The following is a 57671-nucleotide window of genomic DNA, read 5'->3' as shown; positions in this document are numbered from 1 at the left end:
CCGATCCGCGCGAGCAGGAGCCCGGTCCCGCACCCCACCTCGAGCACGTCGCGGCCGTCGCCGAAGCGGCGCACGAAGTCGACCTCGAGCGCGTCGACGAGGTCGTGGTAACCTCCAGGATCGCGCCCTCCGCGCCGGGCCTCGTAGCGCGCTGAGAACTCGTCGTAGTACGCCCGCGTCGCGCGCAGGTGCTCGTCCGTGCCGGCCTCTACCGTCTGGGCTCCCATGGGCCCGCTATAGTACTCCGCGCCGCGGGCTGCCCGCGCTCCTTGCGCTCCTTGCGCTCCTTGCGCTCCTTGCGCTCCTTGCGCTCCTTGCGCTCCTTGCGCTCCTTGCGATTCACCGCGCCGGGCCGCATCTCTCCTGCGAGGTGACCGATGAAACCCGGCGACCATCCCGATTTCTTCCGCTTCGCGCCGCCCCCAGGGACCTCCCGCGAGAGCTCGATCCGGCTCGATCGCGAGGGCCGCTTCTGGCACGACGGCGCCCGGGTCGACCATCCGGCGATCGAGCGCGGGCTCCGGTCCTGGATCGGGCGGCACCCGGACGACGGCCGGCCGATCCTCACGAACGGCTACGACTGGTGTTACTTCCAGGCCGACGACGCGCCGCTCTTCGTCGACGCGCTCCGGATCGGCGAGGGCGGCGCGGTCTCGCTGCTCCTGTTCGACGGCACGGAGGAGCCGCTCGATCCGGCGACGCTCTCGCTCGGCGAGGACGGCGTCGTGTACGCGCGCGCCCGGAGCGGCGCGCTCGAGGCGCGCTTCTCGCGCCACGCGCAGACGCAGCTCGCCCCGCTGCTCGTCGAGGCCGAGCCGCCCACGCTCTGCGTCGGCGGGCGCGAGGTCGCGCTGCCCCCGCGGGCCGCGCGCTAGCCCTGCGCGCCGGAGATCCAGGGCGGGATCGCTGCGGCGCGGGGCCGAGGCGGCCGCGCTCGGCTCGGTGGTGGCCGGATTTGAACATGAAGGCGGGAAGGCGGGAAGAAAAGGTCAATGATCTTCCCGCCTTACCGCCTTCATGTGAATCACTCCGGGGCAAATCAGGCCACCCCCCATCGGCTCAGTACCGGTACTGCCAGAGCAGGTCGAGCATGCCCGAGGTCGCCTGGCGCGCGTCGACGCCCACCGTGCCGCGGAGCGTCCAGTGCTCGCTGAAGCGCCAGTCGATGGTGACCTCGGTCCGCGTGCCGCGCTCGCTCGCCGTCCCGCCGGGGGTCGGCCCGCTCGAGCCCGTCGCGGCGCTCTGCTGCGCGCCTTCCTGGAAGGTGGCCTGCGCCGTCAGGTTGTCGCTCAGCCGGTAGACCACGCTCGTCCGCAGCGCGCCCTCGGACGTCGTCCCGAACCGCGTCGTCAGCCCGCGCAGCGGCGCGATGCCGCTCAGCAGCGCGTTGAACTGCGCCGACGCGATCTCGCTGCCGACCGACGCCGCGACGCCGCCGGCCGCGAGGCCCGCGGGCGTCTGGGAGCCCGCGGCCTGCGCGCCCTCCGAGAAATCGGCGCCGAACAGGAGCCGCGCGAGGATGTCCTGCTGCGAGCTCGGCGGGCTCGAGGTGAAGCGCAGCGTCCTGTCGGTGATGGGCCGGAGGTTGCCGTTGAAGGCGACGTGGATGCGCGTGCCGTCGGGGGCGTCCCAGTGCGCCGTGACGTTCAGGTGCGGGTTCGACGCGTCCTCCTCGCGCAGGCGCACGCGCCCGCCCTCGATCTCGAACACCTTGCCGTAGATCTCGAGCTCGCCCCGCGTGACCTCGATGCCGCCCGACACCCGCGTGTCCTCGCCGATCACGACGCGCGGCGGCGCGTCCTCGGCGCCCCTCAGGCGCAGCCGTAGCCCCGCGCCGCTGACGAACGCGTCGCGCACGTCGAACGTCACGGTGTAGCGGAGCGCGTCCGCCGCGCGCCGCTGCTTCTCCGGCCCGAGCGGGTGCGAGACGGAGATGTCGGGGTTGTCGTCGAGCGGCTGGACGTCGCGGCTGCTCGTCGCCGGCAGCGAGACGCGGAGCGTGGGGACTTCCGGGACCGTCACGTACAGCGCGAGCTCGCCCGGCTTCTTCTCCGCGATGAACGACAGCGCCCCGGAGGCGGTCCCGAGCGGCACCCCCTCGAGCGTGAGCGGGAGGGCCTGGTCCTCGGCGATGGTCAGCGCCCCGGCGCCGTCGCGCAGCGCCAGCCCGGCGAGCCGGAACAGGGCCCAGCCCTGCGCCATCCCGGTCGTGCCCGCCGCGCGGAAGCCCTCGATCCGGAGGACGCCGCCCTCGGCCGTGATGCGGGCGGCCACGTCGCGCAGCTCCTGCCCGAGCTCCGGGATGTGCACGACGCCGTCCGTGACCTGTAGCTGCGCGCGGAGGTTCCCGTCGGCGTCGGACGGGCCGCCGAGCTCGATGCGGAGGTCGCCGTCCAGCGTCCCGTCGACCTTGCTCAGCAGCCCGCCGACCAGCGGCTGGAGCGCCGCGAGCCGGAAGCGCTCCGCGGAGATGGCGAGGTCCGTGCGCTCGCCGTCGAGGACCGGGAGGAGCCCGCCGCGGAAGCGCACGCTGGCGAAGGCGTTCGCGCGGATCTTGCCGCCGCGCCGGCCCTCGAGGGCGAGCTCGGTGACGCGGAGGTGCCCGCGCCCGGCCTCGCGCATCGGGTCGATCCGCAGCGCGAGCACGCCGCGATCGAAGGCGAGGTCGTTCCCCAGCGTGACGCCCGGCACCGTGAGGCGCGCCTTCAGCGACGGCGCGATGTTGAGGCCGCGCATCTCGATCTCGCCGCTCACGCGCCCGGCGATGCCGCTGTCGGCGAGCAGGGGGATCTCGCCGAGCGGGACCTCGCGCAGCGTCGCGCGGAAGGAGCCGGTCCACGCCGGGGGCGGAGGCGCGCCCTTCCGCGCGCGCGCCGGGACGTCCGCGAGCAGGCGCTCGAGCGGCGCGAGCACCTCGGCGCTCACGGAAGCGATCTCGGCCGCGCCGCGCGTGACGTGCGCGTCCAGCGTGGCCTTCTCGCTGTCGTACGTGAGCCACGCGTCGAGATCGGTGGGGAAATGGAGATCCGTCGCGCTCGAGGCGCCCGGCGGCGCATAGGTCAAGCCCCACCAGAGGGTGCGCGCCGTCAGGAACGGACGCTCGATCGTGCCGCTTGCGTACGCGTCGATCCGCACCTCGCCGGCGAGCGGCGGGAGCGCCTCGCGCACGAACGAGGGCAGCGTGGTGAGCTGGTCCATCCCGCGTCGCGGGATGGACGCGTGCGCGGCGATGGGCGAGCGCAGGAGCGACGACCACCGGTCCGCGGGCGGCCCCGTGAGCGCCTCGAGATCGAGCTCGATCGCGCCGGAGACGTCGGCGAGCAGCCCGCCGTCGTACAGGGTCAGCGCGGCGTCCGCCTTGCCGGTCGCGCCGCTGAACGAGCCCCTGAGCTGCGCGTCGACGAAGCGCGACTCCCAGGCCGGGCGCTCGGCGCCCAGCCGATGAGGACCGGCGAGCGCGAGGCCGTGCGTCCGCACGAGCACGTCGTGCAGCGAAGGCAACGGCTCGCCGGCCGCGCGCGACACCCCGAAGCTGGTCGTGAGCTTGCCGCGCACCTCGCTCACGATGTGCCCGATCGGCATGAGCTGCGCGAGGCAGCCGAGGTCCCAGTCGTTCGCGGCGACCTCGGCCTTTCCGACCAGGGTGGTCCAGGTCTTCGCGCGCAGCAGGGGCCCTTCCAGCGTGCCCTCGGCGCCGGACACACGCACGCTCGCGAGGGTGCCGGCGCACCGCGGCAGGGCGTCGTTCCACGCGCCGCTCGGCGGCTGCGGGCCCTTCCCGTTCGGTTGCGGCGATGTCGCGTCGATGCGCACGGACCCGTCGGCCTTGACCTGGTCGCGATCGAAGGTCGCCGTGAGCTGCGCCGAGATGCCGGACAGGAACGCGACCTCGCCCCCCGTGAGGCCGAGCCGCACGTGGCCCGAGCGCCCTGTCTCGCGGTCCCGATCGAGCGCGACGTCGACCTCCGCGCGCCCGCGCACGCGGATCGGGATCCCGAGGAACCGGGCCACGCGGCCGACGTCGATGCCGTCGCCCTGGAGGCGTCCGGTCACGTCATCGCCCCGCACCGCGAGCCGGCCCTTCAGCGAGCCGAGCTCGGCCGAGGAGAGATCGAGCCCCTCGACGGCGAGCCCGCCGGCCGAGGAGGTGATCGCCGTGATTTTCCCCGCCACCGCGGCGCCGTCGCGCTTCAGCTGGAGCTCGACGTCGCGGAGGGCGAGGGGAGTGGAGGTCAGCCGCGCGGAGGCGCTCAGGGCGTCGTCGCCGTCGGTGAGCGCCGCGCGGAGCTTCGGCGAGGCGAGCGGGCCGGAGATCCGCGCGGTGACCTCGTCGAGCGTGTGGCCGCCGGCGAGCGCCTCCTTCCCGGAGAGCGATGCGTCGATCGCGAGCGCCTCGATCGGCCCGGAGACCCGCCCCGCGACGCGCGCGCTGGCGAGCGCGACGTCCTGGCCGACCCGGAGCCCGGCGAACGCGCCTTCGACACGCGCGTCGAGCGCTCCCCCGCGCAGGCTCCCCTCGACGCGCACGCGGCCGGCGCCGTCGACGGGCCCGGCGAGGCGCGGCGCCGCGGCGATCGCCGGGATGTCGGCCGTCGCCGCGAAGCGGAGGCCCTGGCCCCCCGGCAGGAGCGAGACGGCGGCGTCGATCGGTGCGCCCGGCTCGTGGAGGTGCACGCGCGCGTGGAGCTCGCCGCGGTCGAGCACGAGGTGGACGTCCGCCGCCGGCACGCGCTGCCCGAGCAGCGCGGTGGGCTCGGTCCGCGCCTCGACGGAGAGCCGGAGCAAGTCGCCGAGCTCGACGCGCACCCGGCCGTCCGCGGTGATCAAGGGCGCCGGCTCGGAGCCGCGCTCCGGCGCGGGCTTCGCCGCGGCAGCGCGGAGCCGGGCGGGCGCAACGCGGGGCAGGGCGGGCGCGGCGTGGGTCAGGGTGGGTGCGCCGCGGGGCAGGGCGGGCGCGGCCGGGACGGGCGCCGCGCCGGCCGGGACGGGCGCCGCGCCGCTCGCCGCATCGGGCGAGAGGCGCACGCCGAAGAGCCGCAGATCGACGTCGCGCGCCTGGACCTCCGCGTCGAGCCGCACGGGCCCCGCCACGTCGAGCCGCCCGGTGAGGGCGAGGCCGCCGCCCGCCCGGCCGGCAGGATCCGCCGAGGCCGAGGCCACCACGTCGAGCTGAGGGAGATGGCCGTCCACGGCCACGCGCGCGGAGATCGGCTCGATGAGGGGGTGGTCCGGGAGGAGGCTCCGCAGCTGCTCCGGCGTGGCGCGCGGGACGCTCGCCTGCGCCTCGAGGTGCCCCTCGTCGAGCACGGCCCGCGCGGTGATCTCGACGTCGGCGAGCCGACCGGCGAAGCTGCTCCACATCAGGACCTTGTCTCCGGCGCGGAGGTGGTAGTTCGCCGTGCCCGCCGTCCTGGCCGGCAGGAACGCGCGATCCACGAGGCCTGTCTGATCGACGTCGACCGCGACGCCCTCCGGGCCGACGTGCACCGACCCGAAGAGCCGGCTGACATCGGCGTCCAGCGCGCGCGGCGGAGCGACCTGCCCGTGGACCCACCCGCGCCCGATCTCGACGTGCGAGAGGGCGACGACGACGTCGCGCGGAGGCGCCTCGGGCTTGGACGAGGGCGGGCTTCGCGGCGGCAGCGGCGTGAACGTGTCGCCGAGGGTGACGCCCCCCGCGCCGTTGTCCTGGACCAGCACGTCGGCCTGCTCGACCCGGATGTACGGGACCTCGATGCGGAGCGCGCCCGCGCCGAAGAGCGCGCCGCGGAGCATCGCGAGCACGTCGGCGCGCGCCTCGAGGCCGCTCGCGCGGATGACCTTGTTCCCCCGTGGATCGAGCGCGACCGCCGATCGGATCCGCACGCCGCCCAGGCCGAGCGCGTCGATCTCGTCAGCGACGATCCGCCCCTGGAACAGCGAGCCGAGAAGCCGGTTCGTGGCGTCGCGGGCCACGCGGCGCGCGGCGGGCGTGTCGAGGTGGAGCGCGACACCGACGGCCGCGGCGCCCGCGAACGTCAGCGTGAGCCCGAGCGCCGCCGCGACGGCGGACGCAGCGCGGCGCGCGCGTCCCGGCGCGCGCGGCGGGCGCGGTGCCGAGGAGCGCCGCGCCTCGGGTGCGGGGTCGGGCGTCACGGCGGGTAGCTTAGTACGCACGGGGCGCGGCGACCGTGCTGGCGCGCGGCGCGACGGCAGGCGGCGGAGGAACGCCGCGCCGCCGGATCGAGCGCCTGGGGAGCGCGCCCGAGCCGGATCCACGCGCGCCGCAGGGAAGTCCTCGCCGGAGCGCCACGACCTGCGACACGCCGCCACGATGTGCGCCCGAGGCGCGCCGGAGCGGAGCGGTCAGCCGGCGAGCCGCTCGAGCTCCACGAAGAGCGTGCCGAGCTCCGGCTTCGATCGGAGCGGCGCGCAGAAGCGGCTGGCCAGGTGGAGCAGCTCGGCGTCGAGCTGATCGACCCTCCGCCCGATCTCGGCGATGCGCTCCTGGGACTCCCGGCGCCGCGCCTCGAGCTGCCGGTCGAGCTCTTCGAGGCGCTCGCGCAGCTTCTTGATCTGCGCGTCCACCTCGGCCACCTCGTGCTCGCGGGCGATCGCCTCGCTCTCCGCCTCGTAGTCCGCCTTGCGCGACGCATACCAGCCCTCGACGAGCTCGGCCAGCTTGCGGTAGCTGGCGGCGAGCTCGAGGTAGGGCTCGGCGAACCCGCTCCGGCCCTCCCAGCGCACGGCCTCCTTGTGCGCGATCAGCACCTCGGGGACGAACGCCTGCGTCGCCGCGTTGAGCGGCGCCACCCTGGCGCGGAACGACCGGGCCTCCTCGCGCGTGAGCGAGGCGTCGACCGTGAGCGCGTCCATCGCCCGCCCGATCTGCATCCGGCCGTCGCGCCACTCCTCGGCGACGCCCTCGAGGCGCCGCTGCTCGTCGAGGGCCCTCGATCGGAGCTCGGCGTGCTCCCGCACGACGCCGCGCAGCGCCTCGAGCTGCCGCTGGATGTCCCCCGGCGCCGACGCGCCGAACGCGCGGGCCGTCATCCGCTCGAACAGATCGAGCCGGCTGACCCAGGGATCGCGCCCGGCGCCCCGCGAGCGCACCGCCGAGTCGCGCGGCATCGCCTCCGGCGGCGGGGGGAGCGCGATCCGGCCCGCGGCCGCGATCTCCTCGAGCTCCGCGAGCACGCGGTACGCGTCGACGGGGCGCTCGGAGGGCTCCTTCGCCATCAGGGCGCTGACGAGGCGGTCGAGCGCGTCCGGCATCTCCGGGGCCAGCTCCTTGAGGTGCGGCGGCTGCTCGTTCATGTGCTTCAGGATCCAGCTCGCCGGATCCGGGGCGTCGAACGGCAGCCGCTGCGTGATCATCTCGAACATGATGACCCCGAGCGAGTAGAGGTCCGCCGGGGGGCCAGCGTCGATCGTCGTGCTGCGCTCTGGCGCCATGTACTGCGGTGTGCCGAAGATCTCGCCGAGGTTCGTGAGACGCGCGTCCTGCGCGCAGCGGGCGATGCCGAAGTCGAGGAGCTTCACCCAGTCGCCCTTCAGCAGGAACACGTTCTCCGGCTTGAGATCGCGGTGCACGACGTCGAAGTCGTGCGCTCGGCCGAGGGCGCGCGCCATCTGCACCCAGATGGGCAGGGCCCGCGCGAGCGGCACCCGGCTGCGCTCCACCACGTCGGCGAGGCTCGTCCCCTGGAGCAGCTCCATCACGAGGAAGGGCAGCCCGTCGTCGCTGTCGCCCTGATCGAAGATCTCGATGATGTTCGGGTGCGCGAGCCGCTGCGCGTGCCGTGCCTCGCGCCGGAAGCGCTCCCGCGTCGTCGTGTCCTGCGCGAACTCGCGGTTCAGGATCTTGATGGCGCACGGGGTGCCGATCAGCTTGTTGTACGCCCTGTAGACCGTGGCCATCCCGCCGATCCCGAGGCCCTGCTCGATGACGTAGCGACCCGCGATCGACGTCCCGATGCGGGGATCCTTCTCGGAGACGAGCGACGAGCCGTCGATGAAGCAGAAGGCGCTGTCGGCCGGGTAACGCTGATGGCACTGCGGGCAGGTCTTCATAGCGGGCACGTCGGCTGCAAGGCTACACTCTACGGGGGGCCGCTCTCGAGGGTCAACGCTCGGCGCGCGCCTCGGCGCTTTGTCGAGCGCGGTGTGCTGCGCTGCCTTGCCCTGCGTGATTCCGCGTAGCCCGGTGTCTCCTCGCGCGGCTCCGCGTCGTCCCACGTGGCCGACGCGCCTCCTCGCATCCCGCGGCCTCCGCTCGCGTGGTCTCGTGTGGTCTCGCGTCTCCTGGGGTCTCTTGGCGTCTGCTGGCGTCTCTTGGCGTCTGCTGGCGTCTGCTGGCGTCTGCTGGCGTCTGCTGGCGTCTCTTGGCGTCTGCTGGCGTCTGCTAGCGTGATTCCCGCGCGGTTTCCGCGTGATTGCCGGCGGCGCGGCGCGCGCCGCGCGGGCTCTCCGCGGTATGTTCTCGTGACGTCATGGATGAGGCTCCCTTGCGCGCGGTGGTGATCGGCTCTGGCGTCGGCGGCGCTGCCGCGGCGCTCCTCCTTGCGCACGCCGGCATCCCGACCCTGCTCGTCGAGAAGGAGCGCCGCCTGGGCGGCTCCTCTGCCGCTTACGAGAGGGACGGGTTCCGTGTGGACACAGCCACGCACATGCTCGACTGCGGCGAGCAAGGCCCGGTCGGCGACGTGCTCCGCCGCGTGGGCCAGGGCGACGCGATCACCTTCCAGCAGAGCGACGAGCCGGCGGCGCTCTGCTTCACGGGCGCCCGCGCCGGGATCGCGCGCGCTCGCCGCGTCGTCCTGCGGGCAGATCTCCTCCGGCTCGCCGGGACCGCCCTGGATCTCGCGCGCGGCCTCGACCTCACGCCGCTGGAGGCCGCGGGCGCCGCGCGTCTCTTCGCGCACGCGGCGGCGATGCGCGACGTCGATCTGGCCGCGTGCGACGACGTGACGGCCGAGGCGTACGTGGCCCGCTTCATCCCGCGCGCCGCCGCCGCCGCTCGGCTCGGCGGGCTGCTTGGCCTGCCGCTGCTGCTGCCAGGAGCCGAGGCGTCTGCGGGCGAGGCGCTGTTCTCCTTGCGCCGGCTCGCCCGCGCCGGCCGGCAGCGTTATCCCGAGGGCGGCGCGTCGCGGATCCCCGAGGTCTTCTGCCGCCTGGCCCGGGAGCTCGGCGCCGCCGTGTGGACGGGCGCGACCGTGCGCCGCGTGCTGGTGCGCGATCGTCGCGTGCAGGGCGTCGAGCTCGAGGACGGGACGGCGCTCCCCGCGCGCGTCGTGGTGAGCGCGGCCGGGCTCCTGCGCACGGTGTCGGGCCTCGTTGGCGAGCCGCACTTCCCCGACGCCTACGTGGCGCGCGTTCGTGCGATCACGCCCCAGCCGAGGCGGGTCGAGGTCAAGATCGGGCTGCGCAGGCGGCTCGTCCCGGCGGGCGTGCTCGCCGGTCTCGCGGGCGGCGCCGGCGCGCCGGCGCTCCCGTTCTACTGCCTCGCGCCGACGCGCTTCGACCCGTCGCTCGCGCCGCCTGGACATGAGCTCCTCTGCGCGTGCGCCGTACCGGGTGGGAGCGGCGGCGCCTCGCACGGCGGACCCGGCGCGACGGTCGACGAGCTCCTGCGCGCGCTGTCGGCGGCGGTGCCCGGCGTGCTCTCCCAGGCGATCTTCGTCGACGGATCATCCCCGGACGGAGGCGGAGAGGCGTGCGCTCCGGGCGGCGAGCTCGCGTCGGGGACGGCGCAGACGCCTGGCCAGGTCGGCCGCGCGCGGCCGGCGGTGTACACGCCCGTGCGGGGGCTGTACCTCGCAGGGCGCGCGGCCGGCGGGCGCGGCGCGGGGATGGATCTCGCCGCCTCGAGCGCGATGGAGTGCGTCGACCGCATCCTCGTCGATCTCGGCCGCGATCTCGGCGCGCCCGCCCCGCCCGCGCTGATCGACATCGCGGGCGATCTGCTCGGGCGCGCCGCGGGCTCCACCGCATCGTGGCTCACGCGCCCCCGCTAGAGCGGCGGTCACCCGCTTCGGATACGGGCCCACCTCGGCGTTTTCGGTGCTCAGCGCACTGGAGTGCGCTTCCGCGCCGAAAACGCCGATCTGGGCCCGTCTCCTGTGCGGGAGACCGCCGCTCTGCTGCCGCTCTGCTTGATGGGAGGCTGCCGCTCTGCTTGATGGGAGGCCGCCGCTCTGCTGCCGCTCTGCTTGGTGCAGAGGTGGGCGGAGAGCGCTTCAGCGCGTGGTCGTGGTGCCGCGGTTGGTCCGCGCGAGCGCGTCGAGCGGCAGCTTCTGATCCTCGAACACGGCATCCAGCTCCTCGCTGCCCCGCTCTCGCACGCCGGAGCGCGGCGACAGCTCGGGGCGCACCGAGGACGGCGAGGCCATCCGCGCCGACAGGGGCCCCATCGTCTTGATCGACGGCGAGGGCTCGGGGCTCGAGGGCGTGCCGGGCGGGGCGGAGCGCACGGAAGGGGGCGAGCTCGCCATCGTGCGCAAGGACGGCGGGCTCGGCAGGCTGCGCCTGGAGGAGGGCGGCCCTGCTTGCGCGCTCGACGGCGTCGGCGTGGGCCGGCGCGCCGCAGGGCCCCCTGGCAGAGGGCGCGACGAGGGGACCGGCGGCACGCTCGGCTGCGCGCGCACCGACGGAGGTGGACCCGACAGGAGCTGGGAGCGCATCGACGGAGGCGGGCTCGACAGGGGCTCGGGGCGCGACGACGGGGGCAGGCTCGACAGGCGGCCGCTCGCCGCGGTCTCCGCGTACACATGCGCGGGGCTCGAGAGCGGGCGGGCGGAGGGCGGCGGTGTCGATGGCGACCCGCCAGGCGCGTACGCGCTCGGCTGCGTGCGCGCCAGCGGCGGCGCGGAGGGCACCGACGGCGGGGAGCGGAACGAAGGCGGCGCGGTCGACGGGGGCACCGGCGTGAGCGCGTGGCTCGCGAGGGGCGCCCGGGCCGACGGCGGGGCGGCGGAGCGCGCCGACGGCGGCGGCAGCGTGCTCTGGCTCGTCGACCTCTCGCGGACCTGCGGCGCGAGGCGGGAATCCGCGCTCGCGCCCGCCCGCTGCGGCGCGCGGGAGTCCGCGCTCGAGGCCGCCTTGTGGCCGAAGGTCTCGCTGCGCTGCGCCCCGATCATCGTGTAGCGCCCGCTGCCCTCGTCGCGCCGGCCCGCGTCGCGCTGCGTGTTCATCTCGCGCGTCTCGCGCAGCGCGCCGTTCAGCATCGCCTCGAGCTCTCGCTCGCAGACCTCCTCATCGAGCCGCAGCAGCGTCGAGTGGACGTCCCGGGCGAGCGCCTCGAAATCTGCGGGATCCCTTGCGTAGATGCTGTTGGACAGGAGGATCGCGAGCGGTCGCCGCTCGGCGGCGATCGTCGCGGCGGTGGCCGCGTCGCAGCGGTGCAGGAGCACCCCGCAGCCCGGCGCCACCGCGAGGCACAGGCTGAAGAGCGCCGGCCACGCGGGATCAAGGACCACAAGAATGCTGGGCACATGAAGCGGGGTTGCGGTGATCTGCGCGCGGCGGTCCATGGCAGCCCGAGGATAAACGAAACTGCCCGAGCGATCGTAGTTCTCTTTCTCTGAATCGGTCATTTTTACTCTGCTTGTACGTTCCGCGTACGTTCCGCGTACGTTCTGCGATGAGGCCAGTGGCGTCGATCTCCTACAGCTCGATTGCGTGTGCGCCATTTATTGCGGCGTCGCGTCATCACGTCGTCACGTCGTCGCGTCGTCGCGTCATGGCGTCACGGCGTCACGGCGTCGTCGTCGTGACATCGACCTTTCGGCGCCCGCGTCCACCCGGTGCGCGTCCTGCTCCGGGCGGGGCGCGGGGCGCGCGCGCCCCGCGCCCGGTCGAGCGGCGGAGGGCGCGCGGCGTGACAACGCCGGTATCGCGGTGGGCGTCGTGGGCTCGGTGGACGCCGGGAGACGACGTGGTGTGATGTCCGGGCGGCGCCGCCTCGCCCGGCGGCGCCGCGATCACAGCCCGGTATAGATGGTGGCGAAGGAGGCCGCCTCGCCGCGGAGGAGCAGGCTGAGCCGCGGGTGCGGCACCTTGAAGGTGTGAATCTTGGCGTTCCGCACGTCGAGCACCGCGAAGGCGCCGCCCGGCGTGCTCTCCGCGAGCCCGTTCATGAGCAGGTTCAGCACGACCGAGATGCGCTTGGACGACAGGGGCTCCCCGCGGAAATACATCTTGATGACATGCGGCGTCCCATCGATGACGAGCCCGAGCTCCGGGTTGACGTTGATCTCGAGATCGCCGAGGCGGTACGTCGACGCCGGCGGCTCGAACCACGTCATCGTCGTCGACGCGAGGAACTTGCGATATCCGTTCACCACCGACGGGTAGATGCGACGGCGCCGCTCGTCGTGCTGCGCGGCGAGGAAGCCGTCGAGCACGCTGGTGGGCTTTCCGCTCCTGTGCATGTCGACGATCGCCTCTCGCACCTGCCTGTAAAAGTCCGTGTGGAGCTCGTCCTTCCGCTCCTTGAACTCCCTGACGCCCGTCAGCTTGGGCGTCCCGGCCTTGAGAACGAAGTCGACAAAGTACGAGAGCGAGATCTTTTCCATGAAGTCTCCTCCAAAACGAAGCATTCCGGCGCGCCATTTACACGCTCGTGCGAGAGACACGCCGTCGCGCCGCGTTCTTGATGTCTACCATGGATAGTCATCTTCGACCCGTCGGGAAAGGGATCGATCGGACGGACATTGTCCCAACCCGTCAGGGGCGGTCGGCGGTGCCTGTGGCCGTGAAAATATTTGTTATTACGTGTACTTGCGTGTGCTGCCGGGCGCCGGTTCACCCTGCGGCGCGGCGTTCCGCTAGGCTGTGCGAATGGCCATGACGAGGCGCGGCGCGCGCGGCGAGGGTAATCGACAGAATCCAGCTGTTGTCCAGGGGATGTCCTGTGGAGAACGCCTGTGGAGAACTGGAGAGCAAGGGGCGTTATCGAGGCGTCGACCCGGTGGGACATGGTCTGTCATAACCGCGCCCTCTTTGGCGCTTGACGCGGTCCGCGGGCGGGGGATCGCGCCGGACGCTGCCCCTCGCGCAGGCGGATCGGCGGACGGGCGCCGGGCCGGCGGGGTGCGTCGATGATGGACGTCAGGCCGGAGCGCGCGGGCGATGAAGCGGGGATCCGCGCCGTTCACCTCGCGGCGTTTCCCTCGGCGCTCGAGGCCTCGGCAACGAGTACGCGGCGGACGAGGCGTTCCTGGCGATCGAGCTCGCGCAGGGGGCGCTGGAGCGCGCCCGAGGCGTGGTCATCTACAGCCCCGAGTTCGGCGTCTTCACGACCTGAGCCCGAGCTCGGCGTCTTCACGACCTGATCTCGCGTCCGCTCGGCCAGGTCGCCCGCCGCCGTCCGCTCAGGGGGGCGCGGCGGACCTGTCGGGCGCGGTCGCCGCGCGCCACGCGGCGATCGCATCGAGGCCGTGCTCGCCGAAGCGAGGCGCGTAGTCCCGCTCCACGGCGCGCTCGAGGATCTCGCCGTACCGCGCGGGCGGCATCAGGCCCCAGGCGCGGTCGTCGTCGGACATCGCCGCGCGCCTCGCGCCGCCAGGGGGCATGTAGCTCCTGCGAAGCCGCGTGAACATGGCGTGGAGCTCGCGCTCGACCAGCTGCCGCACGGCCGGCGCGCACGGCTGCTCGAGCAGGTAACGGAGCAGCGTCCAGCCGAAGTCGCGGTGCCGCACCTCGTCGCGCAGGATGCGGTCGAGCGCCCGGCGCGCGACCGGCACGGTGCACCCCTCGCGGAGTACCTTGAACAGCGGGACCGCGACCGTCTCCCCCAGGCAGAACACCTCCACGCCCGCCCGGGCGACGGCCATCTCGAGCGGCTCGTCTCCGCTGCTCCTGAGCCCGAGCGTCTCGCGGCGGAGCGCCGGCAAGGCGCCGCCGCCCGCGCGGGCGTGGACGCGATGGCTGAGGCGAGCGTGCGCGAGCTCGTCCTTGACGATGCGGAGGCCGTCGTCGATGAGATCCGGCGACGCGCCCATCTGGATCAGCCAGAGCGTGAGGTGCTGCGTGATCGCCGCCGAGCGGTACTCGGCCTCGACGCGCCGCCCCCACTCGGCGCGCACCGCGTCGCTCGCGGGAGGGAGGGGGGCGCGCTGCCCGCGCGGCGCCTCCGCGTCAGCGTCGCTGTCCTGCTCTGCGTCGGAGGCGTCCGTCATGAGATCACGGTAGGCGGGCAGTCAGAGGGCGGCAAGACGGGAGACGGGCGCTCGCCGCCCCTGGACGAGCTCACGGCGACGCGCTCGGGCTCCCGCCAGGCGGAGCGCACACCTTGATGGTCGAGCCGCACGCGTCACAGGCCTGCTTGTAACAGGGGTTGATGACGACCTCCTGGCAGCGCATCCCGCCCGGACACGCCTCGTTTACCTCGCAACCCTGGCTCGGGAAGCAGCCCGCCTCGGCCAGCACGGGGGTCGTCGAGGCGTCGCCGCAGCCTGGCGTGAGCCAGCGACACGCCGGCCCGAGGTTTTCGCACGCGTCCTCGGTGGCGGCGTTGAGACAGACGTCGGGGGGCGGCGGGTTGCAGAAGATCTCCGCGACCTGCCAGCTCCATGTGTCCTTTTGCTGAACGCACACGGCCTGGGTCGGCATCGGGCCGCAGCCGGTCATCATCTCGTAGGGGCAGGGCCCGCTCGCCGCCACGCAGGGATCCCCGTCGGTCGGCATCTCCTCCGGACACACCGGCGCCGGCGGGTTGCAGGCCGGTGAGATCGGTTCGGACCACGTGCCGTCGTCACCGCAGCTCACCACCGCGGGGCAGCCGGTAGCGTCATAGTTGCAGGTCTTCCCGGGCTCCGCGCAGGCGCCGCCGGCCTTCGGCACATCGACGGGGCACTCCGGCGGCGGCGGGTTGCATGCCGGCGAGATCGGTTCGGACCACGTGGCGTCGTCACCGCACGTCACCACCGCGGGGCAACCGGTGGTGTCGTAGTTGCAGCTCTTCCCGGGCTGCTCGCAGGCGCTGCCGGCCTCCGGCACCTCCTCGGGGCACTCCGGTGGCTCCGGCGGGTTGCAGGCCACCGTGGGTTCCTCATACCACTCCCCGCGCACACACGTGCTGTCGATCGGGAGGCCGCACAACTCCTTACCGTAGTTGCACGAAAGGCCGTCGTCCTCGCAGCTCGAGCCGACCTCCGGCGCCGCCTCGGGGCAGCCGCCGCTCGTCACCGTGGGATTGCACCCCGGCAGGGCCACCGCGCCCGCGAGCGAGGCCGCCGCGGCGACGGTGACGATGAACGGCGCCTTCAGCACCTTTCGCTTCTTCTGCATGGGCATGGTTCGACAGGTCCTTTCTTTGGCACAGGTTGGCGCAAGGTTACGTCCTCGCGCGCTCCAAGGCTGGATCGAGCAAGCGAGGTGCCAGGGCGAGCCATGGCGGACCCGGGAGCGAGATTTGTCAGCAGGAAAGGAAAATGACGCCCTGGGTGTGGCTTTCGCGGCGCTCGTGGGAGCCCGCGAGCGCTCCTGCGCTCGGATCGTGAGCCGACGCAGCGGCAGGCGCTGATCTGCACGTCGTCGAGGTTCCAGCCCGACATGGGCGCGCCGCCGAAGGCGATGACGGCGCTGCGGCCGGACCGCGCGCGCAGGCTCGAGCTCTTGCAGGGCGTCAGATCGTAGGTGACGCGCTTCCAGCCGGACTCGGTGACATCGTCGTGCGGAGATTCATCGAGAGCACGGGGTTGTCGGCTCGAACCGGGGCGGCGGACAGCCCACGTGAGCGGCGCCCGATGCGGTGAGATCGGCGCCGCGCGACGGAACCGCGCGCCCATCGCCACGCGCGACGTCGGCACGCTACGCCCCGCGCCGGCGGGCGCGCTCGCGCGACGGACGGATCACCGGGATGCGGTCGTCATCGGGGCGCGGCCGCGGGCGGCGGGGGCAGCGGGATCGGCCGCTGCAAGATCGCCTGGCGGGTCGTCACGTCGCTGAGCATCAGCGCGAGCATGAGGCCGACGAGGAGCGCCGCCACGATCATGGGGAGGGCGTTCGTGAAGCGCCGCTCGATGAGGTGCATGAAGAAGAGCAGCACGAGCAGCGTCTTCGCCGTGGCGATGAGCAGCGCCGCCACGACGTCGGCCTCGCCGAGGTGGGCCAGCGAGAGGAGGTACGACGCAAGCGTCAGCCCCATCAGGAGGAGCCAGACGATCACGTAGGTCCGCGAGGAGAGGTGCTTGACGGTCATGGGCGCAACGTGCCGTTAGCGGTGCATCAGTGCATCAGGTAGAGCATCGGCCAGAGGAATATCCAGATCACGTCGACCAGGTGCCAGTAGAGGCCGCCGAGCTCGATGTGGGTGTCGTTGCCCGCGCCGTACCGGCGCCGGAAGCACCCCCACGTGAGCCAGCCGAGGACCACGAGCCCCGCCGTGACGTGGATCGCGTGGAGCCCGGTCGTCAGGAAATAGAGCGTGAAGAACATCTTCGCGCCGGCCTGCGGGAGCTCCTCGAAGCGGTAGGCCGAGCCGGGGAAGATCCCCTCGTGGAAGTGCTGGGTGTACTCGACGCCCTTCAGCACGAGGAAGGCGACGCCGAGCGCGATGGCGCCGAGCAGGAGGCGGCCGGCCCTCGTGGGCCGGTCGAGGCGCACGGCGTAGACGCTCAGCGCGACGAGCAGGCTGCTCGTCAGGAGGATCGCGGTGTTCGCGGTCCCGATGACGGCGTTGTTGTGCGCGACGCCGGCGCTGAACTCGTGGCCGAAGACCGCGCGGTAGGAGGCGTACAGGGCGAAGAGCCCGGCGAAGAGCAGGATCTCGCTGGCGAGGAAGATCCACATGCCGAAATGCGCGGCGTGGGCCTGCTTCTCGAGATCCTCGAACTGCACGGCGAGCCGCGCCGGCGCGAGCTGCTCAGCGGGCGGTTGAGACTCGGGCATGAGCTTCCTCTTCGGTCAGGTGGTAATCGTACGGGCCGCGATCGATGACGGGCGTCACGGGGAAGTTGTGCTCCGGCGGGATGGGGGGCGTCATCCACTCGTAGCTCCGGGACCTCCATGGATTGGCGCTGGTGCGCGGCCCCCAGCGCAGGGCGATGAGGAGGTTCACCAGCGCGAGCACGAGCGCGCCCGCGAGCAGGTAGGCCCCGCCCGTCGAGAGGACGTTCAGCCACTGGTACTGCGCCGGATAGCTGTAATAGCGGCGCGGCATCCCGGCGTTGCCCGCCAGGAACTGGGGGAGGAACGTCAGGACGAACCCAAGGAACACCCCGAACGACGTGAGCAGCCCCATCGGCTCCGAGTAGGCGCGGCCGAACATTTTGGGGAACCAGTAGTGCGCCGCCGCGAGGAACGCGGTGAGCGTGCCGCCCACCATGATGAAATGGAAGTGGGCGACGACGAAATAGGTGTCGTGCCAGTGGACGTCGAGCGACTGCGTGGCCACGGCGACGCCCGTCATGCCGCCGAAGACGAAGAGGAACAGGAACCAGAAGAAATAGAGCATCGGGGTGTTGAACTGGATGGACCCCCTGTGCAGCGTCGCCACCCAGGTGAAGACCTTGATGGCGGAGAAGATCGCGATGAACATCGAGAACGCGCCGAAGATCCCGGCGTTGAGCTCGCTCATCCCGGCCACGAACATGTGGTGCCCCCACCCCGCGAACCCGATCAACGCGATGCCGAACGACGAGAGGGCGATCGCCCAGTAGGACGCCGGCTGCCGCTGCGCGAAGGTGCAGACCACCTCGCTGATGACCCCGAGCGCCGGGAGCACCATGATGTAGACGGCAGGGTGGGAGTAGAACCAGAACAGGTGCTGGAACAGCACGGGATCGCCGCCGAGCGTCGGGTCGAAGATGCCGAAATGGTAGATGTGGTCCAGCCCGACGAGCAGGATCGTCAGGCCGAGGACGGGCGTCGCGAGCAGCATGATGATGCTCGTGCTGTAGATGGCCCAGACGAAGAGCGGAACTCGTCCCCAGCTGATCCCGCGGGCGCGCATCGTGTGGGTCGTGGCGATGAAGTTCAACGCCGTCATGATCGACGAGATGCCGAGGATGAAGATGCCGATCACGACCGGCAGGACGCCCGCGGGCGTGGTCGTGCTGTACGGCGGGTAAAACGTCCATCCGGTGTCGGCGCCCCCGGCGATCGTCGCCGCCAGCGTGACGATGGCGCCGATCACGTAGACGTAGAGGCTCGCCAGGTTGAGGCGCGGGAAGGCGAGATCCTTGGCGCCGATCATGAGCGGGAGGAGGAAGTTCCCGAAGATGTTCGGGATCGACGGGATCATGAAGAGCCAGACCATGACCACGCCGTGGAGCGTGAACATGCGGTTGTAGATCGCCGCGCTGATCACGGTGGGCCCGGGGGTCAGGAGCTCGGTCCGGAGGACCAGCGCGAAGACGCCGCCGAGCAGGAGCATCAGCACCACGAGCACGTAGAACATGAGCCCGATGCGCTTGTGATCGGTCGTGAGCAGCCACGATCGCACGCCGGCGCCGGCGCGGAGATAATCGACCTTGTGCGCGCCGTGGACGGGCGCTGTCCCCTCGACCTCGTGGGTCACCATGGAGTCACCCCTTCCGGCGTGGCGACGCTCCCGGGGACCCCGCCGTCCCAGGGCACGTCGGGGCCGTGAGGCACGTCGCGGATCGATTTCATGAGCTCGATGATCGCGGCGACGTCGGGCGGCGTGATCTGTCCGAGATAGGATGGCATGACCGGCGGGAACCCGCGGTGCAGCGCGGCGAGCGGATCCATGATCGACTCCGTGATGTAGGCCTCGTCGGCGACGCGCTCGCCGCCGGACTCGAGCGGTACGGCAGCGCGGTAGAGCCCGGCCCAGCTCGGGCCGACGTGGGGCGTTCCGTCGAGGGTGTGGCAGCGGAGGCAGCCGTGCTTCGCCGCGGCGCGCTCGCCGCGGCTCGGCATCGTCGGCTCCGCCTCGGCGAGCTCGTTCTCCGACTCGGCGGCGGCCTCCTGCGCGAACGCCGGGGCGTTCGCCACGCCGCCCGCGAGCCAGCGCTCGTAGTCGGCCGGGTCGAGCGCGATCACCTGGCCGCGCATCTCGGAGTGGCTCGTCCCGCAGAACTCCGCGCAGAGGATGGGGTAAGCGCCGGGCTCGTTCGCCTCGAACCAGACCGTGGTGTACCGGCCAGGGATGACGTCCTGCTTGATGCGGAACGCGGGCACGTAGAAGCTGTGGATGACGTCGCGCGACGTCATGATGAGCCGGATCGGCCTGTGCGCGGGGACGTAGAGCGCCGAGATCTCGCTGTCTCCCCCCGGATAACCGAACTTCCACATCCACTGCTTGCCCGTGACATAGACGTCGAGCGCGTCGTCCGGCGCCGTGCGCAGGTCGGCGAACTGGCGCGTGCCGATGGTCCAGAACGTGAGGAAGAGGAAGCCCAGCGCGAAGAGCGACACCGTCTCGAGGAAGAGCGCCGGCCGGGCGAACGCCCCGGGGTGCGGCCGCACCGCGTCCTGGGGCCGCCGGCGATAGCGGATCAGGAAATACCCGCCGATGAGCGTGATGAGGGCGGCGCCGCCCATCGTCATCAGGATGACGAAGTAGTGCAGCCCGTCGATCTCGCGGGCCAGCGAGGAGCGCTGCTCGGGCAAGAAGAGCAGCTGGCGCAGCAGCTCGTTCATCGCGCGCGCTCCAGTCTCCTGCGCCGCCGCCCTTGCCAGCCGAAGAAGGCGACCACCGCGGCGACCCAGGCCAGGATGGCGGCCCCGCCGAGCCTCAGGAAGCCGGCCACATAAGGGCCGTATCGGCGGCTCGCGGGGTCGTAGCGGTAACACGTCATGAGCACGCGCTCGAGCGGGGTGCCTATCTGCCCCCGGCTCGCCTCGAGGAGCGAGAGGCGGAGATCGAGGGGGGAGAACTCGATGCCATAGAGGATCCGTGAGATGCGGCCCTGCGGCGTGAGGACGAAGACGGCGGCGGGGTGCGCGTACTGCTCCGTCTGCGGGTCGTACGCGAACCGGAAGCCGAGATCGCCGGCGAGCGCGCGGATCTCGGGCAGGGCGCCGGTCAGGAAGGGCCAGGCCTCCGGCGTCGGCGCGCCGGCCGGGCCGAGGGCCGACAGCGCGGCTGTCCGCTTCCGCGCCGCCGTGGCCGGGGTGTCCCGCGGATCGAAGCTCACCGTGAGCGCGCGGTAGTCCTCGCCCAGCCGGTAGTCGAGCTTCGACATGCCGGCGACCAGGCCGCGCAGCACGAGGCCGCAGAGCGTCGGGCAGCGGTAATAGGCGAGGACCAGGAGGACGGGCCGCCGCCCGTCGAAGTGCTCGGCGAGCGGGTCGCGCCGCCCGTCCATGTCGGTGAAGGGGAGCGCCGTGTCGATGGCGCTCCCGAGGCGCTCCTCGATGTCGGCCTCGCGCGCGGCGGGCGGGAGCGACGGCGGCTCGGCGGCGGCCGCGACCGGCGCGCGCGCGAGCACGAGCGCGAGAAACGCCGTGGTGGACAGGTGTTGCATCCTCATCAGCGGCTCTCCTCCACGACGAGATTCATCGCGTCCTCGATCGGGATCTGCACGAGCCCGCGGCTGCGGTCGACCCAGCCGAAGCGGCCGAGCTCCTCGCGTTTCCGGCGGTTCAGCGCCGTGCCGACGCCCTCTTCGCCCATCTCCTCGCGCCGGAAGATGCGCTGATCCACCCCGGCCACCTCGCCGCGCGGCAGGGAGATCTCACTGGCACCCTCGGCGCCCTTCCCCGCGGGGCGGAGCTCCGCCTCGCGCCCGCGCATGAGCAGCCAGGCCCACAGGCCCAGGATGATGAAGATCACGACGACGGCGAACGCGACGGCGAGGATCGTCTTCCACGGGACGACATCCTCTTCCTGGCGCACGTCGGGACGGCGGTAGTTGGATGTCATATGCTCTCGTAGCGGAGGGCGGCCGGCAGCGCCGGGTCGTTGACGGGGACGAGCGGCTTGCCGCGCACCCGCAGCACGGTGAACGCGACGCACGAGCCGACCACGGCGAGGAGCGCCGCCGCGTCGAGCCAGTGGAACGGCGCGCGCGCGCCGGGGGCCTCGGGCGCGACGAGCCAGTGCATGTCGAGGTAGTGCGCGACGAAGATCCAGGCGGCGACGGCCGACAGCCAGGCGGGGCGCCGCTTGATCCTGTAGTTGAGCAGGATCAGGAAGGGGATCACGAACCGCGTGAGCACGAGGACGAGGGACACGGCCGCCCACGGGCCGTGGGAGCGGAGGACGTAGAACTCCACCTCTTCGGGCCTGTTCGCGATCCATATCAGCAGGAGCTGGAAGAACGCGGCGTAGGCCCAGAAGACGGTGAACGCGAGCAGCAGCCGGCCGAGCGCGTAGTAGTGCGACGCGTTCAGCCCGGGCAGGAGGCCGGCGCGCTCGGCGGCGAACGCGAGCACCGTGAGCAGCGCGATCGCCGCGACGAAGCCGCCGGCGAACACGTAGACGGGGAACATCGTCGACACCCACGTCGGCGCGAGGGACATGAGCCAGTCGAAGGCCGCGAACGAGAGCGTGAGCGCGACGGGCGGGAGGCCGGCGACGCTGATCACGCGGAGACGCCGGCTGTCCGCGAGCGCCGGGGTCGCGTCGCCCTGCATCGAGCCGCGCCGGAGCAGGGCGCCGAAGACGAGCCACACCGTGAAGTAGATCCCCGTCCTCACGAGGAAGAAGGGGAGGTTCAGGTAAGGCGTCTTGTGGAGCACGATGGATCGGACGTGCTCGTCGAGGATCGACTCGGGGCGGAGCCACTCTCCGTACAGCGCGCCGAGGCCGAACAGGAGCGGGACGAACAGCGCGCAGAGGAGCGGCAGCGTCCCGACGATCGCCTCCGCGAGGCGGCGGACGGCCACCGGCCATGTCGCGGCCATGGCGTGGCAGATCATGAGAAACAGGAGCGCCCCGACCGCGGTGGTCACGGCGAAGGCGTAGGCCGCGAGGTACGCGTAGAAGAGCCGCTCCCGGTCCACGAACGCGCCGACGACGAGGAGCAGGGCGCCGAGGAGGGCGAGGCCGAGGGCCCTCGACACGATCGCGCGGCCGCCCCGGAAGATGGGGAATCGCAGGTTCACTGGAGCTCCTTCCAGGCGCGCTCGCGGAGGGGCGGGGGGAGCGCGTCGAGCGCGGTGTCGCGGCTCTTCCCGAGTGCCTTCACATAGGTCACGATCGCCCAGCGCTCCATCAGCGGGACCTGCGGCTCGTACGAGCGCATGAGGCCGTAGCCCTCGACGATGACCCGGTAGATGCGGCCGGGCGGGAACGCCTGCACGCGCGGGTCGACGAGGGACGGCGGGGGCCGCAGCGTCATGTTGCGCGCGACCACCGACTCTCCATCTCCGGCGACCCCGTGGCAGGCGGCGCAGTGGATCTCGAAGCGCTCCTTCCCGTACTGGAGCAGCTCGATGGTCACCGGGACCGGGATGCGCGTCACGTACGTCTCGCCCGTGAACCCGCGGGTGAGCCCGGGATCGCCGGTCACGAGGTCGTTCGGCACGGCGCCCGCCGGGGGGTGGCGCATGACCGAGCCGTCGCTGAAGAGGTCTGTCGGCTGGTAGGGCGCGAAGCGCCGCTGGCGGAGCATGCGCTCCAGATCCAGCAGGTCAGCGTTGCCGGGCTCGGCGTCGGCCGTGGTCACCGGCGTGCACGAGAGGCAGAGCGCCGCGGCCAGGCAGGAGAGCGGGAGGAGCCGTCCGCGCGTCATGAGCGCTCCTTTCCGCTCTTTCCGGCCCAGGCCACGGTGACGGCGCCGAGATCGGTGAGATCTCGCTCCGTGATGGGGCTGATGAGCGCCGGATCGCGGGCGTCGATGCCGACCCAGAACCGATCGAGGGAGGCGCGCTCGAACCCGGGGACGTCGAACACCGGGTGCCAGAGCTCGGGCAGCCGGGCGAGGACGAGCAGCACGACGAACCCGGTGAGGGCGGCCGAGAGCACCATCATCTCGAAGGTGATCGGTATGAAGGCCAGGAGCGCGTGCGCCGGCCGCCCGCCCACGATGAGCGGGTAGTCGTACGCATTGCAAAACCACTGGACGAGGTAGCCGCCCGCGGTGCCCGCGAGCGCGAAGGGCAGGATGATCCAGTTGAGCGGCGAGCGCCGGAGCCCGAGCGCCTCGTCGATGCCGTGGATCGGGTACGGCGTGAAGGCGTCGAGCCGCCGGTATCCCCGGCTCCTGAGCTCCGCGATCGCCCGGAGCATCGCCTCGGGCGTCTCGAACTCGGCGAGCAGTCCTCTCCTCATCTCAGTGCTCCTCCTTGTGGCTGAGCTCGTGATTCAGCTCCTTGACCTCGGCCACCGGGATGAACGGGAAGAGGCGGAGGAAGATCAGGACGAGCAGCAGGAAGAAGCAGATCGTCCCGATGAACATCGAGATATCGACGTACGTCGGGTGGTAGGCGTGCCACGCCGACGGGATGAACTCGCGCTGCAGCCCCATGACGATGATCACGAACCGCTCGGACCACATCCCGACGTTCAGGAGGATCGAGATGATCCAGAGCAAGGGCATGTTCCTCCGGACCCGCGGGAACCAGAGCAGCTGGGGGACGAGCACGTTGCAGATCATCTGCGCCCAGAAGATCGCGGCGTTCGGCCCGGCGGGGCGCGCGACGAAGAACTGGTAGATCTCGTATTCCGATCCGCTGTACCAGGCGGCGAAGAGCTCGATGATGTACGAGTAGATGACGATCCAGGCGGTGACGAGCGCGAGCTTGCTCAGGTTGTCGATGTGCCGCTGGGTGACGACGTTCCCCAGGTGGAAGATGCGGCGCGCCGGGATGAGCAGCGTCAGCACCATCGCGAACCCGGAGAAGATGGCCCCGGCGACGAAGAACGGGGGGAAGATGGTCGAGTGCCAGCCCGGGACGAGCGCCATCGCGAAATCGGTGCTCACGATCGAGTGCACCGAGAGCACGAGCGGCGTCGCGAGCCCGGCGAGCAGCCCGTAGAGGAGCCGGTAGTGACGAAAGGTGACAGCGGAGCCGCGCCAGCCGAGCGACAGGACGCCGTAGACGACCCGGCGGAGGCGGCTCGGGGCCCGGTCGCGGAGGGCCGCGAAGTCGGGGATGAGCCCGATGTACCAGAAGACGAGAGAGACCGTGAAGTACGTGAACACGGCCGCGGCGTCCCACGGCAGCGCGCTCTTGAACTGGGGCCATACCCTCAGGGTCGCGGGGTAGGGGACGAGCCAGTAGGCGAACCACGGCCGGCCGAGGTGCAGGAGCGGATAGATGCCCGCCTGGATGACGGCGAAGAGGGTCATCGCCTCGGCGAACCGGTTGATGCTCGTGCGCCAGCGCTGCTCCAGGAGGAGCAGGATCGCGGAGATGAACGTCCCCGCGTGGCCGATGCCGATCCAGAACACGAAGTTGATGATCCCGAACGCCCAGCCCACCGGGATGTTGTTTCCCCAGACCCCGATGCCGGTGGTGACGGTGTAGAGGATGGCGAGCGCGAGCACGACCGTCCCGGCGCCGGTCAGGGCGAACGCCGCCCACCACAGCCTGGACCGCGGCTTCCAGACGACCGACAGGAGCTCTTCGGAGAGCTCCTCGTCGGTTGGCCGGCCGAGGATGAGGGGCGCCGTCACGGCTCGTCGAGCTCCGGGTTCTTGTTGCCGACGCGCGCGAGGTACATGGTCCTCGGCCGGGTGCCCTGGTCGTGGAGCACCGCGTAGCTCCGCGGCTCGCCCCGCCACGCCACCATCGCTGTCTCCCCGTGCGCGAGGGAGCCGAACTGGATCGCCTGCGTCGGACAGGCCTGCTGGCACGCGGTGACGACCTCTCCGGGGCGGATCGCGCGGTCTTCCACCCGCGCGGCGATCTCCGCCCGGCGGATCCGCTGGACGCAATACGTGCACTTCTCCATGACGCCGCGCTCCCGCACCGTCACGTCGGGGTTGCGCTGGAGCTTCGTGAGCCCCGTGTTGTACGCGCGGAGCTCGCCGTAATCGAACCAGTTGAAGCGGCGGACCTTGTACGGGCAGTTGTTCGAGCAGAACCGCGTCCCGACGCAGCGGTTGTAGGTCATCTCGTTGAGCCCGTCGGGGCTGTGCGTCGTCGCGTTCACGGGACACACGTACTCGCACGGCGCCTTCTCGCAGTGCTGGCACAGCATGGGCTGGTGGACGACGGCCGGGTCGCTCGGGTCTCGCGGGTTGTCCACCACGTACGTGTCGATGCGGAGCCAGTGCATCTCGCGGCTGTTCAGGACCTCCTCCTTGCCCACCACGAGGACGTTGTTCTCGGCCTGGCACGCGGTGACGCACGCGCTGCAGCCGGTGCAGATCGTGAGATCGATCGTCATGGCCCACTGGTCCTTCGGCGCCCCGGGGGGCGGCGTCGGGGGCATGAGGGACGGCTGTGGCCCTTTGAGCGCCTCCGTGAAGTCGGGGCGCTCGCGGTAGACGGCGAGCGGGATCGAGAGCGCTATGGGGCGCCCCTCCAGGCTCCAGTGCTTCTGCGTCAGGGCGAGCTTGTGCTTCTGGTCCGGCCGCTTCGTCACCGAGGCGCCTGCCGCGAAGAAGGGCGCGGCCGTGGTGCGGAGCCGGTACGCGTCGGACCCCACCCCCGCGGCGACCGACTCGGCCCCGCTGCGCCCGTAACCGAGCGCCAACGACACCGTGCCGTCGGCGTGCCCCGGCGCGACGAGGACCGGTATCGACATCGTTCGCCCCCCAAGAGCGAGATCGACCACGTCCTCGCTCTCGACGCCGAGCGCCTTCGCCGTCGCCGGGCTGAGCAGCGCGGCGTTGTCCCAGGTGAGCTTCGTCATGGGATCGGGCAGCTCGAGGAGCCAGGGGTTGTTGGCGAACCGGCCGTCATAGACGCTCGCGTCGACCGAGAAGGCGACCTCGATGGCGTCCGCCTTCGGCGGGGCCGCCGCCGCGAGCTGCGCGAGCGCCGCGGCCACCCCGTCGAGCCGCAGCTTGACGTCCTCCCGCGGGGCCGCGGTGCCCTCGACGAGCCCGCGCCGGAGCGCGTCCTCCCAGAACGCGTCGAAATCGGCGCCGCCCCGGCGTGCGGCCCAGGCCTCGCGCAGGAGGTCGCGCGCGCTCTTCTGCGTCTCGCCCGCGAACGCCGCGAGCACCTCGGCGGCGGTCCTGCCCTGGAAGAGCGGCTCGATGAGCGGCTGGATCAGCGAGCTCGTGCCGTCGTACGCGCGCGCGTCTCCCCAGGCCTCGAGGTCGTGCGCGGCGGGCATGAACCAGTCGCAGCCCGCGGCGGTCTCGTCCTCGTAGAGCCCGAGGTAGACCCGGCTCGGGACGGAGCGGAGCAGCGCCGCGATCTCGAGATCCGCGGGCGCCGTGTAAACCAGGTTGTTCTCGAGGAGCACGAGGGTGTCGACGGCGCCGCGGCGGAGCTCCTCGGCGAGCGCCGTGAGGTCCTGCTCGGCGGCGCCTGCCGTGATCAAGGTCCCCGCGGTGGTCCACGCCGCGCGGTCGTTGCGGAGCGCCGCGTTCATGAGGTGCGCGAGCGCGTGCACCCCGGGAGGCTGCCGCTCCCCGGCGACGACGACGCTCGCCGCGCCCCCGCGCGCGAGGTCGCGCGCCACCGCCCGGGCGAAGCGCCTCTCCGCCTCGCTGACCCGCGCCCGGAGCGGATCGAGCGCGCCGAGCGCCTGGGGAGGGATGAGCCCCGGGCGCGCGCCCTCGGTCAGGAGCAGCTCGGCCGCGATCGCCGCGGCGATCGCCGGCACGTCGCTCGGCCGCTTGCGCAGGCGGTGATCGGCCATGCTCCCGGTCGGGGTCAGCCCGGGCTCGATCACATAGAGCCGGTTCATGGTGCCTGTCGGCGAGCCGATGCGCCTGCGCTCCGCGAACTGGCGCGAATACCGCACGCTGAACGGCATCGACGCGAGGAAGTCGGCGTCGAGCGCGAGGATGACGTCGGCCGTCCGGAAGTCGTACTGCGCCTGGAGCGGAGCGCCGAAGGCGAGCTCGGCCCCGCGCGCCGCGTCCGCCGAGCGCGCGGGCGCGTAGAACGTGAACCGGGCCGCCGGATAGCGCGCCTGGACGCGGCCGATGAGGTCGAGGAGGAGCGGAGAGCCGGTGGGCCGAAGGACGAACCGGAGCCCGGCGCCGCGATCGCTCCGGGCGCCCTCGAACTGCTGGACGAACGCGCGCCACGTCGCCGGGGCGGCGCCGCGGCGCGCCGCGCGCGCGCGGTGCTGATCGTAGAGGCCGAGCACCGACGCCTGCTCGTAGACGCCGGTCGAGCCGAGGCTCGCCGGGTGCTGCGGGTTGCCCTCGACCTTCGTCGGCCGCCCTTCGTGGCTCTCGACGAGGATGCCCGTCGCGAACCCGTCGAGATCCAGGCTGGTGGCGTAATACCGGAGCACGCCCGGCGTCACCTCGGGCGGCGTCGTCACGTAAGGGACGATGTTGTCCCCGGCCCTCGATCTGCACCCGGACACGCCGGCGAGCGCCATGCTCGCGCCGAGGAGCTCGAGCCAGCGCCGCCGGCTCATCACGGCCGGATTGCCCGCGCTCGCCGGGAGCTCCCGCGCCGCGGCCTCGAGGAGCTCTGGTGACTCGAGGAGCTCCGCGAGGCTGCGCCAGTACGCTTTACCCGTCTTGCCGTCGAGCGCGGCGCTCCACGGGATGTGTTTCTGATCAGCCATCGTCCCTCTTCAGGTCATCGTTGGATCCGCGCCGCCGCCCTGACGGCGCTCCGCTGCTGGCCGCCCATGGCCCCTCGTCCTCTCGCGCTCTCGTAGGTGTCCTGGTTGCTCCTCGATGATCCCCTGTGTGTCGCTCCGTTCGCGCCCGCGCGCGCTCACCTGTGGCAGGCCGAGCAGTGGACGAGGTGCCGCACGCCGAGCCGCTGCGCGATCTGCCGGCCGGTCCGGTCCGCGTCGGGGCCGGGGTCCCAGTCCATGTCCGTGATCGCGGAGAGCGGGCGGAGGTGGCGCTCCGGCGCCCTGTGGCACTCGAGGCACCAGCCCATCGTCATCGGCGTCACCTGCCGGACCTCGGGCATCTGATCCACGCGGCCGTGGCACGTCACGCAGCCGACGCCCTTGTTCACGTGGATCGCGTGGTTGAAATAGACGAAGTCGGGCACGTCGTTGACGCGGTTCCAGACGATCGGCGTGTCCGAGAAATAGCTGTTCCGGACGAGCTCGAGCTTGGGGCTCTGATTCCAGATCTGGCTGTGACAGCCCATGCAGTCCGCTGTCGATGGCATGCCCGCCGTGGCCGACCGTCCGACCGTGTAATGGCAGAACCGGCAATCGATGGCGTCGTCCTGCACGTGGTGCCTGTGGTCGAACTGCACGGGCTGCTGCACGGGCAGGTGCCGCCCGGTGTTCCAATCCGAGCGCACGTAGATCATCGGCGCTGCCACGGCCGCCGCGCCGCCGAGGATGACGGCGGCGATGGCGAGTCGGAAAGCGGTGTTGCTCCAGCGCGGAAAAACGGATGCCATGCTCTCGTGTGGTCGGCCTCGCTCGAAGTGCGGCGATGGGGCCGGCTCCATCGATATCGATGCGTGGATCGCGGGGCTCGTTTCGCGATATCGCCACGCCCCGAACGCCGGCGTCGGCGCGTCAGGGGGGCCCGCAGCGGCGCCGTCCGGCGTGCGCGCGCGGCGTGCGCCCTCGATCGCGCGCGGGGCGCGCGGGCGCCTCCAACACCGGATCTCCGCCGCCCCGGGGCCTCGATCTACGATATCGTCAAGCCATGAGGCCGTCGAGCTCAGCCCTGTCGCCCCTTCCGATCATCGCGCTTTCTCTGGCGGCCGAGCTCGCGTTCATCGCCTGCTCGCGCGAGGAGTCGCTCGCTCCGCTGCCGCCCGGCGCGACCGGCGGGGCCTCGTCGGCCGCAGGCGGCGGAGCGGACGCGAGCGGGGGTGGCCACAGCGGGACGGGCGGCAGCGGGGCTGGCGCGAGTGGGGGTGGCGGCAGCGGGGCTGCCGCGAGCGGCGCTGGCGGCAGCGGCAGCGGAGCCGGCGGCAGCGGAGCCGGCGGCAGCGGAGCCGGCGGCAGCGGAGCCGGCGGCAGCGGCGGCGGTGAGCCCGCGGCGGGGTTCAGCTGCGCGCCGCCGAGCGAGGACGAGGGCGCGCTGAAGCTCACCACGCTCGTCTCCGGCCTCGATCACCCGCTCCTCGTGAAATCCGCGCCGGGCGACCCCACGCGGCTCTTCATCCTGACGCAGCCTGGCCAGATCCTCGTCCTCGACGACGGAGCGGCGGAGCCCAAGGTGTTTCTCGATATCCGGGATCGCGTCCTGTTCAATGACAACGGCGAGCGCGGCCTCCTCGGGCTCGCCTTCCACCCCGATTACGAGGACGGCGGTCGCTTCTTCGTCCACTACACGGACAAGGCGACGGGCGGCAACGCGCGTGTGGTCGAGTTCGCGCGGGGAGAGCGACCGGACGTGGCCAGTCCAGACCCGGTGGCCACGTACCTCGAGGTCGTGGATCTGCATCGGAACCACAACGGCGGTTCGCTCGAGTTCAGCCCGATCGACGGCTTCCTCTATCTCGGGCTCGGCGACGGCGGGGACAACAACGACGCCGGCCCCAACCATGCCGACATCGGCAATGGCCAGGCGCTCACGACGCTGCTCGGGAAGATCCTTCGCCTCGATGTCTCGACACACCCGTACGGCATCCCGGAAGGGAACATGACGGGCGAGGGCGTCCTGCCCGAGATCTGGGACCATGGCTTGCGGAACCCGTACCGCTTCAGCTTCGACGCGTGCACGGGCGATCTCTACATCGCGGACGTCGGTCACCGCCTCTGGGAAGAGATCAACATCGAGCCGGCCGGGCAGGGACGGAAGAACTACGGCTGGCGCCGGATGGAGGGCGCGCACTGCTTCATCCCCGCGGAGAGCTGCGATCTCGAGGGGACCATCACGCTCCCTGCCGTCGAGTACGGCCACGCCGGGCGGGTCATCGAGGATTGCTCGGTCACCGGCGGCTACGTTTACCGGGGCAGCAGGATCCCGTGGCTCCGGGGGAGCTACTTCTACGGTGATTACTGCAGCGGCAGGGTCTGGACGCTCACCTATGAGGGCGGGGTGGCCTCCGCGCCCGTCGACCGGACGGACGATCTCGGGTCGTTCGGCTACAGCATCGCCAGCTTCGGGCAGGACGGCGCCGGCGAGGTCTACGTGGTCGATCTCGGCGGCACCGTGTACCGCATCGATCCGGAGTGAGCGCTCACGGCCTGCAGTGAGCCCTCAAGGCCCCCCTTCGCCGCGCCGGCGCACGGCCGTGCGCGCCGCGCCGCGCCAGCGCCGGCGCTCACATGGACCAGCGGAGCCCGGCGTAGCGCGGGCCGATGACGAGCTCGGGCGGCGGCGCCGGCGTGGAGGCAGCCTGCTTCTCGGGCTGCACCGGCACCTTGCGGCCGCCGATGATGGCGAGCGGGATGCCGACGCCGGCGAGGACGAGCCCGCCGACGACGAGCCCGACCCCGGCGCCTTCCGCGTCGTCCTCCTCGTAGACCGTGTCGTCGGCGAACGGGTCGCTGGAGGTGTCGTACCCGCAGCTGTCGCCGGAGCACGAGGGGGTGGAGGCGATCACCAGGCCCCCGCCCAGGAGGGCGATGGTGCCGAGGCTCGTCAGGACGATGCCGGTGACCATCATCCCCTTGCTGCGGCGCTTGGTCAGCGGCGCAGCCGGGGGCGCCGGCGCGTGCGCGGCGACCGGCGCGAGCGGGGCGCCGCTCGCTCGCGGCGCGGCGGGGCCGCCCGGAGGGGGCGCGGCGGCGCCCGCAGGCGCGGGGGGGCCGCTCGGCGGGAGCGCGGCGTCGCGCGCCGGCGCGCCCGCGGGCAGCGGCGGGATGGCCAGCGTCTCCGAGGCGCCCGCCCGGGTGAGCTCCACGGATCTCGCGAACGGCGCTCGGCCGGCGGCGGAGGCCTCGACCGTGTGCTTCCCGGGATCCACGGGCACCGGCGTGCCCCACTGCGCGCGCCCCACGAGGGCGCCGTCGCGCTTCACCTGGAGGTCGGCCGGGGAGTCGGCCGGCGCCGTGATCGTCAGCCGGATGAGCCGCGGCTCGAGCGCGGCGGCGCGCTGCCGCGCGACCTTCTCGCGCTCCAGCTGGCCGGCGGCCCTCGACGCGCCGGCCACCTCGAGGAACATCGACCAGGCGCTCGCCGTCCGGCCGAGCTGCTCGTAGCAGGCCGCGAGGTTGAACTGCGTGCCGATCCCCGGGTCGAGCCGCTGGCTCTCCTCGAGCTTGGGGCACGCGTCGCCGTATTTGCCCTGGGCCATCAGCTGCTTGGCCGCGTCGAACAGGGCCTGCGCGGCCGCCGTGTCGGCCCTCGCGTCGCGGCCGCCCGAGAGGAGGGCGGCAAGGAACATCGCGAGCGCCAGCAGGCGCCCGAGGTGCTTCACGGGCAGGCTCGTCATGGTGGTGTCCTCACTTGCGATCGTCGAACAGGTTGCCGCCGGGCGGCGCAGCGGCCGGGGCGGCGGGCGGCCGGGTGGCCGGCGCCTGCTGCGTGGCGTGCGTGGTGGCCGGGGGGCGCGGTGCGGCGCTCGGCCGGCGCGGCGCCGCGGGCTTGCCGCTGGCCGGCGCCGCGGGGGGCGCAGGGGCGATCTCGGCCGGGACCGGCGCCGCCGTGCGGTCGTCCGCCGGCGCGGGGGCCTCGGCGCCGCCGGGCGTGACGGTCGGCGAGAGCGACGCGGGCGCGGTCGCCGGCTGTGCCGTGGCGTCCGCCGGCGACGGCGCGGCCGAGGCGCTGGCGGCCGGCTCGGTCGCCGCGCCCTCGCCGCGCGAGCGGGACGTCAGGAACGCGAAGACCGCCACCGCGGCGAGCAGCGACACGCCGGCGCCGGCCGCGACGGCGAGCCCCACCGGCCTCTTTCGCGTCACGACCGTCCCGCTCCACGTCGGCGAGGTGTTCAGCGACGTGTTCACCACGGTCGGCGAGGTCACCCCGCTCGCCGAAGGGAGCTCCGGCCGCGGGGGCCCCGAGCTCCGCGAGATCCCGCTGATCCGGTCGATGGAGAGCCGGGCCCGCCCGGTCGCGAACGGCGCGAGCGCCTCGGCCAGCTCCCCGACGTGGCGGTACCGCTGCTCCGGCAGCTTCTCCAGGCACTTGCGGATCACCGCCTCGAGCGCCGGGGGCACGTCGGAGCGGAACGCGGCGAGGGGGCTCGGGATCCCCTGCATGATCGCCACGCAGAGCTGCGGCATCGTCGCGCCGTCGAACGGCGGCGCGCCGGTGAGCAGCTCGAACAGGATGACGCCGAGCGCCCAGATGTCGGTGCGCGCGTCGACGTCGCGCGAGGACTTGAGCTGCTCGGGCGACATGTAGAGCGGCGACCCCATGATGGCCTTCGTGTCGGTGATCCGCGGGTCGGAGCCGCCGGTCGCCACCTTCGAGATCCCGAAGTCGAGCACCTTCACGCACGGGGAGCTGTCCGCGCGCCGCGTGAGGAACAGGTTCGCCGGCTTGAGGTCGCGGTGGATGATGCCCGCGGCGTGCGCCTCGGCGAGCGCCTCGCAGGCCTGGAGGACGTACTCGACGGCCGCCTGCGGGGTCATCGGCCCGCCCGCGCGGAGCGCGTCGGCGAGGTCGCTGCCCGACAGGTACTCCATCACCATGTACGGCGTGCCGGAGTCGAGCGTCCCGACGTCGGTCACGCGCGCCACGTGCTCGCTCTTGACCTTCACCGCGGCGCGCGCCTCGCGCACGAAGCGCTCGGCGAGCGTGCGCGACTTCGCCGCCTCGGGCAGGAGCAGCTTGATCGCGACCCGCTCCTCCAGCTGGAGGTGGGTCGCGGCGACGACGACGCCCATCCCGCCGGCGCCGATCACCCGCTCGACGCGGTACTTCTCGGCGATGACCTGCCCCGGTCGCACCAGCCCTTCGGCTTCGTCGTGTGTCGGCCCGGTGCTCGTCATGGCTCGGTCCCCTCGCGCGCCGGACCGCGGATCCCGTGAACAGCGCGATCTTTGCGGAAAATCGGGTGCAAAGCCAGCCCACGATAGCCGCCGGGCGTACGGCGATCAATCTCGGGGCTGGGCTCCGTCGCGCCGGCGCGGCCCGCGCGCCGTCGGGTTCGTGCGCCATCGCCAGCGGCCAGCGCGCGGCCCCGCCCGTGCCCGCGCGCCGTGGCGTCCCCATGTCCCTGCCGGCCGCCGCCAGGACGCTTCCCCCGGCCGTGAATCCGGGAGAACATCGCTCACCTCATGGAGCACGGTTACCCCGGCGGCGCGAGCGAGCGGCGCCAGCGGATCCTCGAGGCGACAGAGCGGCTCCTCCGCCGGTACGGGCCTGCCAAGACGACCGTCGCCGACATCGCGCGCGAGGCCGAGATCGCGGTCGGCGCCGTGTACCTGGAGTTCGCCTCGAAGGACGCCATCGTCGAGGAGCTCTCCCAGGGCGAGCACCGCGCCGTCATGGCCGCGATGCGCGCCGCCGCGGCCCGGGACGACGTGCCCTTTTGCGACCGGCTGCGGGCGGTGTTCGACGCCCGCGCGCGCGCCTTCCTGGAGCTCGCCGGCTCGGGCGCGCACGCGTGCGATCTCGTGCATTGCCAGAGCCGCGCCGTGAAGGCCGCCCACGCCCGCTTCCTCGACGAGGAGCGCGCGCTCCTCCGCGATCTCGTCGCGCGCGGCGCCGGCGCCGGCGCGCTCGACGCCGCCGACCCCGAGCTCACCGCCCGCGCCCTCCTGCGCGCCTATGCGAGCTTCGCTCCTCCGTGGCTGTTCCAGGGCTCCCGCGAAGAGGTCGAGGCGATGCTGTCCGCGGTCCACCGGATCGTCCTTTACGGCCTCGTCGGCCGCGGGCCCGCCCGCGAGCCGGGGGGCTGACGCCGCGCCGTCAGCCTCCGGGCCTGCGCAGGCTCGCGGACTCGGATACGACCCAGTCCCTGAAGGCGGCCACCGGCTTTCGCCGCAGGCTCGCGCGCGTGCTCACGAGGTAGTAAGCGAGGCCCGTCGGCAGCGCCGGGAGCCTCGGAAAGAGCAGCACCAGGCGGCCGAGATCGAGCTCCGCGGCCGCGAGCGACCAGCGCGCGAGCGCCACCCCCTGACCGCGCACCGCCGCGTCCACCAGCATCGACGAGTCGGTGAGCTGGCTCTGGCGCACCCGGGCCGGCAGGCGGCGCGAGCGCTCGCGAAACCAGCGGCCCCAGGCGTCGGGGTGGTCGTCCCCGAGCAACACCTCGTGGCTCAGGTCCTCGACGCGCCAGCGCGCGCGCTTGCTCGCGACGCTCGGCGCGGCGGCCACGATCAGGGCGTCGTCCGCCAGCTTGACGGTCAAAAGGCCAGGGTAGCTGCCGAGTCCATAACGGATGCCGATGTCCACCGGCTCTCTCGCGAGATCGACGAGGCGCTCGGTGGCGGAGATGCGCACGTCCACCTCCGGGTGGCTCACAAGGAACTGCCCGAGCCGCGGCACGAGCCAGCGCGCCCCGAACGACGGCGTGACGCTGACCGACACGGCGGGCCGCGCGTCCGCGGCGGGCCGCCGCAGGCGGGCGTTCGCCTCGCGCAGCCGGGCGAACACGACGCCCAGCTCCGCAGCCCAGCGCTCGCCGTCCTCCGTCAGGCTGATGCCGCGCGGCGAGCGCCGGAACAGCGCTGTCTCCAGCGTGTCCTCGAGGGCGCGGATCTGGTGGCTGATGGCCGTCTGGGTCACGCCCAGCTCGCGCGCCGCGTGGGTGACGCTCGAATGGCGCGCCGCGGCCTCGAACGCCTGAAGGGCGGTGAGCGACGGCAGCGGCGGAGGGCGATCCCCCGGGGCGGGGCTGGTCATGAGAATTTCTCATGTACCATGGAAAACATTCGTTCGCTCGTCCAGGCGCGCCGCGGTATCGCGGGAGTCATGAAGCTCTACCGACTCCGATATAGCCCCTTCGCCCGCAAAGTTCAGATGCTGCTCGACCTCCTGGGCCGCCCGTACGAGCTGGTCGAGGTGCCGTACGATGATCGCGACGAGCTGGCCCGCGTGACCGGCGGCTATATCTACGTGCCGGTGCTGGTCGGCGACGACGGCCGGGTGACGGTCGAGTCGCGGCGGATCTGCGAGCTCCTGCTCGAGGACCCTGCCGCCCGGCGCTTGACGTTGGATGTCCTCGAGGGCCCGGTCTGGGCCTACGCGGACTTCTGCGACGGACCGCTGGAGGACGTGCTCTTTCGAATCGCGTCGCCGCGCATCCGCGACGCCTGGGAGCGGCCGGGGCAGCGCGCCCTGTACACGCTGATCAAGGAGCGCAAGTTCGGCGCTGGCTGTATCGAGCAGTGGGAGCGCAACACCCCGGCGCTGCTCGAGCGCGCGAGGACCCTGCTCGCGCCCACCGTCCGGACGCTGAAGCGATCGCCGTTCCTGTTCGGCGAGGCCCCGAGCCTCGCGGACGCGGCGCTTTACGGCAACCTGGCGATGTTGTTCGAAGCGGACCGGGCGCTGCCCGGAGCGCTGGCGGCGGAGCTGCCGGGGTACATGTCCCGGCTCGAGCGGCTCATCCCGTCGCGGTGAGCCCGGGCTCCCCCGCCGCGCTGATTGCCCCGCTTCGCGGAGTTCACCCGTTCGGCGGTCAGGAGCGGGGCTGTGGGGATGAGAGCGCGCAACTTGATGAGGCGCACGATGCGGCGCGCTTCGAGCTCAGGGCTCTGTGCGCCCGGGGAGCGCCCCGCGGCTCAGGTGCAGACGCCCTCGACGCACTCGCTGCCGCTCGGGCAATCGCACGACGCCTCGCAGGAGATGGCCGGCTCCGGCGGGGGCGCGCAATAGCCACCCTCGCACGACTCGCCCTCGGGGCACTCGCACGAGGCCGCGCACGGCGTCTTGCAGAGCCCCTCGACGCACACGTCGCCGCTCGGGCAGTCGCAGGACGCCTCGCAGGCGCCCGCGGTTCCTGGTGAGCTTTCGCCGCCGCCGCTCGCGCTGCTCTCGCCGCCGCTGCTGCTCGCGCCGTCCTCACCGTCGGGCTCCTCGGTGTCCTCCTCCGGGTCCGGGCGCTCGAAGTCGGGAGCGTCGGGGGCCCCGGGCGCATCGACACAGTCGTCGTCCCAGTAGCAATCGTCGCCAGTCTCGATGTAGCAACCGACCGTCGTCATCGAGAAGACGGACAAAGAGAGACCGAGACCCCACTCGAAGGCCGTGCGCATGTTCATAGTTCCTCACTCCTGATCAGCGATGGATCCAGGGCAGCGGCGCGGCTCGTCGGCGCGGCGCCCTCTGCCCACTCGGAGCTGCGTGCCCGCTGCCGCGCGCTCCGTTCAACGGGTCGCGCGCCTGCGCACGATCTCGACGGTCGCCGGTCCGGAGCTCCCGGGCGGCGGGATGGACCCCGGCGGTCGATCGCGCCCCCTGGCCGTCGATTTCAGTCGTCCGGATCCCCGGCGGTCGATTTCGCCGACCGGGGTTGAACGTTCCCGACCCCTCCGGGCACGAAACCGACGCGCCGACCATGAACGCTCTCCTCCACGCCGGGCACGACGGGGTGTGCCTCACGCCGACCCGGGCTCTCCGACGCTTGTTGATGGCACACGGGCAACGCCGCCGAGCGCGTTCGGGTGTAACGATGATGGCGCAGGGATGGACGGAGATGGGACGGAGCGAGCAGCGGGTTTCCCGGGGGCACAGCCGTCCGGCGACGCCGAGCCCCCGCGCGCCGGGGAGAGGTGGCGCCCGATGAAGACCATGGCGCTCCTCATGCCGCTCTTCTTCTCCCGCGGCGCCGAGCGCGCGCAGGACGCGGAGGAGGAGCTCGTCGAGCGGCTGCGGCGCGGGGACGCCGCGGCGGTCGGCGAGGCGTACGACAGGCACTACGGCGCGGTGCGCGGGTTCGCTCGCCGCCTCACCGGCGACGACGCGTCCGCCGAGGACCTGGCCCACGACGTCTTCATCAGCCTGCCGCAGGCCGCGCAGCGGTTCCGCGGCGGCTCGTCGCTCAAGACGTTCCTCATCGCGATCGCGGTCAACCACGCCCGCCACCACCTCCGCGCGGCGGCGCGGCGCCGCGCCGCCATGGAGCGGCTCGCCCTGGAGCCGGACGAGGAGCACGCGTCGAGCCCCGAGCGGGAAGCCGGCCGCGCCGCGCTCGCCCAGGCCCTGAACCGCGCCCTCGACGCGCTGCCGACGGCGCAGCGCGTGGCGTTCGTGCTCTGCGAGGTCGAGGAGCGCAGCGCGCGAGAGGCGTCCGAGATCATGGGCGTGCCCGAGGCCACCGTGCGCACGCGGCTGTTCCACGCCAAGCAGAAGCTCCGTACGCTGCTGGAGGAGAGGGCCCCATGAAGGACGACGTGCTCCGCGAGGCCGCGCGCGCCCTGCGCGCGGAGGCAGACGCGTCGCGCGGCCGCCGCGACGAGACGCGCGCCCGCGTGATGAGGAGCCTGAAGGCCCAGCGGGCCCGCCGCCTCGCGATGGTCCGCGTGGTGGTCCCGCTGGCCGCCGTGCTCGTCGGATCGGTCGCGTGGGCCTCGGCCGCGCGCTGGTTCCCCGGCGGCTGGGACGACCTCACGTCGCGGCTCGGGCTGCGCGTCTCCGAGGCGCCCACCATGCCGCCCGCGCCGCCCCCGCAGCGCGCGCTGTCCGGGCCGCGGCACGCGGCCGAGGCGCCCGCGCCGCCTGCGGCCGAGGCGAGCGCGGAGGCGGTCGCGCCTGCGCCGCCGCCGCCTGCGCCGCTCGCGGAGCCCCCGATCGCCCCTGCGCCGCCGCGCGCGCCGGTGCTGGCGGTCGCGCCGGTCCGGTCGGCCTCGCGCCCGGTCGCGCCGGGCGCCGCGCGCCAGCCGACCGCGCCGCGGCCGGCTGCGGGGGATCCGCAGGCCATCGAGCGTCCGCCGGCCGGCCCCGACGCGGACGCGCTCTACCAGGCGGCGCACCGCGCGCACTTCGTCGAGCGCAACCCGGCGGCCGCGCTCGACGCGTGGAACGCGTACCTGGCCGCCGCCCCGCGCGGCCGCTTCGCGGTGGAGGCCCAGTACAACCGCGCCCTCTGCCTCGTTCGCCTCGGCCGCAAGGACGAGGCGCGGCGGGCGCTCGATCCGTTCGCGCAGGGCGCCCTCGGCGGCTACCGAAAGGACGAGTCGCGCTCGCTGCTCGAGGCGATGCGCAGCGCGGACGAGTGAACGTCGCGGCGCGTGAACGAACGCGCCGCGAGCGGGCACAGCACGGTCGATGAACACACCCGCCCTCGCACCTCTCCCCGCGCCGCGGCGGGGCTCGCCGCGCCGTGACCGGAAGACGTCCGCGCGCGGCGCAGGCCTCCGCGCGGGCGTCCTCCTTCTGCACGCGCTCGCGGCCGCGGGCGCCCTCGCCGCGGTCACCGCGCCTCCCGCGCCCGCCCTCGCCGAGGAGCCGAGCGCCGCGGGCGTCGAGCTCGTCGTCGACGGCGCGCCGTGGACGCTCGATCCCGACGCGGTGCGCGCCGCCATCGGGCGCGAGCTCGGCGCCGACGTCACGCTGGCCCGCGCGGCGACCGCCGGGCGCTCCACGCTGGTCCTCCGCGGCGAGCCCGACGGCCGCGTCACGCTGAGCTACAGCGCCGCGGACGGCCGCCGCATCGAGCGCACCATCGACGTCCCGGAGGATCCCGATCGCGCCGCCGAGGCGATCGCCCTGCTCGCGGGCAACCTCGTCCGGGACGAGGCGGCGGAGCTCGCGGCGGCGCTCGGCAAGCGCCCGCCCGAGGCGCCGCCGGCGGCGCAGCCATCGCCTGCGGCGCCCCCCACGCCTCCCGCCGCCGGCCGGCCGACGCCGCCTCCCCGCGCCGCGCGCCCCGCGAAGGCGACGCGCCCCGCCCCCGCGCCACCGGAGCCTCCTCGGTGCGTGCTCCCCGGCGCGAAGGTCGTCCGCCTCGGCGCCGACGTCTTCCCGTTCGTCGGCACCTCGACCTTCGACGGCACGAACGTCGTCCGCCGCTACTCGCTGAACCTCGTCGCCGGGTACACGGCGGGCGTCGCGGGCCTCGAGCTCGGCGTCGGGGTCAACATCGCGTCGTCGTTCCTGTGCGGCGCGCAGCTCTCGTCCGGCGCCAACCTCGTGCTCGGTCCGGCGCGCGGCGCGCAGATCACGATGGGGCTCAACGTCGCCGGACCGCTCTGGGGCGCGCAGGTCGGCTCGTTCAACGTCGCCGTCGGCCCGGTCACGGGCGCGCAGGGCGGCGTGATCAACGTCGCCGTCGGCGCCGTGGACGGGGCGCAGCTCGGCGTGGCCAACGTCGCGGCGGGCGCCTCGACGGACCTGCAGCTCGGCGTGGCCAACGTCGCCGTGAGCGACGCGACCGACGTGCAGGTCGGCGTGGCCAACGTCGCCACGGGCGCAGCGACCGACGTGCAGGTCGGCGTCGTCAACGTGGCCGCGGGCAAGTCGACAGGCACGCAGATCAGCGTGGCCAACGTGGCCGCGGGCGCGTCGACAGGCCTGCAGATCGGGCTCCTGAACGTCGCCACCGGCAAGGTGGGGGGCGCGCAGATCGGCCTCGTCAACTACGCCGACGACTCGCCGTTCTCGCTCGGGCTGTTCAACTTCATCCGCAAGGGCCGCCTGCACGTGGACGTCTGGGGGCTCGAGTCCGGCATCGTGATGGCCGGCCTCAAGAACGGGAGCGACCACATCCACAACATCTACGGCGTCGGCCTTCGCACGATCGGCAACCGCCCTCTCCTGGTCTCCGCGCTCGGCCTGGGCGGCCGCATCTCCATCCACCAGCGCGCCTATATCGACCTCGACGTGCTCGGGTACACGCTCCACGAGCCCTCGACGCTCGAGCCCGCGGCCACCATCGCGCAGGCGCGCGCGCTCCTCGGCTTCCGCCTCTTCCCCGAGCTCGCGCTCTTCGGGGGTCCCAGCGTCAACGTCGCGTTCAGCGGCACCCCGAAGGACGCCCAGCTGAGCCCGTACGGCAGCGCCCCCCTCGGCTCCGACGCCAGCAGCACCGAGCGCGCCTGGCCCGGCCTCGTGCTCGGCGTACAGGCGTTCTGATCCAGCCGTCGCGCTCGTCGGCGGGGCGGGTTGACGGACGCGTGAACGAATTTACTTTTCGTTCATCGATTCATGGAGCTCGCCCGAGCGGTTGCTCGCGGCGGTCTACGTGAGCCCATCCGCGCGCTGCGCCGCCCTCACGGGCGGAGGGGCGGCGCGCTGTCCACGCAGTCCACCCGACCTTCGACCGATCCGGCAGGGATGGCGCGAGCCGACCGCTGCCACAGGAGTTCGCATGAGCCAGCTTCGCAGCGGCGCCAGCGCGCCTCGTTCGCCCTTTCCCCTGCTCCCGCTCCGCACCGGCGTCCTCTTTCCCGGCACCGTGCTCACGCTCCCGGTGGGGCGCCCCCGCTCGGTGGCGCTGCTCAACGCCGTCCACGCCGGCGACGTGATCGGCGTCATCGCGCAGCGCGATCCGAAGCGCGAGGATCCGCGGCGCGAGGACCTCCACGACATCGGCACGTTCGCGCGCGTCGTCGACGTCTCGCGCGTCTCGAACGGCTACCGGCTGGTGATCGAGGGGCTCGATCGCTTCGCGCTCTCGGCCCTGGTCGAGACCGAGCCGACGTGGCGGGCCGAGGGCACCCTCGCGCCCGAGTTCCTCGGCGACGCCGAGGAGGCGCGCCTGCTCGCGGCGTCGCTGCGCGAGCGTGCCCGCGAGGTCGGCCCGAAGACGGGGACGAACCTCGCCGAGATCGCCGCCACGAGCCGGGCGGAGCCGGGCGTCTTCGCGGATCAGGTCGCCGGCGCGCTCGGCCTGCCCACCGAGAAGGAGATGGAGGTGCTCTCCGAGCTCCGCGTGGTCCCTCGGCTCCAGCGGGTCGCCGGCCTGCTCGCCGAGGCGTCCGCGCTGGCGGACCTCAAGAAGAAGATCGACGGCGACGTGCGGCGCGAGCTCGGCAAGGGCCAGCGCGAGGCGATCCTCCGCGAGCAGCTCCGGGCCATCCAGAAGGAGCTCGCGGGCGGCGAAGAGGGCGAGGACGAGCTGGCGGTCCTCCGGCGGCGCCTCGACGAGGCCGGGCTCCCCGAGGAGGCGCGCGCGGTCGCCGATCGGGAGCTCCGCCGGCTGGAGTCGGTCGGCCCGCAGAGCGCGGAGCACAACGTGATCCGCACGTACCTCGAGTGGATCGCGGACCTGCCGTGGAGCGCGAGGGCGGAGGTGAAGGACGACCTCGACGCGGTGAAGGCGAAGCTCGACGAGGATCACCGCGGCCTCGACGACGTGAAGCGCCGCATCCTGGAGCACATGGCGGTGATCAAGCTGACCGGGAAGGCGCGCGCGACGATCCTGTGCTTCGCGGGCCCGCCCGGCGTGGGCAAGACCTCGCTCGGCCAGTCGATCGCCGACGCCACGGGCCGCCCGTTCGTGCGCATCTCGCTCGGCGGGGTGCACGACGAGGCGGAGCTGCGCGGCCACCGGAGGACGTACGTCGGCGCGCTGCCCGGCCGGATCGTGCACGCGCTGAAGAAGGCCAAGGTGAAGAACCCGATCGTGCTCCTCGACGAGGTCGACAAGCTCGGCGCCGGGTGGCGGGGCTCGCCCGAGGCGGCGCTGCTGGAGGTCCTCGATCCGGAGCAGAACCGGACGTTCGTCGACCACTACCTGGAGCTCCCGTTCGATCTGTCGGAGGTCGTCTTCCTCTGCACGGTGAACGATCTCGGCGCGCTCTCGGCGCCGCTGCGGGACCGGCTCGAGGTCATCGAGCTGTCCGGCTACACGCCGGACGAGAAGATCGCGATCGCGCGGTCGCACCTCGTCCCGAAGCAGCTCAAGGAGCACGCGATCGACCCGGGGTCGCTGTCGATCACGGACGAGGCGCTCGCGGCGATCGTGCGCGACTACACGCGCGAGGCCGGGGTGCGGCAGCTCGGCCGCGAGATCAAGAAGCTCTGCCGGGCGGTCGCGCTGGAGATCGCCCGCGCGGCGGACGGCAAGGCGCCGCGCGTGGTGGTCGAGGCGGGCGATCTCGGGGCGTACCTTGGCAAGGTCCGGTTCTTCAGCGACGTGGCGGAGCGGACGAGCGTCGCTGGCGTCGCGACCGGGCTCGCCTGGACGCCGGTGGGCGGGGACATCCTGTTCATCGAGACGTCGCGGATGCCGGGGAAGGGGAGGGTCGAGATCACGGGTCAGCTCGGCGACGTGATGAAGGAGTCGGCGAAGGCGGCGCTCACCTACGTGCGCAGCCACGCCGTCGAGCTCGGCGTCGACACGGCGAAGCTCGAGGCGGAGGACCTGCACATCCACGTCCCTGCGGGCGGCGTGCCCAAGGACGGGCCGTCCGCGGGCGTGACGATGTTCACGGCGCTGACGTCGCTCCTCTCCGCGCGGCGCGTGCGCTCGGACACGGCGATGACGGGCGAGTGCACGCTGCGCGGGCGGGTGCTGCCGGTCGGCGGGATCAAGTCCAAGGTGCTCGCGGCGCACCGCGCCGGGATCAAGCGGGTAGTCCTGCCGCAGAAGAACGCGCGCGACGCCGAGGAGATCCCGAAGGAGGTGCGGGCCGAGCTGGAGCTCATCTTCGTCGAGGACATGAGCCAGGTGATCGCGGCGGCGCTGGAGGAGGCGCCGATCGAGGCCGCGGGCACGGGCGGCGCGGCGGGGGCGGCGGCGGGGGAGCCGGCGGCGGCTGCGTAGCGAGCGGAGAGGGAGAGGGGGCTGAACCGAGCCGCCGCGCCGGCGGGGGGCTGTGCGCGGCGGCGCGCGGGTGGGCGCTCGGCCATCCGCCAAGACCGGGGCGGGAGAGCTTGCGCTGAGAACACCGCCCGGCATGTCTCACTTCGGGCCATGCCTTCTGAGACGTTCCGTCGCGCGCCACACAAGGCGCGCCTGGGACGTGGAGCCTCCTGAGAGATTATGGCACCTCGTTCGGTGCTCGCCGCGCCCACCCGCGCGCCGCTGCGCACAGCCCCCCGCCGGCGCTCACGTTGTTTTATGGGCGCTGTTGGCAGAAGGGCGCGCAGGAAGACGTGCGGACGCGATTCATGACGTCGGCGCGAGCGCGGCCAGGGCGGCCTCGACGGCGAGCGACTTGACCTTCTCCATCGGTACGTCGGTGAACTCGATGACGCAGTCGGAGAGGCCGCCGATCGCGACCACGGCGCGGGCGCGGGCGGCGAGCGAGGGGCGGGGGCCGATGAGCAAGCGCATCAGGCGGCGGCGCCACTCGATCATGCGCATGCCGAGGTCGAGGTAGGCGAGCGTCGCGAGGTCGCGGACCACCATCGTGAGGGTGTCGCGGTGGCGGTGCAGGAGATCGAAGTAGTCGGCGAGCAGGACGCGCGAATCAGGCTGCGGGCCCCCCTCGCGCTCGGCGACGAACGCGTCCATTTCCGCGAGCAGCGGCTCGACGATGCTGGCGACCAGCGATTCGCGCGAGTCGAAGTGGTAGTAGAGCGCGGGCTTGGTGATGCCGAGGTGATCGGCGATCTCGCGCAGGCTGGTCCGCTGGACTCCCTGGCGCGCGAACAGCTCGCGCGCCACCGCCTGGATTCGCGCCTTGGTGTCGGAGGGCCGGGCTCGGGGCACCTGCGCAGCGTAGCCGCTTACTTACCGTTCGGTAAGCCTTGTGCAAGACGGGGCCGCATGATTACCTATCGGTAAGTAAGGAGGGGCCCATGGAGATCCTCATTTCGGGCGCCAGCATCGCCGGTCCGGTGCTGGCGTACTGGCTCGAGCGGCACGGGTTTCGGCCCACGGTGGTGGAGCGCGCGCCGACGCTGCGCAAGACGGGCGGCCACGCGGTCGACCTGTTCCGGCCGGCGATGGACATCGTCGAACGCATGGGCGTGCTGGCGCGGGTCGTGGCCAAGAAGACCGGCACCGAGCGCATGACGATGCTGCGCGAAGGGGTGCAAGGGCAGGTCGACATCGACGTCGGCCGGTTGATGCACGCGGTGTCCGACCGCCACGTCGAGATCATGCGCGACGATCTCAGCGAGATATTCCACGACGCGACCCGGGGCGACGTCGAGTACGTGTTCGGCGACTCGATCGCTTCGCTCGCCGAGGACGAGGCCGGGGTCGACGTGACGTTCGAGCGCGGCGCGCAGCGGCGCTTCGATCTGGTGATCGGCGCCGACGGGCTGCACTCGAACGTGCGGCGGCTGGTGTTCGGCGAGGAGCGGCGGTTCACCCGCTTCATCGGCGCCTACCTCGCGGTGATCTCGATCCCCAACTACTTGCAGCTGCGCGACCACGCGATCGTGCTCGGCGGGGTCGGGCGGATGGCGGCGATCTACGGCTCGCACACGATCGACGACGCGCGCGCGGTGTTCCTGTTCCGCAGCCCGCGCGAGCTCGATGTCCACCACCGGGACGTCGCGCGGCAGAAGCAATTGCTGCGCGAGGCGTTCGCCGGGGCCGGCTGGGAGGTGCCGCGGCTGATGGCCGAGCTCGATCGGACCCCGGCGTTCTACTTCGACTCGATCACGCAGCTGCGCATGGACTCGTGGTCACGCGGGCGCGTCACCCTGACCGGGGACGCCGGCTATTCGCCGGGGCCGGCGGTCGGCGGCAGCACCAGCCTCGCGGTGGTCGGCGCCTATATCCTCGCCGGCGAGCTGGCCGCGGCCGGCGGCGACCACGCGCGCGCGTTCCAGGCCTGCGAGCGCAAGCTGGCCGACTACGTGCGCCGCAGCCGGGTGTTCGCGCTGAACGCCGCCAGGCGCCTGGTCCCGGGCAGCAGGTTCGAGCTGTGGGCGACGGCGCAGATCGGCCGCCTGGTCAGCGTGGCGCCGCGCGGGGTGTCGCGCGCGCTGGCCAAGCTGAGCAGCCGCGGGGTCCGGCTGCACGACTCGATCGCGCTCAAGGAGTACGCGCGCGCGCCGGCGGCGGTCGCGCCGCCCTAGAAGAGCTCCCCGATGCGCCGCAGGAAGCCGCCGCTCGAGAAGAGCGCGCGCATGCCTCGCTTGAACCAGCTGTACGACGCCGCCGTGTAGGGGAACCAGGTCGGGTCCTTCGAGCCCAGCGCGATGCGGTCCGCGTTGATGTGCTTGACGTCGCACATCTGCCGGAGCCCGTCCTCGCCCATCACCCGACCGAAGCCGCTCTGCTTGACCCCGCCGAACGGCGCGTCGGGGAGGGCGCCGTTCATGAGCACGTCGTTCACCAGCACGCTGCCGGCCTGCAGGCGCTCGGCGAGCCGGCGGGCGTGATCGGTGTCCTCCGAGAAGACATAGGCGTTGAGGCCGAGGTGCGACTCGTTCGAGAGGCGGATCGCCTCCTCCTCGGTCGCGACCTGCATGAACGGCACGACCGGCCCGAAGATCTCCTCGGTCATCACCGTCATCGCATGATCGCAGCCCGCGAGGATCGTCGGCTCGAAGAACTGGCCCTGCCCCGGCGCGCGCTTGCCGCCGGCCTTCACGGTCGCCCCCTTGTCGACAGCGTCCTTGATGTGCCGCTCGGCGACGTCGATCTGCGGCGGGAAGATGATCGCCCCCACGTCGACGAACTCCTTGCCCGGATCACCCTGGTTCAGCCCCTTCGTGATCTCGACGGTGCGCTCGAGCAGCCGATCGTGGATCTCGCGGTGCGCATAGACCCGCTCCACCGCGACGCACACCTGCCCCGCGTTCGCGAAGCCGCCGAAGACGATCGCCTGCGCCGTGCGCTCGATGTCCGCGTCCGCGCAGGCGATGAGCGGCGCCTTGCCGCCGAGCTCCATCACGCACGGGATGAGGCGCTCGCCGCAGGCGGCGGCGACCTTCCTCCCGGTGCCGACGCTGCCGGTGAACAGGAGCATCTGGATGCCGCTGTCGATGAGCGCCGCGCCGGTCGGCCCGTAGCCGGTGACGACCTGGAAGAGATCCTCGGGCATGCCCGCGCCGTCCCAGATCTCCTTCTGCTTGAGCGCGATGAGCGGCGTCACCTCGCTCGGCTTGAGCACGGCGGCGTTGCCGGCGACGATCGCCGCGAGCACGTCGCGCAGCGCGAGCTGGAACGGGAAGTTCCACGGCGAGATCACGCCGACCACGCCGCGGGGGACGTAGTGGACCCAGCTGCGCCGGTGCTTGAAGAGGTGGAGCTTGATCTCGTGCGGCTCGAGCGCCTTCGGCGCGATCTGCGCGAAGTACGTCGCCATGTCGGCCGCGACCAGGACCTCGTGCAGCAGCGCCTCGTGGCGCGGCTTGCCGCACTCGCGCGAGAGCAGATCGACGATCTCGTCCGTGCGATCGACGATGGCGTCGCGGAAGCGAAGGACGCGCTGGCAGCGCTCCTCCACGGGCAGCGCGCCCCACGCCTCCTGCGCGCGCCGCGCCCGGGCGACCGCGGCACGCACCTCCTCGGCGCTGGTGTTCGGAGCCTCTCCAAGGAGCTCCCCGGTCGCGGGCGCGTAGCTGCGGATCGCCGCGCCCCCGTGCCCGTTCATGCCAGGACCGCTGCCGTTGCCCCCGATCGGGCGCTCGCTCACCACCTGACCCATGTTCGATCCCTCCGCCTGTCGAGCCCGCGTCGCTTGCCGGATCGCCTCCGTGGCTCGCTGCTCGACGCCGGGACCCTACCCTTCCCGAGAAGGTACAGCAAATGAGCATTTGCGCTGTTTCCCGATGAATCCCGACGATTTTCCGCATGATCGCGGTCGATCCGGCCCACCGACATACGCTGTTGCGCTGCGGACAAATGGTGAGCACACCCTGGTTGCGCCAGGGGGGACCGGCGCCGCAGGCCGCGCCGGTGTGCCCGGGTGAGCCTGGTCGGCGTCTCGGGCGGACTCTCGGCATGACGTCGGCGAGTGGAGCCGCTATAGGCGGACCCCGACATGTTGGAACAACGAGAACTCGATCTCATCGCGGCAGTCGAGCATCCGGATCCGCACCACGTGCTCGGCGCGCACGAAGACGGGGACGACCTGGTGGTCCGCGTCTTTCGGCCGGACGCCACCGAGATCGCGGTGATCCCGGGCGATCCCAGGCTCCGGAGGCAGCCGATGGAGCGCGTCCACCCCGCGGGCCTCTTCGAGGCGCGCTTCCCCGGCGTGTCCTACCCCGCGGACGGACGCTTCCCGTACCAGCTCGAGCTGCGCTTCGCGGACGGCAACGCCTCGGTGGAGCTCGACCCGTACGCGATGCCGCCGACGCTCGGGGAGATCGATCGCCACCTCCTGGCCGAGGGGCGGCACTGGGAGCTCTACCGGGTCCTCGGCGCGCACGTGCGCGAGGTGGACGGGGTCTCCGGGACGTCGTTCGCGGTCTGGGCCCCGAACGCGCGGCGGGTGAGCGTCCTCGGCGACTTCAACCACTGGGACGGCCGCCGCCACGCGATGCGCCGGATGGGCGAGGGCTTCTGGGAGATCTTCATCCCGGGCCTCGGCGAGGGCGCGCTCTACAAGTACGAGATCAAGACGCCGGAGGGGCACCTCACGGTGAAGACCGATCCCGTCGCCCAGGCGATGGAGCTCCGGCCGGCCACCGCCTCGCGGGTCTACACGAGCCGCTACGCGTTCCAGGACGGCGACTGGATGCAGGAGCGCGGCAAGATCGACTCCCGCAAGAAGCCGCTCACGATCTACGAGGTCCACGCCGGCTCGTGGCGGCGCGTGCAGGGCGAGGGCCCGCCGTACGAGGGCGGGATGCGCTGGATGACGTACCGCGAGCTCGCCGACCACCTCGTCGAGTACGTGGCCGAGCTCGGCTTCACGCACATCGAGCTCATGCCGGTCATGGAGCACCCCTTCGACGGGTCGTGGGGTTACCAGGTGGCGGGCTACTTCGCCCCGACCAGCCGCTTCGGCGATCCCGACGACCTCCGCTACTTCATCGACCGCTGCCACCAGCGGGGGATCGGCGTGATCCTCGACTGGACCCCCGCGCACTTCCCCAAGGACGCGTGGGCGCTCGGGCGGTTCGACGGCACGGCGCTCTACGAGCACCTCGACCCGCGCCTCGGCGAGCACCGCGAGTGGAACACGTACATCTTCAACTACGGCCGCCACGAGGTGCGGAACTTCCTTGTGGCCAACGCGCTCTACTGGCTCGACGAGTTCCACATCGACGGCCTGCGGGTCGACGCGGTCGCCTCGATGCTCTACCTCGACTACGCCGCGCAGGGCGGCGACTGGGTGCCGAACCGGTATGGCGGCCGTGAGAACATCGAGGCCATCGACTTCATCCGGGAGCTGTCGAACCGGGTGCACGAGCGCTGTCCGGGCGCGATCCTCTGCGCGGAGGAGTCCACCGCCTGGCCGTCGGTGACCCACGCGACGTACGTCGGCGGGCTCGGCTTCGACTTCAAGTGGAACATGGGGTGGATGCACGACACGCTCGACTTCTTCAAGCACGAGCCCATCCACCGCGCCTTCCACTACCACCAGCTCACGTTCGGGCTGATCTATGCCTTCTCCGAGAAGTTCCTCCTGCCGCTGAGCCACGACGAGGTCGTGCACCTCAAGCGGGCGCTGCTCTCGAAGATGCCCGGCGACTACTGGCAGATGCTGGCGAACCTGCGCGCGCTCTACGGCTACATGTGGGCGCACCCGGGCAAGAAGCTGCTCTTCATGGGCGGTGAGATCGGCCAGTTCGCCGAGTGGAGCGAGAAGACGGAGCTCGACTGGGGCCTGCTCTCGGTGCCCGAGCACGCGGGGCTCAAGCGGCTCGTGACGGAGCTCAACGCGCTCTACAAGAAGTATCCGGCGATGTACGAGCTCGACGACGAGCACCACGGCTTCCGGTGGATCGACTGCACGGACCACATGCAGACCGTGATCTCGTTCATCCGCTACGGCGACGGCGCGGGAGATCAGATGTCGCCCTCGGGCACGCACGTCGTGTTCATCGGCAATTTCACGCCGGTCCCGCGCCATCACTACCGGATCGGCGTCCCGCGGCGCGGCGCCTACCTGGAGGTGCTCAACACCGATGCGGTCCAGTACGGCGGCAGCGGCGTGGGCAACCTGGGTCGCGTCGAGGTCGAGGACGTCCCGAGCCACGGGTTCCCGCAATCCATCGTGCTCTCGCTCCCGCCGCTGGGGGTGCTCTGGCTCGTCCCCGAGCAGGACGCGCCGGGCTGAGGCCTCGTCCGGCGCGCTGGTAACCAGGTCCCCGGGGCGCCTTCGCTCGTCGGGGCGAGCGCGCGCCGCGCGGGGCGCGCGCGGCGGTTTACTGGGCCTGGGCCTCGTCGGCCGGCGCTGCCTCGCCTCGCCGCGAGCGCCTCGGCAGCCACATGTCCACCGTCGAGACGACCGCCATGGCGCCGAGCGACAGCAGCATCGCCACGCCGGAGATGGGCATCAGCGCCGCGGCGCCGGGCGCGCTCCGGATGAGCCATGGCGCCGCGATGTGCAGCCCGCTCGTGACGACGGCCGCCGCGACGCCCGCGGTGTGGAGCCACGACGGCAGGCGCGCGAGCAGCCAGAGGTGCGCGAGGATCAGCACGTAGACCGGCACCGAGAAGAGGTGGAAATGCGTCACCTCGAGCAGCTTCCGCTCGGAGATCTGCTCGACAAGGACGCGCGGCGCCTCCGGCGTTCCGGGGAGATCGAGCTCCGGGCCCAGATCGAGCGCGGGCCCCTCGGCTGCCGCGGGCGCCTGGGTCGGGGCAGGCGGCGGCGCGGCGACCGCCGCGCCCGCGTAGTACGCGGCGGCCCCCGCGTCCTGCACCATCGCCCCGTAGAGGCGCCACGACACGAGCAGCCCGAGGACCGACGCGAGCGCGAACGCCGAGTAGAGGAGCTTCGCGCCGAGCGAGAGCGACCTCAGCCGACCGGCTGAAGCTGTGAAATCCCTCACGGCCCGCCGCGCTTCAGCGCGAGCTGGAGGACGAGCGCGTCGCGCTTGACGCCGAGCGCCACGGAGCGGGACGAGATGGATGCGCCCGACACGATGTCGATGTCCTTGCCCGCGGTGATCGGGTCGCCCGCCGTCTTGCCGCGGAACTGGGCGCGGAACCGATCGCCGCGGACCTCGTCGCCGTACGCCTCGCGGTACTCGAGGATCTCGATGCGCTCCACCGCGCCGGCCGTCGAGAACTGCACGGCGAAGTCGATCGGCTCGTGCATCCCCTTCTCTTCGTCCTTGATCGCGTAGCCGTCGATCTTGCCGTCGGACTCCGCGACGTACACCACCCACTCGCGCTTGACCGGCGCCCCCAGCTTCTTGCCGAGCTCCTGCGCCTCCGCGTCGCCGAGGACGACCTTGCGATAACCGACCTTCTTCGAGCTCGCGAAGAAGCTCTTCAGGACGGCAGGGACCGTCCAGTACGTCGCGCCGTGGGCGGGCAGCGCCGCCAGGATGAACGTGAGCGCCGCTGCTGCAGCGAAGTGGGCGGCGCGGAGGTCACGAGAAGGACGCATCAAAGCTCCGACGAAGCTGTCATTCGTGAAAGTCAAAGTCAACGGCGTTTGGGCCGCGGATTTGCGGCGCGGGCGTCAGCTGCGTCAGTCGCGCACCTGCACGTCCAGGTAGCGCTCGGCGTTCAGCGCCCACGCTTCCGGGCTGCGGCCGGCCTCGACGTGCGCCACCGCGTCGGCCGCGATCGCGGCGCAGTGATCGAGGTTGCAGTGCAGGAAGAGCGCCTGCCGCCCGAAGGGGACCACGCCGAGCGCGGCGGCGCGGCGCATCGCGGCCCGCCAGTCCCGCAGCCAGCCGCGCCGGTAGAGCGGGTACACGCGGGGCACGAAGCGCTGTCGGGCCTCGAGCGGCGCCACCCCGCGCGGGGCGATGCCCGCGCGCACGAGCTGGTCGAGCAGCGCCTCGAGCGGCGGGCCCGAGGCGAAGTCGCGCCCGCTCCCCCAGGCCCCCTCGGGGATCTCGACGCACAGCACCGTCTCGCCCGGGCGGCGGAGATCGGGCGCGTAGTTCTGCAGCTCGGAGACGCGGCCGAACCAGAAGCGCGGGTCGGGGCAGTAGTACGTCTCCGGGGCGCCGAGCCGCGCGCGCGGGTACGCCAGGTAGACCAGGTAGAGCCCGCGGTGCTCGAGCGGCGCGTCGGGCACGAGATCCGCGAGATCGCCGGCGAACAGGATCGGCGCCGCGCCGGCGCGCGCGCCCGCCCCGGCCAGGCCGAGGGCGGTCCCGCACTCGGCCTCGACGCCGGCCTCCGCGAGGCGCGCCTCGAGGTACGTGATGAGCGACGAGATGCCCGCCGGCGGGTAGATGAACCGCGCGAGATCCGCCGAGGCGCCGCTGCGGCCGCGGGCGAGCCCCTGGAACAGCGCGAGCGGGCTCGTCGTGCTGATCCGCTTCTTCGCGACGGTCTGGGAGAGCTCGGACGGCGGGATGCCCCAGACCTTCTCGGCGTAGGGCCGGTAGAACGACGCGTAGGCCGCCGCGCCGACGCGGTCGCGCACGAACCGCTCGAAGCCGACGTCCTCGCCGGCGCGGGCGCGGTCGTGCTCCCAGCGGGCGAAGGCCGCGCGGCGGCCGCGCTGCGCCACGAACCCGAGGCCCATGGCGGCGCCGGCGCGGAGGCCGAGCGCGCGGAGCATCGAGGGCGCGCTCGGCGGGTAGGGGACGTGGCGCTCGCCGAGCACGAGCACCCCGCGGCGCGGGCGCGAGAGGAACGGGGAGCGCGCGTGCACCTCGCGGAAGAGCGGCTGCTCGAGGGCGGCCGGGTGGAGCCGGTGCGAGCCGAGATCGCACGGCAGGCCGCGGAACGTCTCGGCGCCCGCGAGCCCGCCGGCCCGCGCCGCGCGCTCGAGGAGGCGCACGCGCCGGCCGGCCCGCGCGAGCAGCAGCGCGGCGTAGAGGCCGGAGATGCCGGCGCCGACCACGAGGCGCTCGGGCCCGGCGTCGTCTGGGCGGAGTGACATGGTGTGCCCGCGTCCGGCGCGCTCAGTACATGAAGCCGAGGCCGACATTGAGCTGCGTCTGGTCGAACCCGAGGGTGCGGTCGCGCAGCTGGTAGTCGGCCTTCACGACGACCCCCTGGGTCGGCCGGTACGAGGCGCCGAGCGTGAGCTCGCGGACGCCGTACGAGGCGTTGGCCTTGTAGCCCTCGGGCACCGCGGACTGCGTGTCGTACGCCTCGACGCGCGCGAACGGCAGGAGCTCGTGGCCCACGCCGAGCGGGCGGAGCACGTCGAACGCGGCCTCGACATAGCCGCCGCGGATCCGGGTGGCCACGGGGCTCGTGGGATCGATGAAGTTCGGCGCGCCGCTCTCGTTGAACGAGACCATCAGGGCGCGCGCCTCGGGCAGGCGCCACTCGGCGAACAGGAGCCGCGTCTCCAGGCCGCTCCTGCGCCAGCGCGCGTCGAGCGACCAGCCGAGGACCGGGATCGACAGGTCCACCGGGGTGCCATCGCGAAGGAAGAACTTGCCCTCGCCGTTCGGGCCGGCGTCGCTCGCGTACACCGACGCGCCCGCGACGACCCCGAGCAGCGGCTCGGCCTCGACGCGCGCGACCGCCGCCCATGCGTTGGCGCGGGCGAGCCCGCCGTTCTGCCGCCCGCCGGCGAGGCCGCCCGCGCGGAAGCCGAGCGGATCGAGGCCGGTCATGGCGTAGGCCTCGAAGCGCAGCCAGTCGAGCGGCTGCCCGAACGCGCCGATCCCGATCTCGCGCCACGTCGAGGGGATGACGAGGGTGTCGACCTTGGGCCTGACCACGCCGTGGAACACCGGCGGCTCGTGCCACTGGTTGATGATCCCCATCGGGACGAGCACGAGGCCCGCGCGCAGCCCGAGGGCGCGGCCTGCCGCGTTCCACTCGATGTAGGCCTGCTCCAGCTCCGCGGCGCCCGGGCAGCTCGCGCAGGAGATCGAGTGTTCCACCTCGAGCTCGACGTAGGACCGGATGTCGGCCGTGAACTCGTGCGCCACGAAGAGCACGAGCCGGGGGATGTCGGCGACCCACGCGCGCTCGCCCTCGCGGCCGGTCGTCGTGCCGCGGACATGCACCTCGCCGTAGCCGCCGACGGAGGTGCTGCTGGCGCTCGCCCCGGCGCTGCGGAACCGCTGCTCGGTCAGGCCGCGGACGAGCTCGTGCTCGGGCGCCTCTCCGGCGCCGAGGCCGACGGCGGGCTTCCGAGGCTCCGGCGGCGGCGCGGCGTGCTCGGGCGCCAGGTCGAGGACCGGGCCGTCCGGCGCGGGCTGCGCGGCGGGGGCGGGCGCAGGCTGCATGGCAGGCGCAGGCTGCATGGTGGGCGCAGGCTGCATGGTGGGCGCAGGCTGCATGGTGGGCGCAGGCTCCCCCGCAGGCGCAGGCTCCCCCGCAGGCGCAGGCTGCGTGGCGGGCGCGGGCTGCGCGGCGGCGGCGAAGGGCAGCAGCGCGCCGAGGACGGCGCCCGCGGAGCGAGGCCACAGGGACGTGATCGCTTTCATGACGAAGACCGGGAGCCCGGGGGGGGCGGGAGTCTTCGCGCCCTTGAAAACGGAGGTCAACCTCGTTTTCAGCGAGGGGGCGCGCCGTGGGGCGCGCGCGAGAGCGCGCCGCCTGCCGGAGGTCCGGCGGGCAGCGCCTCGAGCAGGGCGAGGTCGCTCCAGAGCGCGTCGACGTAGCGCGAGCGCGGGCGCGCGAAGCGGAGCGCGATCGCGTAACCGCGGTCAGCGAGCGCGTCGCGCGCCTCCTGCGACAGCGCCTCGCTGGTGATGAGCGCGCCGCCCGGCCCGGCCTGCTCGACGCCGCGGACGAGCGCGGCGTCGTCGCGGACGCGAACGGGCAGCCGGCCCGGCGCGCCCTCCTGGATCATCCGGTCGAGGTCGCGCGTGAGCACCGGGCGCGGCGGCGCGGCGTCGTCGCGGAGGAAGCGCACGATCGCGGCCGCCGGCGAGGGCGCCTCGTGCTGGCGAGCGAGCGAGATCGCGTCGGCGAGCCATTGCGCCGCGAGGGCCGCGACGAGGGCGAAGGGCGCGGTGGCGCGGAGCGCGCGGTGGCGCGGAGCGCGCTCCGCCGCGGGGCGCGCCGCCGAGAGGGCCGCTGCGCCGGCGGCGATGGCGACGAGGAGGAGCGGGACGAGCGGGAGCCAGTGCCGCGGCTTGTAGGCGATGTTTTGCCCGAGGAGCGCCCAGAGGAAGTAAGCGAACGCGGCGGCCCAGAGCTCGGGCTGCTCGCGCAGCGCGCGCGCGGCCCGCTCTCGCGACGCGACCTGGAGCGCGCCCGCGGCGAGGAGCGCGATCAGGAGCGGCGCGCCGAGCCAGCGCGCCGCCGGCGCGTCGGGCCACGCTCCGCCGAGCCCGTTGGCCCAGATCCCCCAGATCACGCCGCGGAGGCGATCGAGCGGCGACGAGACGGTGATCGCCGTCCCTCCCCAGCGGGTGAAGTGCCCGAGCCCCTGGACCCACGTCGTCGCGACGAGGTCGCGCGGCGTCGCGATCAGCACGAGCGGCACGAGCCACGCGAGCGCGCCGGCCGCGAGGTCGCGGCCGCGCGCGAGCCACGCGAGGCGGCCGCCCTCGCCGCGGGCGATGACGGCGAGGCAGGCGAGCGCGAACGGGAAGTAGGAGAGCCGCACGCCGAGCCCGACGCCGAGCAGTACGAGCGCCCAGGAGCGCGTGCGCGCCGCCGCGGCGGCGGCATCCAGCGGCGCGGCCGGAGCGGCCGCCTGCGCGCCGCGGGGGCGCCGCGCGCGGGCGCACAGCCAGAGCGCCGCGGTCACCACCGCGGTGCCGGCCATGTCGCTGAGGAGCTTCTCGGACGACAGCCAGAGGAACGGCGACGCGAGCGCGAGGACCCCGGCGAACACCGCGGCGCGCCGCCCGGCGACGTCGCGCGCGAGCAGGGCGGTGAACGCGACGGCGGCCGCGCCGGACGCGGCGCTGACGAGGGCGAGCGCCGCGCGCGGCGTCGCGCCGAGCAGCGCGAGCCCCTTCGCCGCCGCGACGAACACGGGGTAGTACGGCGCGTGCGGGCGGAGCGCCGCCACGTCGAACCGCTCCACGCCGAGCGCGAACCGGAGCGCGTCGATGTCCTCGTCGTGATCGATGCGGAAGAGCAGGCGCGAGGCGAGCGCGGCGGCGGTGAGCGCGGCGATGGCGAGGAGATCGCGCCGCTCTTCCCTCACGAGCCCGAGCCGGATCCCGAGCCGGGCGCGTGCGTCGGCGCGCCGCAGTCCGGCTGATCCACGCTGGCCGCCCCGGCGCTCGTGGTGGCGCCCGAGCCGGACCCCGAGCCGGGGAGCGGCGCCGCCGGCGTGTCGCACTGATCGAACAGCTCCTCGCCCGCGTAGTCGAGGCACGCGGTCGCGAGCGACGCGACGACGAACGTGGCGCCCGCCACGACGAACACGGTGCGAAACGATGCCCAGGAGCCCAAGCCAGCCACGCAAGCACCGTGCCGCTGACCCAAATGACTGTCAAGCGCGTGTGTCCCCCCAGGTTGCGCCTGCGCGGCGGGCGGAGCGTCGCTCGTTTTTTGCTCGTTCCGGCGCCGCGCGCGTAGGGTCGCGCGCATGGAGTGGCTCGAGTCGATGCACCGCATCCGCGCGCTCAAGCTGGAGCTCGCGCGGATGGATCCACGGCGGGGAATGCCGATCGCACCGCCGGCCGGGGCTCCCGAGGAGGCGATCGCCGGCGTCGAGCGGCGCCTCGGGATGGCGCTGCCGCCGAGCTATCGGGAGCTGCTCTCGCGGCACGACGGCTGGCCGCAGCTGTTCGCCGGCGCCAGCCTGCTCGGGGTGCGCGCGCTCGCGCGCGGCTCGTACATGGACGTCGGGCGGATGGTGCTCGAGCACTGCGAGGGCGAGGAGGTGCGCGGCGCGGGCGAGCGCGGCGGCGGGTCGGCGACCGTGCGCGGCCGCTATGGTGCGCGGAGCGCGCTCGTCCCGTTCGGCATCGACGCGGCGGCCGAGACGGTCTTCGCGTGGGATCCCGAGGCGAGGACGCCCGACGGAGAGCTCGAGATCATCCTCTGGACGAACGACGTCGGGCTGCGCCTGTCGGGCTTCCCGGAGCTCCTCGACATGGTGAAGGACATGCTCGCCGCGGAGCTCGACGATCGCCGGAGGCGCGCCGCCGCGCAGGTCGCGCAGCTCGAGCCCGCGGCGCTCGCGCGCGGCGCGGTCGCGTCGAGGAGCCGCGTGCGCGCGGTGGCGGTGCCGCTCACACCTGCACCTCGCCCGTTCATGCGGAGCGCGCTCACGGGCTGAGCGAGCCTCGCCTCCCGAGCCTCGCCGCTGCGATGCCCGCGTAAGGCTGCGTCCAGGGGACAGGGCGCGCGCTCGTGCGCGCTCGTTACAGGCCGCACTCTTTGCGCGCCTCGCCCGCGGGCTCCGATGAGGACGAGCCGGTTGTTTCCGCGCGCAGCGTGGGACGTGGTGTACTAGGCGGACCATGACGGATGCCCACCAGCAGCAGCGCTACCGGGTCATCGAGCGGCTAGCTTCGGGCGGCATGGCCGAGGTCTTCCTGGCGGAGAGCGCCGGGATCGAGGGGTTCAAGAAGCAGGTCGCGATCAAGCGCGTGCTCCCGCACCTCAGCGAGAAGAAGCGCTTCATCGCGATGTTCCTCGACGAAGCGCGGCTGTCGGCGCACCTCTCCCACTCCAACGTCGCGCAGGTGTTCGACATCGGCGTCGGCGACAACGCGTACTTCATCGTGATGGAGTACGTGGACGGCGCCGACCTGAAGGCGGTCCTCGAGTCGATGCGCAAGGCCGGCCGCACCCTCCCGGTCGAGTCCGCCGTGTTCATCACGGCGAAGCTCTGCGAGGGGCTCACGTACGCCCACGAGCTCAAGGCGGTCGACGGGCATCCGCTCAAGATCGTCCACCGGGACATGTCGCCTCCGAACGTGCTCATCACGAAGTACGGCGAGGTGAAGATCGTCGACTTCGGCCTCGCCAAGGCGACGAGCCAGCTCGAGAAGAGCGAGGCCGGGATCATCAAGGGCAAGTTCAGCTACCTCTCGCCCGAGGCCGCGCAGGGCCAGGAGGTCGATCACCGCACCGACATCTTCGCGCTCGGCGCGATCCTCTGGGAGATGCTCTCCGGGAAGCGGCTCTTCCTCGGCGACACCGACTACCAGACGGTGAAGCTCGTGCAGCAGGCGCAGATCCCACCGCTCTCCGAGAGCAACAAGGCGGTCCCCCCCGAGCTCGATCGCATCATCGCCCGCTCGCTGGCCCGCGATCCCGGGGAGCGTTATGACTCGGCGCGCGAGCTCGGCCGGGATCTCACGACCTTCCTGTACAGGTTCGGCAGGCCCGTCAGCGCCTACGACATCGCCGAGCACGTCCGCAGCGCCATGGCGCTCCGGAAGCGGGCTCCCACGTCGGACAAGGCGTCGTTCATCGACCGGCTCATCGAGGAGACGCTGCTCGAGTTCACGTCGCTCCCGGACGACAAGGCGGCGCCGAGCACCACGCGCCTGAACGAGCCGCTCAAGATCTCGGCCTTCGAGGACATCGGCAAGTGGGCCGACGAGATCAAGCTCTCGGCGCCGGGGGACAAGCTCTCGGCGCCGGGGGAGGACGTCATGCGGCGATCCCTCGCCACCGTGTCGGTCGAGGAGGGCAACCTCGCCGCGCTCGAGGAGACGGGGTTCGGCCTTCCGCTCGCCCCTTCCTCCGGCGTCCCCTCGTCCAGGCCAGCGGGTGCGCTGCTCGCGCCACCTGTGCCGGCGCATCCGCCGCTCGAGAGGCGAGCCGTGCCGACCCTGGCCTCCCCGCAGCCCATACCCGAGATGCAGCGCCCTGCGCCGCCCACGCCGGCGCCTGTCGCGCCGCTCGTGCCGGCCGCGCCGCGCGACCTGGAGCCGGAGCTGGCCCCTCCAGCCAGGACCGGGGGCGGCGCGGTGAAGGCCGTGCTGCTCGTCGCCGCGCTCGCCGCCCTCGCCGCAGGCGCGTGGTTCGGCGGCCTGATCCCGCACTGACCCGCCGGAGGGGGCGTGCTCCTTGCGGCGCCCACGGCCGGGCCATGGGTGCGCTGCGTGCTGCGCGGCGGCGAGGTGCCCAGCGCGCGAGCGCTCGGCGCATGTCAGCGC

The 57671-nt window shown here is 72.8% G+C and carries 46 protein-coding genes (1 of these 46 only partly in view); 15 read left to right on the top strand and 31 right to left on the bottom strand.

Annotation, left to right across the window (positions count from 1 at the left end; genetic code table 11):
• A protein-coding gene (locus tag WMF27_RS22745) for a class I SAM-dependent methyltransferase (RefSeq protein ID WP_437766798.1) crosses the window boundary here: on the bottom strand, positions 1–227 show its beginning. 532 nt of this gene lie to the left of the window's left edge; 227 of the gene's 759 nt are visible here — the first part of the coding sequence; the start codon lies at positions 225–227; its stop codon lies beyond the left edge, outside the window.
• Positions 228–377: 150 nt separating this feature from the next.
• Between WMF27_RS22745 and WMF27_RS22740 the strand changes: the two genes are divergently transcribed.
• A complete protein-coding gene (locus WMF27_RS22740) occupies positions 378–875 on the top strand; it encodes a hypothetical protein (protein WP_437766799.1) in 498 nt (165 codons plus the stop codon).
• 184 nt (positions 876–1059) lie between these two features.
• Here WMF27_RS22740 and WMF27_RS22735 read toward each other — a convergent pair whose 3' ends face one another.
• Positions 1060–6135, bottom strand: coding sequence for a translocation/assembly module TamB domain-containing protein (locus tag WMF27_RS22735; protein ID WP_437766800.1), 5076 nt, complete (start codon positions 6133–6135; stop codon positions 1060–1062).
• A 210-nt stretch (positions 6136–6345) separates the two neighbouring features.
• Entirely contained in the window at positions 6346–8052 is a 1707-nt protein-coding gene (locus WMF27_RS22730; RefSeq protein WP_437766801.1) for a protein kinase domain-containing protein, read from the bottom strand.
• Between the two features lie 419 nt (positions 8053–8471).
• Here WMF27_RS22730 and WMF27_RS22725 point away from each other — a divergent pair, with 419 nt between their 5' ends.
• Positions 8472–9995, top strand: a complete 1524-nt coding sequence (locus WMF27_RS22725; protein ID WP_437766802.1) for an FAD-dependent oxidoreductase — start codon at positions 8472–8474, stop codon at positions 9993–9995.
• Positions 9996–10217: 222 nt separating this feature from the next.
• Here WMF27_RS22725 and WMF27_RS22720 read toward each other — a convergent pair whose 3' ends face one another.
• The gene (locus WMF27_RS22720) at positions 10218–10391 is read right to left on the bottom strand and encodes a hypothetical protein (protein ID WP_437766803.1); all 174 of its coding nucleotides are present in this window, start codon (positions 10389–10391) and stop codon (positions 10218–10220) included.
• Between the two features lie 4 nt (positions 10392–10395).
• On the opposite strand from WMF27_RS22720, the gene WMF27_RS22715 reads away from it, so the two are divergent.
• On the top strand, positions 10396–11124 hold the full coding sequence (locus tag WMF27_RS22715; protein ID WP_437766804.1) for a hypothetical protein: 729 nt from the start codon (positions 10396–10398) through the stop codon (positions 11122–11124).
• Complete coding sequence (locus WMF27_RS22710) at positions 11082–11564, top strand: hypothetical protein (protein WP_437766805.1); 483 nt, start codon at positions 11082–11084, stop codon at positions 11562–11564. Before WMF27_RS22715 ends, WMF27_RS22710 begins: the two co-directional genes overlap by 43 nt.
• A gap of 396 nt (positions 11565–11960) precedes the next feature.
• Here the strand turns inward: WMF27_RS22710 and WMF27_RS22705 are convergent, their stop codons facing one another.
• The 15 genes from WMF27_RS22705 to WMF27_RS22635 form a co-directional block, all read right to left on the bottom strand.
• A complete protein-coding gene (locus tag WMF27_RS22705; protein ID WP_437766806.1) occupies positions 11961–12554 on the bottom strand; it encodes a hypothetical protein in 594 nt (197 codons plus the stop codon).
• Between the two features lie 798 nt (positions 12555–13352).
• A complete protein-coding gene (locus WMF27_RS22700; RefSeq protein ID WP_437766807.1) occupies positions 13353–14159 on the bottom strand; it encodes a ferritin-like domain-containing protein in 807 nt (268 codons plus the stop codon).
• 70 nt (positions 14160–14229) lie between these two features.
• Positions 14230–15270: a hypothetical protein gene (locus WMF27_RS22695; protein WP_437766808.1), complete on the bottom strand. Its 1041-nt coding sequence runs from the start codon at positions 15268–15270 to the stop codon at positions 14230–14232.
• A gap of 580 nt (positions 15271–15850) precedes the next feature.
• Complete coding sequence (locus WMF27_RS22690) at positions 15851–16183, bottom strand: cytochrome C oxidase subunit IV family protein (RefSeq protein ID WP_437766809.1); 333 nt, start codon at positions 16181–16183, stop codon at positions 15851–15853.
• A gap of 26 nt (positions 16184–16209) precedes the next feature.
• Entirely contained in the window at positions 16210–16872 is a 663-nt protein-coding gene (locus tag WMF27_RS22685; RefSeq protein WP_437766810.1) for a cytochrome c oxidase subunit 3 family protein, read from the bottom strand.
• Positions 16847–18505, bottom strand: a complete 1659-nt coding sequence (locus WMF27_RS22680; protein ID WP_437766811.1) for a cytochrome c oxidase subunit I — start codon at positions 18503–18505, stop codon at positions 16847–16849. The genes WMF27_RS22685 and WMF27_RS22680 overlap by 26 nt, the downstream gene beginning before the upstream one ends.
• The gene (coxB, locus tag WMF27_RS22675; protein ID WP_437766812.1) at positions 18499–19590 is read right to left on the bottom strand and encodes a cytochrome c oxidase subunit II; all 1092 of its coding nucleotides are present in this window, start codon (positions 19588–19590) and stop codon (positions 18499–18501) included. Before coxB ends, WMF27_RS22680 begins: the two co-directional genes overlap by 7 nt.
• Positions 19587–20423, bottom strand: coding sequence for an SCO family protein (locus tag WMF27_RS22670; RefSeq protein WP_437766813.1), 837 nt, complete (start codon positions 20421–20423; stop codon positions 19587–19589). The genes coxB and WMF27_RS22670 overlap by 4 nt, the downstream gene beginning before the upstream one ends.
• On the bottom strand, positions 20423–20815 hold the full coding sequence (locus WMF27_RS22665; protein WP_437766814.1) for a hypothetical protein: 393 nt from the start codon (positions 20813–20815) through the stop codon (positions 20423–20425). Before WMF27_RS22665 ends, WMF27_RS22670 begins: the two co-directional genes overlap by 1 nt.
• Entirely contained in the window at positions 20812–21999 is a 1188-nt protein-coding gene (locus tag WMF27_RS22660; protein WP_437766815.1) for a hypothetical protein, read from the bottom strand. The genes WMF27_RS22665 and WMF27_RS22660 overlap by 4 nt, the downstream gene beginning before the upstream one ends.
• Positions 21996–22628, bottom strand: a complete 633-nt coding sequence (locus WMF27_RS22655; protein ID WP_437766816.1) for a c-type cytochrome — start codon at positions 22626–22628, stop codon at positions 21996–21998. Before WMF27_RS22655 ends, WMF27_RS22660 begins: the two co-directional genes overlap by 4 nt.
• Entirely contained in the window at positions 22625–23167 is a 543-nt protein-coding gene (locus WMF27_RS22650; protein WP_437766817.1) for a DUF3341 domain-containing protein, read from the bottom strand. The genes WMF27_RS22655 and WMF27_RS22650 overlap by 4 nt, the downstream gene beginning before the upstream one ends.
• A gap of 1 nt (position 23168) precedes the next feature.
• Complete coding sequence (gene nrfD / locus WMF27_RS22645) at positions 23169–24515, bottom strand: NrfD/PsrC family molybdoenzyme membrane anchor subunit (RefSeq protein WP_437766818.1); 1347 nt, start codon at positions 24513–24515, stop codon at positions 23169–23171.
• Entirely contained in the window at positions 24512–27547 is a 3036-nt protein-coding gene (locus WMF27_RS22640; RefSeq protein ID WP_437766819.1) for a TAT-variant-translocated molybdopterin oxidoreductase, read from the bottom strand. Before WMF27_RS22640 ends, nrfD begins: the two co-directional genes overlap by 4 nt.
• Before the next feature lie 155 nt (positions 27548–27702).
• Complete coding sequence (locus WMF27_RS22635) at positions 27703–28353, bottom strand: cytochrome c3 family protein (protein ID WP_437766820.1); 651 nt, start codon at positions 28351–28353, stop codon at positions 27703–27705.
• Positions 28354–28607: 254 nt separating this feature from the next.
• On the opposite strand from WMF27_RS22635, the gene WMF27_RS22630 reads away from it, so the two are divergent.
• On the top strand, positions 28608–30089 hold the full coding sequence (locus WMF27_RS22630; RefSeq protein ID WP_437766821.1) for a PQQ-dependent sugar dehydrogenase: 1482 nt from the start codon (positions 28608–28610) through the stop codon (positions 30087–30089).
• An 88-nt stretch (positions 30090–30177) separates the two neighbouring features.
• On the opposite strand, the gene WMF27_RS22625 is transcribed toward WMF27_RS22630, so the two are convergent.
• Together WMF27_RS22625 and WMF27_RS22620 are read right to left on the bottom strand one after the other, a co-directional pair.
• On the bottom strand, positions 30178–31290 hold the full coding sequence (locus WMF27_RS22625) for a hypothetical protein (protein ID WP_437766822.1): 1113 nt from the start codon (positions 31288–31290) through the stop codon (positions 30178–30180).
• Between the two features lie 10 nt (positions 31291–31300).
• The gene (locus WMF27_RS22620; protein ID WP_437766823.1) at positions 31301–32791 is read right to left on the bottom strand and encodes a serine/threonine-protein kinase; all 1491 of its coding nucleotides are present in this window, start codon (positions 32789–32791) and stop codon (positions 31301–31303) included.
• A gap of 288 nt (positions 32792–33079) precedes the next feature.
• Between WMF27_RS22620 and WMF27_RS22615 the strand changes: the two genes are divergently transcribed.
• Entirely contained in the window at positions 33080–33703 is a 624-nt protein-coding gene (locus tag WMF27_RS22615) for a TetR/AcrR family transcriptional regulator (RefSeq protein ID WP_437766824.1), read from the top strand.
• Between the two features lie 10 nt (positions 33704–33713).
• Here the strand turns inward: WMF27_RS22615 and gcvA are convergent, their stop codons facing one another.
• Positions 33714–34649, bottom strand: coding sequence for a transcriptional regulator GcvA (gene gcvA / locus WMF27_RS22610; RefSeq protein WP_437766825.1), 936 nt, complete (start codon positions 34647–34649; stop codon positions 33714–33716).
• A gap of 69 nt (positions 34650–34718) precedes the next feature.
• On the opposite strand from gcvA, the gene WMF27_RS22605 reads away from it, so the two are divergent.
• Positions 34719–35369: a glutathione S-transferase family protein gene (locus WMF27_RS22605; protein ID WP_437766826.1), complete on the top strand. Its 651-nt coding sequence runs from the start codon at positions 34719–34721 to the stop codon at positions 35367–35369.
• Positions 35370–35530: 161 nt separating this feature from the next.
• On the opposite strand, the gene WMF27_RS22600 is transcribed toward WMF27_RS22605, so the two are convergent.
• Positions 35531–36001 carry a hypothetical protein gene (locus tag WMF27_RS22600; protein WP_437766827.1) on the bottom strand — a complete coding sequence of 157 codons (471 nt, stop codon included), beginning with the start codon at positions 35999–36001 and terminating at the stop codon, positions 35531–35533.
• A 526-nt stretch (positions 36002–36527) separates the two neighbouring features.
• On the opposite strand from WMF27_RS22600, the gene WMF27_RS22595 reads away from it, so the two are divergent.
• The 4 genes from WMF27_RS22595 (at position 36528) to lon (ending at position 42453) form a co-directional block, all read left to right on the top strand.
• Entirely contained in the window at positions 36528–37130 is a 603-nt protein-coding gene (locus WMF27_RS22595) for an RNA polymerase sigma factor (protein WP_437766828.1), read from the top strand.
• Positions 37127–37963, top strand: a complete 837-nt coding sequence (locus WMF27_RS22590) for a tetratricopeptide repeat protein (RefSeq protein ID WP_437766829.1) — start codon at positions 37127–37129, stop codon at positions 37961–37963. The genes WMF27_RS22595 and WMF27_RS22590 overlap by 4 nt, the downstream gene beginning before the upstream one ends.
• 49 nt (positions 37964–38012) lie before the next feature.
• Complete coding sequence (locus tag WMF27_RS22585; protein ID WP_437766830.1) at positions 38013–39818, top strand: LA_2272 family surface repeat-containing protein; 1806 nt, start codon at positions 38013–38015, stop codon at positions 39816–39818.
• A 235-nt stretch (positions 39819–40053) separates the two neighbouring features.
• Entirely contained in the window at positions 40054–42453 is a 2400-nt protein-coding gene (gene lon / locus WMF27_RS22580) for an endopeptidase La (RefSeq protein ID WP_437766831.1), read from the top strand.
• Between the two features lie 345 nt (positions 42454–42798).
• On the opposite strand, the gene WMF27_RS22575 is transcribed toward lon, so the two are convergent.
• On the bottom strand, positions 42799–43344 hold the full coding sequence (locus WMF27_RS22575; RefSeq protein WP_437766832.1) for a TetR/AcrR family transcriptional regulator: 546 nt from the start codon (positions 43342–43344) through the stop codon (positions 42799–42801).
• A gap of 89 nt (positions 43345–43433) precedes the next feature.
• Between WMF27_RS22575 and WMF27_RS22570 the strand changes: the two genes are divergently transcribed.
• Entirely contained in the window at positions 43434–44666 is a 1233-nt protein-coding gene (locus WMF27_RS22570; RefSeq protein WP_437769814.1) for an FAD-dependent monooxygenase, read from the top strand.
• Here the strand turns inward: WMF27_RS22570 and WMF27_RS22565 are convergent.
• Positions 44663–46243: an aldehyde dehydrogenase family protein gene (locus WMF27_RS22565; protein ID WP_437766833.1), complete on the bottom strand. Its 1581-nt coding sequence runs from the start codon at positions 46241–46243 to the stop codon at positions 44663–44665. The genes WMF27_RS22570 and WMF27_RS22565 overlap by 4 nt on opposite strands.
• A gap of 336 nt (positions 46244–46579) precedes the next feature.
• Here WMF27_RS22565 and glgB point away from each other — a divergent pair, with 336 nt between their 5' ends.
• On the top strand, positions 46580–48826 hold the full coding sequence (glgB, locus tag WMF27_RS22560; RefSeq protein WP_437766834.1) for a 1,4-alpha-glucan branching protein GlgB: 2247 nt from the start codon (positions 46580–46582) through the stop codon (positions 48824–48826).
• 88 nt (positions 48827–48914) lie between these two features.
• On the opposite strand, the gene WMF27_RS22555 is transcribed toward glgB, so the two are convergent.
• The 6 genes from WMF27_RS22555 to WMF27_RS22530 form a co-directional block, all read right to left on the bottom strand.
• On the bottom strand, positions 48915–49544 hold the full coding sequence (locus WMF27_RS22555; protein WP_437766835.1) for a hypothetical protein: 630 nt from the start codon (positions 49542–49544) through the stop codon (positions 48915–48917).
• Entirely contained in the window at positions 49541–50107 is a 567-nt protein-coding gene (locus WMF27_RS22550; RefSeq protein ID WP_437766836.1) for an FMN-binding protein, read from the bottom strand. The genes WMF27_RS22555 and WMF27_RS22550 overlap by 4 nt, the downstream gene beginning before the upstream one ends.
• Positions 50108–50191: 84 nt before the next feature.
• Positions 50192–51565, bottom strand: a complete 1374-nt coding sequence (locus WMF27_RS22545) for an FAD-dependent oxidoreductase (RefSeq protein WP_437944497.1) — start codon at positions 51563–51565, stop codon at positions 50192–50194.
• Positions 51566–51587: 22 nt separating this feature from the next.
• Positions 51588–53075 (bottom strand): hypothetical protein, encoded by a 1488-nt coding sequence (locus WMF27_RS22540; protein ID WP_437766838.1) that lies wholly within the window; start codon positions 53073–53075, stop codon positions 51588–51590.
• A 68-nt stretch (positions 53076–53143) separates the two neighbouring features.
• Positions 53144–54754 carry a hypothetical protein gene (locus tag WMF27_RS22535; RefSeq protein WP_437766839.1) on the bottom strand — a complete coding sequence of 537 codons (1611 nt, stop codon included), beginning with the start codon at positions 54752–54754 and terminating at the stop codon, positions 53144–53146.
• Positions 54751–54978, bottom strand: coding sequence for a hypothetical protein (locus WMF27_RS22530; RefSeq protein WP_437766840.1), 228 nt, complete (start codon positions 54976–54978; stop codon positions 54751–54753). The genes WMF27_RS22535 and WMF27_RS22530 overlap by 4 nt, the downstream gene beginning before the upstream one ends.
• Before the next feature lie 163 nt (positions 54979–55141).
• Between WMF27_RS22530 and WMF27_RS22525 the strand changes: the two genes are divergently transcribed.
• Positions 55142–55837 carry an SMI1/KNR4 family protein gene (locus tag WMF27_RS22525; RefSeq protein WP_437766841.1) on the top strand — a complete coding sequence of 232 codons (696 nt, stop codon included), beginning with the start codon at positions 55142–55144 and terminating at the stop codon, positions 55835–55837.
• A gap of 184 nt (positions 55838–56021) precedes the next feature.
• Entirely contained in the window at positions 56022–57560 is a 1539-nt protein-coding gene (locus WMF27_RS22520; protein ID WP_437766842.1) for a serine/threonine protein kinase, read from the top strand.
• Positions 57561–57671 lie beyond the last annotated feature (111 nt).

Source organism: Sorangium sp. So ce281 (assembly GCF_051527395.1).
Lineage (GTDB): Bacteria > Myxococcota_A > Polyangia > Polyangiales > Polyangiaceae > Sorangium > Sorangium cellulosum_B.
The sequence above is the reverse complement of the archived record's forward strand: the minus strand, read 5'-3'. Positions and strand labels throughout refer to the sequence as shown.

Excerpts from the sequence above, each read along its gene's own strand:
- WMF27_RS22740 (WP_437766799.1), top strand. The coding sequence starts at position 378 with ATGAAACCCGGCGACCATCCCGATTTCTTCCGCTTCGCGCCGCCCCCA.
- WMF27_RS22730 (WP_437766801.1), bottom strand. The coding sequence starts at position 8,052 with ATGAAGACCTGCCCGCAGTGCCATCAGCGTTACCCGGCCGACAGCGCC.
- WMF27_RS22725 (WP_437766802.1), top strand. The coding sequence starts at position 8,472 with ATGGATGAGGCTCCCTTGCGCGCGGTGGTGATCGGCTCTGGCGTCGGC.
- WMF27_RS22720 (WP_437766803.1), bottom strand. The coding sequence starts at position 10,391 with ATGGGGCCCCTGTCGGCGCGGATGGCCTCGCCGTCCTCGGTGCGCCCC.
- WMF27_RS22705 (WP_437766806.1), bottom strand. The coding sequence starts at position 12,554 with ATGGAAAAGATCTCGCTCTCGTACTTTGTCGACTTCGTTCTCAAGGCC.
- WMF27_RS22700 (WP_437766807.1), bottom strand. The coding sequence starts at position 14,159 with ATGACGGACGCCTCCGACGCAGAGCAGGACAGCGACGCTGACGCGGAG.
- WMF27_RS22695 (WP_437766808.1), bottom strand. The coding sequence starts at position 15,270 with ATGCAGAAGAAGCGAAAGGTGCTGAAGGCGCCGTTCATCGTCACCGTC.
- WMF27_RS22690 (WP_437766809.1), bottom strand. The coding sequence starts at position 16,183 with ATGACCGTCAAGCACCTCTCCTCGCGGACCTACGTGATCGTCTGGCTC.
- WMF27_RS22685 (WP_437766810.1), bottom strand. The coding sequence starts at position 16,872 with ATGCCCGAGTCTCAACCGCCCGCTGAGCAGCTCGCGCCGGCGCGGCTC.
- WMF27_RS22680 (WP_437766811.1), bottom strand. The coding sequence starts at position 18,505 with ATGGTGACCCACGAGGTCGAGGGGACAGCGCCCGTCCACGGCGCGCAC.
- coxB (WP_437766812.1), bottom strand. The coding sequence starts at position 19,590 with ATGAACGAGCTGCTGCGCCAGCTGCTCTTCTTGCCCGAGCAGCGCTCC.
- WMF27_RS22670 (WP_437766813.1), bottom strand. The coding sequence starts at position 20,423 with ATGAGGATGCAACACCTGTCCACCACGGCGTTTCTCGCGCTCGTGCTC.
- WMF27_RS22665 (WP_437766814.1), bottom strand. The coding sequence starts at position 20,815 with ATGACATCCAACTACCGCCGTCCCGACGTGCGCCAGGAAGAGGATGTC.
- WMF27_RS22655 (WP_437766816.1), bottom strand. The coding sequence starts at position 22,628 with ATGACGCGCGGACGGCTCCTCCCGCTCTCCTGCCTGGCCGCGGCGCTC.
- WMF27_RS22650 (WP_437766817.1), bottom strand. The coding sequence starts at position 23,167 with ATGAGGAGAGGACTGCTCGCCGAGTTCGAGACGCCCGAGGCGATGCTC.
- WMF27_RS22640 (WP_437766819.1), bottom strand. The coding sequence starts at position 27,547 with ATGGCTGATCAGAAACACATCCCGTGGAGCGCCGCGCTCGACGGCAAG.
- WMF27_RS22635 (WP_437766820.1), bottom strand. The coding sequence starts at position 28,353 with ATGGCATCCGTTTTTCCGCGCTGGAGCAACACCGCTTTCCGACTCGCC.
- WMF27_RS22630 (WP_437766821.1), top strand. The coding sequence starts at position 28,608 with ATGAGGCCGTCGAGCTCAGCCCTGTCGCCCCTTCCGATCATCGCGCTT.
- WMF27_RS22625 (WP_437766822.1), bottom strand. The coding sequence starts at position 31,290 with ATGACGAGCCTGCCCGTGAAGCACCTCGGGCGCCTGCTGGCGCTCGCG.
- WMF27_RS22620 (WP_437766823.1), bottom strand. The coding sequence starts at position 32,791 with ATGACGAGCACCGGGCCGACACACGACGAAGCCGAAGGGCTGGTGCGA.
- WMF27_RS22615 (WP_437766824.1), top strand. The coding sequence starts at position 33,080 with ATGGAGCACGGTTACCCCGGCGGCGCGAGCGAGCGGCGCCAGCGGATC.
- gcvA (WP_437766825.1), bottom strand. The coding sequence starts at position 34,649 with ATGACCAGCCCCGCCCCGGGGGATCGCCCTCCGCCGCTGCCGTCGCTC.
- WMF27_RS22605 (WP_437766826.1), top strand. The coding sequence starts at position 34,719 with ATGAAGCTCTACCGACTCCGATATAGCCCCTTCGCCCGCAAAGTTCAG.
- WMF27_RS22600 (WP_437766827.1), bottom strand. The coding sequence starts at position 36,001 with ATGCGCACGGCCTTCGAGTGGGGTCTCGGTCTCTCTTTGTCCGTCTTC.
- WMF27_RS22595 (WP_437766828.1), top strand. The coding sequence starts at position 36,528 with ATGAAGACCATGGCGCTCCTCATGCCGCTCTTCTTCTCCCGCGGCGCC.
- WMF27_RS22590 (WP_437766829.1), top strand. The coding sequence starts at position 37,127 with ATGAAGGACGACGTGCTCCGCGAGGCCGCGCGCGCCCTGCGCGCGGAG.
- WMF27_RS22585 (WP_437766830.1), top strand. The coding sequence starts at position 38,013 with ATGAACACACCCGCCCTCGCACCTCTCCCCGCGCCGCGGCGGGGCTCG.
- lon (WP_437766831.1), top strand. The coding sequence starts at position 40,054 with ATGAGCCAGCTTCGCAGCGGCGCCAGCGCGCCTCGTTCGCCCTTTCCC.
- WMF27_RS22570 (WP_437769814.1), top strand. The coding sequence starts at position 43,434 with ATGGAGATCCTCATTTCGGGCGCCAGCATCGCCGGTCCGGTGCTGGCG.
- WMF27_RS22565 (WP_437766833.1), bottom strand. The coding sequence starts at position 46,243 with ATGGGTCAGGTGGTGAGCGAGCGCCCGATCGGGGGCAACGGCAGCGGT.
- glgB (WP_437766834.1), top strand. The coding sequence starts at position 46,580 with ATGTTGGAACAACGAGAACTCGATCTCATCGCGGCAGTCGAGCATCCG.
- WMF27_RS22550 (WP_437766836.1), bottom strand. The coding sequence starts at position 50,107 with ATGCGTCCTTCTCGTGACCTCCGCGCCGCCCACTTCGCTGCAGCAGCG.
- WMF27_RS22545 (WP_437944497.1), bottom strand. The coding sequence starts at position 51,565 with ATGTCACTCCGCCCAGACGACGCCGGGCCCGAGCGCCTCGTGGTCGGC.
- WMF27_RS22540 (WP_437766838.1), bottom strand. The coding sequence starts at position 53,075 with ATGAAAGCGATCACGTCCCTGTGGCCTCGCTCCGCGGGCGCCGTCCTC.
- WMF27_RS22525 (WP_437766841.1), top strand. The coding sequence starts at position 55,142 with ATGGAGTGGCTCGAGTCGATGCACCGCATCCGCGCGCTCAAGCTGGAG.
- WMF27_RS22520 (WP_437766842.1), top strand. The coding sequence starts at position 56,022 with ATGACGGATGCCCACCAGCAGCAGCGCTACCGGGTCATCGAGCGGCTA.